Origin of the sequence: Methylobacterium terricola, from assembly GCF_006151805.1 — a bacterium.
Lineage (GTDB): Bacteria > Pseudomonadota > Alphaproteobacteria > Rhizobiales > Beijerinckiaceae > Methylobacterium > Methylobacterium terricola.
The window spans coordinates 1-54,627 of sequence record NZ_VDDA01000015.1 but is presented as its reverse complement, the minus strand read 5'-3'; the positions used below and the strand labels follow the sequence as shown (position 1 = coordinate 54,627).

Annotated in this window: 54 protein-coding genes and 2 pseudogenes (1 of these 56 only partly in view); 24 read left to right on the top strand and 32 right to left on the bottom strand. The window is 72.0% G+C overall.

Features of this window, described 5'->3' with window-relative positions; genetic code table 11:
• The 3 genes from FF100_RS24960 to FF100_RS24950 form a co-directional block, all read left to right on the top strand.
• A protein-coding gene (locus FF100_RS24960) for an MFS transporter (RefSeq protein WP_139038479.1) crosses the window boundary here: on the top strand, positions 1-890 show its 3' portion. Its footprint begins 388 nt before the window's first position; the window shows 890 of its 1,278 coding nt (coding positions 389-1,278); the start codon falls outside the window, past its left edge; it ends in the stop codon at positions 888-890.
• 119 nt (positions 891-1,009) lie between these two features.
• Positions 1,010-1,852, top strand: a complete 843-nt coding sequence (locus FF100_RS24955; RefSeq protein ID WP_139038478.1) for a universal stress protein — start codon at positions 1,010-1,012, stop codon at positions 1,850-1,852.
• An 8-nt stretch (positions 1,853-1,860) separates the two neighbouring features.
• Complete coding sequence (locus tag FF100_RS24950; protein ID WP_139038477.1) at positions 1,861-2,277, top strand: HIT domain-containing protein; 417 nt, start codon at positions 1,861-1,863, stop codon at positions 2,275-2,277.
• Between the two features lie 14 nt (positions 2,278-2,291).
• Here FF100_RS24950 and dprA read toward each other — a convergent pair whose 3' ends face one another.
• The 5 genes from dprA to FF100_RS24925 form a co-directional block, all read right to left on the bottom strand.
• On the bottom strand, positions 2,292-3,479 hold the full coding sequence (gene dprA / locus FF100_RS24945; protein ID WP_139038476.1) for a DNA-processing protein DprA: 1,188 nt from the start codon (positions 3,477-3,479) through the stop codon (positions 2,292-2,294).
• Between the two features lie 36 nt (positions 3,480-3,515).
• Entirely contained in the window at positions 3,516-4,115 is a 600-nt protein-coding gene (gene plsY, locus FF100_RS24940; RefSeq protein ID WP_139038475.1) for a glycerol-3-phosphate 1-O-acyltransferase PlsY, read from the bottom strand.
• Positions 4,115-5,410, bottom strand: a complete 1,296-nt coding sequence (locus FF100_RS24935; RefSeq protein WP_139038474.1) for a dihydroorotase — start codon at positions 5,408-5,410, stop codon at positions 4,115-4,117. The genes plsY and FF100_RS24935 overlap by 1 nt, the downstream gene beginning before the upstream one ends.
• The gene (locus FF100_RS24930; protein ID WP_139038473.1) at positions 5,407-5,817 is read right to left on the bottom strand and encodes an endonuclease domain-containing protein; all 411 of its coding nucleotides are present in this window, start codon (positions 5,815-5,817) and stop codon (positions 5,407-5,409) included. The genes FF100_RS24935 and FF100_RS24930 overlap by 4 nt, the downstream gene beginning before the upstream one ends.
• A 233-nt stretch (positions 5,818-6,050) precedes the next feature.
• Entirely contained in the window at positions 6,051-6,998 is a 948-nt protein-coding gene (locus FF100_RS24925; RefSeq protein ID WP_139038472.1) for an aspartate carbamoyltransferase catalytic subunit, read from the bottom strand.
• A 188-nt stretch (positions 6,999-7,186) separates the two neighbouring features.
• Here FF100_RS24925 and topA point away from each other — a divergent pair, with 188 nt between their 5' ends.
• Entirely contained in the window at positions 7,187-9,958 is a 2,772-nt protein-coding gene (gene topA / locus FF100_RS24920; RefSeq protein WP_139038471.1) for a type I DNA topoisomerase, read from the top strand.
• A 331-nt stretch (positions 9,959-10,289) separates the two neighbouring features.
• Here the strand turns inward: topA and FF100_RS24915 are convergent, their stop codons facing one another.
• Positions 10,290-11,057, bottom strand: a complete 768-nt coding sequence (locus FF100_RS24915) for a tRNA1(Val) (adenine(37)-N6)-methyltransferase (RefSeq protein WP_139038470.1) — start codon at positions 11,055-11,057, stop codon at positions 10,290-10,292.
• Positions 11,041-11,274, bottom strand: coding sequence for a putative signal transducing protein (locus FF100_RS24910; protein WP_139038469.1), 234 nt, complete (start codon positions 11,272-11,274; stop codon positions 11,041-11,043). The genes FF100_RS24915 and FF100_RS24910 overlap by 17 nt, the downstream gene beginning before the upstream one ends.
• A 202-nt stretch (positions 11,275-11,476) precedes the next feature.
• Between FF100_RS24910 and FF100_RS24905 the strand changes: the two genes are divergently transcribed.
• A complete protein-coding gene (locus FF100_RS24905; RefSeq protein WP_139038468.1) occupies positions 11,477-12,505 on the top strand; it encodes a polyprenyl synthetase family protein in 1,029 nt (342 codons plus the stop codon).
• A 109-nt stretch (positions 12,506-12,614) separates the two neighbouring features.
• Here FF100_RS24905 and FF100_RS24900 read toward each other — a convergent pair whose 3' ends face one another.
• The 3 genes from FF100_RS24900 to FF100_RS24890 all read right to left on the bottom strand — a co-directional run bounded on the left by FF100_RS24900 (position 12,615) and on the right by FF100_RS24890 (position 17,419).
• On the bottom strand, positions 12,615-14,459 hold the full coding sequence (locus FF100_RS24900) for a diguanylate cyclase (RefSeq protein WP_139038467.1): 1,845 nt from the start codon (positions 14,457-14,459) through the stop codon (positions 12,615-12,617).
• A gap of 127 nt (positions 14,460-14,586) precedes the next feature.
• Positions 14,587-15,471, bottom strand: coding sequence for a 4-(cytidine 5'-diphospho)-2-C-methyl-D-erythritol kinase (locus FF100_RS24895; RefSeq protein WP_139038466.1), 885 nt, complete (start codon positions 15,469-15,471; stop codon positions 14,587-14,589).
• An 88-nt stretch (positions 15,472-15,559) separates the two neighbouring features.
• On the bottom strand, positions 15,560-17,419 hold the full coding sequence (locus tag FF100_RS24890) for a tetratricopeptide repeat protein (RefSeq protein WP_171070319.1): 1,860 nt from the start codon (positions 17,417-17,419) through the stop codon (positions 15,560-15,562).
• Positions 17,420-17,694: 275 nt separating this feature from the next.
• Between FF100_RS24890 and FF100_RS24885 the strand changes: the two genes are divergently transcribed.
• Positions 17,695-19,038, top strand: coding sequence for a methyl-accepting chemotaxis protein (locus FF100_RS24885; protein ID WP_139038465.1), 1,344 nt, complete (start codon positions 17,695-17,697; stop codon positions 19,036-19,038).
• Positions 19,039-19,127: 89 nt separating this feature from the next.
• Here FF100_RS24885 and FF100_RS24880 read toward each other — a convergent pair whose 3' ends face one another.
• On the bottom strand, positions 19,128-20,792 hold the full coding sequence (locus tag FF100_RS24880) for an electron transfer flavoprotein-ubiquinone oxidoreductase (RefSeq protein WP_139038464.1): 1,665 nt from the start codon (positions 20,790-20,792) through the stop codon (positions 19,128-19,130).
• 194 nt (positions 20,793-20,986) lie between these two features.
• Here FF100_RS24880 and FF100_RS24875 point away from each other — a divergent pair, with 194 nt between their 5' ends.
• The 3 genes from FF100_RS24875 to moaB all read left to right on the top strand — a co-directional run bounded on the left by FF100_RS24875 (position 20,987) and on the right by moaB (position 23,546).
• Entirely contained in the window at positions 20,987-21,925 is a 939-nt protein-coding gene (locus tag FF100_RS24875; RefSeq protein ID WP_139038463.1) for a uracil-DNA glycosylase, read from the top strand.
• Positions 21,926-22,041: 116 nt separating this feature from the next.
• Positions 22,042-22,953, top strand: coding sequence for a KPN_02809 family neutral zinc metallopeptidase (gene ypfJ / locus FF100_RS24870; protein ID WP_139038462.1), 912 nt, complete (start codon positions 22,042-22,044; stop codon positions 22,951-22,953).
• Positions 22,953-23,546: a molybdenum cofactor biosynthesis protein B gene (moaB, locus tag FF100_RS24865; RefSeq protein ID WP_139038461.1), complete on the top strand. Its 594-nt coding sequence runs from the start codon at positions 22,953-22,955 to the stop codon at positions 23,544-23,546. Before ypfJ ends, moaB begins: the two co-directional genes overlap by 1 nt.
• On the opposite strand, the gene FF100_RS24860 is transcribed toward moaB, so the two are convergent.
• Entirely contained in the window at positions 23,512-24,027 is a 516-nt protein-coding gene (locus tag FF100_RS24860; RefSeq protein WP_139038460.1) for a hypothetical protein, read from the bottom strand. The genes moaB and FF100_RS24860 overlap by 35 nt on opposite strands.
• Before the next feature lie 119 nt (positions 24,028-24,146).
• Here FF100_RS24860 and FF100_RS24855 point away from each other — a divergent pair, with 119 nt between their 5' ends.
• Together FF100_RS24855 and FF100_RS24850 are read left to right on the top strand one after the other, a co-directional pair.
• A complete protein-coding gene (locus FF100_RS24855; protein ID WP_139038459.1) occupies positions 24,147-25,259 on the top strand; it encodes a PA0069 family radical SAM protein in 1,113 nt (370 codons plus the stop codon).
• 82 nt (positions 25,260-25,341) lie between these two features.
• The gene (locus tag FF100_RS24850) at positions 25,342-25,914 is read left to right on the top strand and encodes a GNAT family N-acetyltransferase (RefSeq protein ID WP_139038458.1); all 573 of its coding nucleotides are present in this window, start codon (positions 25,342-25,344) and stop codon (positions 25,912-25,914) included.
• On the opposite strand, the gene FF100_RS24845 is transcribed toward FF100_RS24850, so the two are convergent.
• The 3 genes from FF100_RS24845 to FF100_RS24835 all read right to left on the bottom strand — a co-directional run bounded on the left by FF100_RS24845 (position 25,883) and on the right by FF100_RS24835 (position 29,089).
• Complete coding sequence (locus FF100_RS24845; protein ID WP_139038457.1) at positions 25,883-26,746, bottom strand: PCC domain-containing protein; 864 nt, start codon at positions 26,744-26,746, stop codon at positions 25,883-25,885. The two genes, FF100_RS24850 and FF100_RS24845, sit on opposite strands and share 32 nt — an antisense overlap.
• Before the next feature lie 11 nt (positions 26,747-26,757).
• The gene (locus FF100_RS24840; protein WP_139038456.1) at positions 26,758-28,356 is read right to left on the bottom strand and encodes an acyl-CoA synthetase; all 1,599 of its coding nucleotides are present in this window, start codon (positions 28,354-28,356) and stop codon (positions 26,758-26,760) included.
• 136 nt (positions 28,357-28,492) lie between these two features.
• Complete coding sequence (locus tag FF100_RS24835) at positions 28,493-29,089, bottom strand: ribonuclease HII (RefSeq protein ID WP_139038455.1); 597 nt, start codon at positions 29,087-29,089, stop codon at positions 28,493-28,495.
• 231 nt (positions 29,090-29,320) lie between these two features.
• Between FF100_RS24835 and FF100_RS24830 the strand changes: the two genes are divergently transcribed.
• From FF100_RS24830 to FF100_RS24820, 4 genes are all read left to right on the top strand, one after another.
• Positions 29,321-29,566: a hypothetical protein gene (locus tag FF100_RS24830; protein WP_139038454.1), complete on the top strand. Its 246-nt coding sequence runs from the start codon at positions 29,321-29,323 to the stop codon at positions 29,564-29,566.
• A gap of 102 nt (positions 29,567-29,668) precedes the next feature.
• Positions 29,669-29,821: a hypothetical protein gene (locus FF100_RS37285; protein WP_171070318.1), complete on the top strand. Its 153-nt coding sequence runs from the start codon at positions 29,669-29,671 to the stop codon at positions 29,819-29,821.
• Positions 29,822-30,222: 401 nt separating this feature from the next.
• The gene (locus FF100_RS24825; RefSeq protein WP_139038453.1) at positions 30,223-30,591 is read left to right on the top strand and encodes a DUF2794 domain-containing protein; all 369 of its coding nucleotides are present in this window, start codon (positions 30,223-30,225) and stop codon (positions 30,589-30,591) included.
• Between the two features lie 193 nt (positions 30,592-30,784).
• Positions 30,785-31,294: a L,D-transpeptidase gene (locus FF100_RS24820; protein WP_139038452.1), complete on the top strand. Its 510-nt coding sequence runs from the start codon at positions 30,785-30,787 to the stop codon at positions 31,292-31,294.
• Positions 31,295-31,437: 143 nt separating this feature from the next.
• Here FF100_RS24820 and FF100_RS24815 read toward each other — a convergent pair whose 3' ends face one another.
• Positions 31,438-31,812 carry a PH domain-containing protein gene (locus FF100_RS24815; RefSeq protein WP_139038451.1) on the bottom strand — a complete coding sequence of 125 codons (375 nt, stop codon included), beginning with the start codon at positions 31,810-31,812 and terminating at the stop codon, positions 31,438-31,440.
• Positions 31,813-31,822: 10 nt separating this feature from the next.
• Complete coding sequence (locus FF100_RS24810; RefSeq protein WP_139038450.1) at positions 31,823-32,023, bottom strand: DUF1674 domain-containing protein; 201 nt, start codon at positions 32,021-32,023, stop codon at positions 31,823-31,825.
• A 171-nt stretch (positions 32,024-32,194) separates the two neighbouring features.
• On the opposite strand from FF100_RS24810, the gene FF100_RS24805 reads away from it, so the two are divergent.
• The 3 genes from FF100_RS24805 to FF100_RS24795 all read left to right on the top strand — a co-directional run bounded on the left by FF100_RS24805 (position 32,195) and on the right by FF100_RS24795 (position 36,697).
• Positions 32,195-33,541: an RsmB/NOP family class I SAM-dependent RNA methyltransferase gene (locus FF100_RS24805; protein WP_139038449.1), complete on the top strand. Its 1,347-nt coding sequence runs from the start codon at positions 32,195-32,197 to the stop codon at positions 33,539-33,541.
• 147 nt (positions 33,542-33,688) lie between these two features.
• Positions 33,689-35,401 (top strand): heparinase II/III family protein, encoded by a 1,713-nt coding sequence (locus FF100_RS24800; RefSeq protein WP_139038448.1) that lies wholly within the window; start codon positions 33,689-33,691, stop codon positions 35,399-35,401.
• A gap of 150 nt (positions 35,402-35,551) precedes the next feature.
• On the top strand, positions 35,552-36,697 hold the full coding sequence (locus tag FF100_RS24795) for a GGDEF domain-containing protein (protein ID WP_139038447.1): 1,146 nt from the start codon (positions 35,552-35,554) through the stop codon (positions 36,695-36,697).
• 138 nt (positions 36,698-36,835) lie between these two features.
• Here FF100_RS24795 and FF100_RS38515 read toward each other — a convergent pair whose 3' ends face one another.
• The 3 genes and pseudogenes from FF100_RS38515 to FF100_RS38505 form a co-directional block, all read right to left on the bottom strand.
• Positions 36,836-36,988 carry a hypothetical protein gene (locus tag FF100_RS38515; protein ID WP_342779023.1) on the bottom strand — a complete coding sequence of 51 codons (153 nt, stop codon included), beginning with the start codon at positions 36,986-36,988 and terminating at the stop codon, positions 36,836-36,838.
• A gap of 18 nt (positions 36,989-37,006) precedes the next feature.
• Positions 37,007-37,234 (bottom strand): annotated as a pseudogene (locus FF100_RS38510) (methyl-accepting chemotaxis protein); the annotation flags it as partial.
• Positions 37,235-37,329: 95 nt separating this feature from the next.
• Positions 37,330-37,869, bottom strand: a pseudogene (locus tag FF100_RS38505) (HAMP domain-containing protein); the annotation flags it as partial.
• A gap of 1,378 nt (positions 37,870-39,247) precedes the next feature.
• On the opposite strand from FF100_RS38505, the gene FF100_RS24785 reads away from it, so the two are divergent.
• Complete coding sequence (locus tag FF100_RS24785) at positions 39,248-39,601, top strand: hypothetical protein (RefSeq protein WP_139038446.1); 354 nt, start codon at positions 39,248-39,250, stop codon at positions 39,599-39,601.
• A gap of 4 nt (positions 39,602-39,605) precedes the next feature.
• On the opposite strand, the gene sfsA is transcribed toward FF100_RS24785, so the two are convergent.
• Complete coding sequence (gene sfsA, locus FF100_RS24780; RefSeq protein ID WP_139038445.1) at positions 39,606-40,313, bottom strand: DNA/RNA nuclease SfsA; 708 nt, start codon at positions 40,311-40,313, stop codon at positions 39,606-39,608.
• 129 nt (positions 40,314-40,442) lie between these two features.
• On the opposite strand from sfsA, the gene FF100_RS24775 reads away from it, so the two are divergent.
• The 4 genes from FF100_RS24775 to FF100_RS24760 all read left to right on the top strand — a co-directional run bounded on the left by FF100_RS24775 (position 40,443) and on the right by FF100_RS24760 (position 43,387).
• A complete protein-coding gene (locus FF100_RS24775; RefSeq protein WP_139038444.1) occupies positions 40,443-41,195 on the top strand; it encodes a competence/damage-inducible protein A in 753 nt (250 codons plus the stop codon).
• 8 nt (positions 41,196-41,203) lie between these two features.
• Positions 41,204-41,710 (top strand): xanthine phosphoribosyltransferase, encoded by a 507-nt coding sequence (gene gpt / locus FF100_RS24770; protein ID WP_139038443.1) that lies wholly within the window; start codon positions 41,204-41,206, stop codon positions 41,708-41,710.
• Positions 41,711-41,886: 176 nt separating this feature from the next.
• Positions 41,887-42,549 carry a transglutaminase-like cysteine peptidase gene (locus tag FF100_RS24765; protein WP_139038442.1) on the top strand — a complete coding sequence of 221 codons (663 nt, stop codon included), beginning with the start codon at positions 41,887-41,889 and terminating at the stop codon, positions 42,547-42,549.
• A gap of 145 nt (positions 42,550-42,694) precedes the next feature.
• Positions 42,695-43,387: a transglutaminase-like cysteine peptidase gene (locus FF100_RS24760; protein WP_139038441.1), complete on the top strand. Its 693-nt coding sequence runs from the start codon at positions 42,695-42,697 to the stop codon at positions 43,385-43,387.
• A 25-nt stretch (positions 43,388-43,412) separates the two neighbouring features.
• Here the strand turns inward: FF100_RS24760 and FF100_RS24755 are convergent, their stop codons facing one another.
• From FF100_RS24755 to FF100_RS24715, 9 genes are all read right to left on the bottom strand, one after another.
• A complete protein-coding gene (locus FF100_RS24755) occupies positions 43,413-43,907 on the bottom strand; it encodes a tetratricopeptide repeat protein (RefSeq protein WP_139038440.1) in 495 nt (164 codons plus the stop codon).
• A 538-nt stretch (positions 43,908-44,445) separates the two neighbouring features.
• Positions 44,446-44,733 (bottom strand): hypothetical protein, encoded by a 288-nt coding sequence (locus FF100_RS24750; RefSeq protein WP_139038439.1) that lies wholly within the window; start codon positions 44,731-44,733, stop codon positions 44,446-44,448.
• Positions 44,734-44,807: 74 nt separating this feature from the next.
• Complete coding sequence (locus FF100_RS24745; protein WP_205824998.1) at positions 44,808-45,455, bottom strand: TetR/AcrR family transcriptional regulator; 648 nt, start codon at positions 45,453-45,455, stop codon at positions 44,808-44,810.
• 103 nt (positions 45,456-45,558) lie between these two features.
• Positions 45,559-46,740, bottom strand: coding sequence for a bifunctional 3-oxoadipate enol-lactonase/4-carboxymuconolactone decarboxylase PcaDC (gene pcaDC, locus FF100_RS24740; protein ID WP_139038437.1), 1,182 nt, complete (start codon positions 46,738-46,740; stop codon positions 45,559-45,561).
• Between the two features lie 11 nt (positions 46,741-46,751).
• The gene (locus tag FF100_RS24735) at positions 46,752-48,110 is read right to left on the bottom strand and encodes a class-II fumarase/aspartase family protein (RefSeq protein ID WP_139038436.1); all 1,359 of its coding nucleotides are present in this window, start codon (positions 48,108-48,110) and stop codon (positions 46,752-46,754) included.
• 4 nt (positions 48,111-48,114) lie between these two features.
• Positions 48,115-48,948, bottom strand: coding sequence for a 3-oxoadipate:acetyl-CoA acetyltransferase (locus FF100_RS24730; protein ID WP_139038435.1), 834 nt, complete (start codon positions 48,946-48,948; stop codon positions 48,115-48,117).
• A 343-nt stretch (positions 48,949-49,291) separates the two neighbouring features.
• Complete coding sequence (gene pcaG, locus FF100_RS24725) at positions 49,292-49,927, bottom strand: protocatechuate 3,4-dioxygenase subunit alpha (RefSeq protein ID WP_139038434.1); 636 nt, start codon at positions 49,925-49,927, stop codon at positions 49,292-49,294.
• A gap of 4 nt (positions 49,928-49,931) precedes the next feature.
• Positions 49,932-50,660 carry a protocatechuate 3,4-dioxygenase subunit beta gene (gene pcaH / locus FF100_RS24720; protein WP_139038433.1) on the bottom strand — a complete coding sequence of 243 codons (729 nt, stop codon included), beginning with the start codon at positions 50,658-50,660 and terminating at the stop codon, positions 49,932-49,934.
• A gap of 119 nt (positions 50,661-50,779) precedes the next feature.
• Positions 50,780-51,589: an IclR family transcriptional regulator gene (locus FF100_RS24715; RefSeq protein ID WP_139038432.1), complete on the bottom strand. Its 810-nt coding sequence runs from the start codon at positions 51,587-51,589 to the stop codon at positions 50,780-50,782.
• A gap of 105 nt (positions 51,590-51,694) precedes the next feature.
• On the opposite strand from FF100_RS24715, the gene FF100_RS24710 reads away from it, so the two are divergent.
• Entirely contained in the window at positions 51,695-52,597 is a 903-nt protein-coding gene (locus FF100_RS24710) for a DMT family transporter (RefSeq protein WP_139038431.1), read from the top strand.
• A 59-nt stretch (positions 52,598-52,656) separates the two neighbouring features.
• Here the strand turns inward: FF100_RS24710 and FF100_RS24705 are convergent, their stop codons facing one another.
• Together FF100_RS24705 and FF100_RS24700 are read right to left on the bottom strand one after the other, a co-directional pair.
• Positions 52,657-53,823, bottom strand: coding sequence for an L-dopachrome tautomerase-related protein (locus tag FF100_RS24705; RefSeq protein WP_425463351.1), 1,167 nt, complete (start codon positions 53,821-53,823; stop codon positions 52,657-52,659).
• A 119-nt stretch (positions 53,824-53,942) separates the two neighbouring features.
• Positions 53,943-54,627 (bottom strand): LLM class flavin-dependent oxidoreductase (locus FF100_RS24700; protein ID WP_139038429.1); only part of this gene is annotated, 685 nt, incomplete at its 5' end.

Genomic DNA, 54,627 nt, shown 5'->3' with positions numbered 1-54,627 from the left:
AGGGCCGCAACCAGGCCTGGAACCATGTCGGCATCCTGGGCGCCGCGCTGGCGATCAGCTTCGGCACGCCGCTGATGGGGCCGAGCATCGCCTTCTGGGTGCTCGGCGGCCTCTCGGCCTGCGCCATCGTGGCGGCGCTGACGACCCCGAAGAAATCCTATAACGGCCGCCGCGCCGTCGGCTGGAAGGAGGACGACCCGGACGACAAGCCGGAGCGCTCCGGCATCCTGAAGGTCCTCTCCGACCGGCGCCTGCTGATCCTCTCGGCGGCGCTCGCCCTGTTCAACCTCGCCAACGGCTCGATGCTCAGCCTGCTCGGCCAGAAGCTGGTGGCCGCGGGCCAGGACGGCACCGGTTGGACCGCCCGCTATGTCATCGTCGCCCAGGCGGTGATGATCCCGGTCGCGCTGTTCGCCGGCTCGCTCGCCGACCGGCGCGGCCGGCGCCAACTCCTCCTCGTCGCCTGCGCGGTGCTGCCGGCCCGCGCGCTGCTCTCGGCCTTCCTGTCCGATCCGTACTGGCTGATCCTGGCCGAGGTGCTGGACGGCGTCGCCTCCGGGGTGATCGGGGTGGCGGTGCCGGTGGTGGTGGCGGACCTGACCTGGGGCTCGGGCCGCACCCAGACCGCGCTCGGCAGCGTCGCGGCGGTGCAGGGCGTGGGCGGTGCCCTGTCGGGCTGGGTCGGGGGCCTGCTGGCGCTCCATCTCGGCTGGACCTGGGCCTTCCTGGCGCTCGGCGTGCCGGCCGGCCTCGCCCTGGCGATGGTGCTGTGGCTGGAGGAGTCCTGCGCGCCGGGCGGCCAGGACGGCGCCGGGGCCGCCTGCAGCCAGTCCAAGCCCCCCGAGGGCGAGCCGCGGCGCGCGGCGGCGGAGGCGCCGGCGGGCTCGTAAGCGGCGCCGGTCCTGCGTCCGCGCCGGGGATGACCCTCGGGTCCCCCTGGACGGGCGGGGGCCGGCGTGATGCTATCGCGGCACACGTCTCCCGAGGCTCCTGAGGTGAGTGCGCCGCCATGAAGACGCTTCTCGTTCCGGTCGCCCGTCACACCCTGCTCGATTCGGTGCTCGACACCACGATGCTGACCGCCCGTCGCTTCGGCGCCAGCATCGAGGGGTTCGGCCTGCGGCCGGCTTTGGCCGAGTACGTCCCGGTCGACATGGTCGGGGGCATGACCTGGGTGCGCGACGAGGAGACCGACCTCGTCGAGGCGCGGGATTGCGGCAGCCTCTTCACTGCCGCGATGGAGCGGCACGGCATCGCCCGCGAGAGCGCCGATGCGGGCCGGGACGGGCCGCGCTACCGCTGGCTGCCCGACGCGCCCCCCGGCGACGGCTACCTCGCCCAGCATGCCCGGCTGTTTAGCGCCACCATCGTGGGCCGTCCCGGCAGCGGCGAGGGCGCGCCGCGGATGACGACCCTCGAGGCGGTCCTGTTCGAGAGCGGCCGCCCCCTGATCATCGCGCCCCCGACCGCGCCCACGACCATCGGCGACACCGTGGTGATCGCCTGGAACGGCTCGACCGAGACCGCCCGGGCGGTCGCCTTCGCGGCGCCGTTCCTGCGCGCCGCTTCCCGGATCGAGGTGCTGGGCGTCGATGCCGGCATGGTACCGGGCCCGAGCGCCGAGGAACTGGCCGCCACCCTCAACCGCGAGGGGCTGTCGGCGCAGGGGCGCACGCTGGCGGCCGGCCGCCGCACCGCCGGCGAGGTGTTCCTCACCGAGGCCACGGCGATCGGCTGCGACCTGCTCGTCAAGGGCGCCTACACCCAGAGCCGCCTGCGCCAGATGATCTTCGGCGGCGCCACCAGCCACATCCTCGCCCATGCCACCATGCCGGTGCTGATGGCGCATTGACGGAACCGATGACCTCCGATTTCACCCTCGACCCGCGGCTCTCCGCCGACACCATCGCCCTCGGCGACCTCGCCCTGTCGAGCGTGCTGTTGCTCGACGACAAGCGCTTCCCCTGGCTCGTCCTGGTGCCGCGGCGGCCCGGCGTGTCGGAGCTGACCGACCTCTCGCCGGAGGATGCCGCCCGCCTGATGGAGGAGACCCGCCTGGCGATCGGCGTGATGCAGGCCCTCGCCCAGCCCGACAAGGTCAATGTCGGGGCGCTCGGCAACGTGGTGGCCCAACTGCACGTCCACGTGGTCGGGCGGTTCCTCTCCGATCCGGCCTGGCCCGGCCCGGTCTGGGGCCACGGCACCCGCGAGCCGTATCCGGCCCATGCCGCGGCGCAGCTGGTCGAGCGGGCGCGGGCGCTGTTCGCGGCGGCGTGACCGCCACGGGGCTCTCACCGCAGCGACACTGCCCCGCCCGGATGGCGCCAGACCTTCCCGTCGAGCTCCAGTTCCATCAGCAGCCCCTGCACCACCCGGGCCGGCAGGCCGGCCTGGCGGGCGAGGGCGTCGACCGGCACCGGGGAGGGCCCGAGAAGCTCGAGCAGGATGGCGGAATCGTCGGTCCGGGGCGGTGGGGAGGGCGATGCGTCGAGATGCGGTTGAGCGGGCTCCGCCGCCATGGCGGTGACCGGCTCGGCCGAGAAGTCGATCTCGTCCCAGTACAGGGCCGGCTCGGCCCGGTCGGCCGCGTCCTCCGCCCCCGTCTCGGGGCCGGGGCCGCCGATCAGCGGGGTCAGCACCGCCATCACGTGCTCGGGCGCGGCGCAGAGGGTGGCGCCGTCGCGGATCAGGTCGTTGGTGCCCTCGGCCCGCGGATCGAGGGGCGAGCCCGGCACGGCGAAGACCTCGCGCCCCTGCTCCAGGGCGAAGCGGGCGGTGATCAGCGAACCGGAGCGGCGCGCCGCCTCGACCACGACGGTGCCGAGGGCGAGGCCCGAGATGATGCGGTTGCGGCGCGGGAAGTCGCGGCCGCGCGGCTCCCAGCCCATCGGCATCTCGGCGACGACCGCGCCGCCGGATTCCAGGATGCGGGCGACCAGCTCCTCGTGCTCGGACGGGTAGATCCGGTCGTGCCCGCCGGCGAGCACCGCGACGGTGCCGCTCTGGAGCGCGGCCTTGTGGGCCCTGGCATCGATGCCGCGGGCGAGGCCTGAGACGATCACCAGCCCCTCGGCGCCGAGCGCATGCGACAGACGCTCGGTGAAGGTGAGGCCGGCCGCGGACGCGTTGCGCGATCCGACGATCGCGACGGCAGGACGCTTCAGGCAGGCGGCCTCGCCGCGCAGGCAGATGAGCGGTGGCGCATCGGCGGTGGCCTGGAGCGGCAGCGGGTAGTCGGGCTCGCCCATCGCGACGAAGCGGGCGCCGAGACGGCCGGCCGCCGCGGTCTCGCGCTCGGCCTCGGCCTTCGTGGTGACCCGGATCGGCTTGCCCCGCGCCTTGGCGAGGCCCGGCAGGGCCTTCAGCGCCGCCCCGGCTCCGCCGAACTTGTTCACCAATCCCCGGAAGGTGCGCGGGCCGACTCCTTCGGAGCGAATCAGCCGGAGCCAGTCGAGGCGCTGCGCGTCGCTGAGGAGCAAGACCCTCTCCCTTGGGTGAGGGTCGGTGTGAGACCTTCAGCCCTTCTGCCCGATACGCCCCTCGGTCCCCGCGGCGAGGCGGCGGATATTGGGCGCGTGCTTCCACCATAGCAGCAGGGCGAGGATGCAGAACAGCACCGCGAGGTGCGGTTGCCCGAAGGCCCACAGGGCGGCCGGGGTCGCGGCGGAGGCCGCCAGCGCCGCGGCCGAGGAGTAGCGCAGCAGGAAGGCGAGGCCGAGCCACACGACCGCGAAGACCAGCACGCCGAGCGGGAACAGGCCGAGCAGCACGCCGATGAAGGTGGCCACGCCCTTGCCGCCCTTGAAGCCGAGCCAGACCGGGAACAGGTGGCCGAGGAAGGCGCCGAGCCCGGCGGCGAGCGCCGCCTCCTGGCCGCCGAGCCGGCCGGCGATCAGCACCGCGGCGGTGCCTTTCAGCGCGTCGCCGAGCAGGGTCGCGGCGGCCAGCCCCTTGCGCCCGGTGCGCAGCACGTTGGTGGCGCCGATGTTCCCTGAGCCGATCGCCCGCACGTCGCCGAGGCCGGCGAACCGCGTCAGGATCAGCCCGAAGGGAATCGCGCCGAGGAGGTAGCCGACGGCTAGCCCCAGGGCGACATGCGTCCAGTCCGGCGTCATCAGCGCGGCTCCTCGCTGCGGTGAACGATGCGGCCGGCGACCATGGTGAGCGAGGCGATGCCTTGCAGCCGCGCCTCGTCGAAGGGCGAGTTCTTCGAGCGCGACTTCAGCTGCCGCTTGTCGAGGACGTAGGGCGCGTCCGGATCGATCAGCACGAGGTCGGCCGGAGCGCCCGCGGCGAGACGGCCGGTCTCGCGGCCGAGGACCCGCGACGGGGCCGCCGAGAGGGCGGCGAGGAGCCGCGGCAGGGCGATGTCGCCGGCATGGACCAGGCGGAGCGCGGCGGCGAGCAGGGTCTCGATGCCGAGCGCGCCGTCGGCCGCCTCGGCGAAGGGCAGGCGCTTGGTCTCGACGTCCTGCGGGTTGTGGTCGGAGACGATCACGTCGATCACGCCCTCGTTGAGCGCCGCCACCACCGCCTGCCGGTCGGCCTCGGTGCGCAACGGCGGCGAGAGCTTGCAGAAGGTGCGGTAGTGGCCGATGTCGTTCTCGTTGAGCACCAGGTTGTTGACCGAGACGCCGCAGGTCACCGGCAGCCCGGCCTCCTTCGCCCGGCGCACGATCTCGATCGAGTCGGCGCAGGAGATCATGGCGGCGTGGTAGCGCCCGCCGGTCAGGCGCACGAGGCGGATGTCGCGCTCGAGCAGGATCGTCTCGGCCTCCCGCGGGATGCCGTGCAGCCCGAGCCGCGAGGCCATCTCGCCCTCGTTCATCACGCCGTCGCCGACGAGCGTCGGCTCCTCGACGTGCTGCATCAGCAGGACGCCGAAGTCGCGGGCGTAGGTGAGGGCCCGGCGCATCACCTGGGCGTTGGTGACGGCCTTCAACCCGTCGGTGAAGGCGACGGCGCCGGCCTCGGTCAGCAGGCCGAACTCGGTCATCACCTGGCCGGCGAGGCCCTTGGTGATGGCGGCGGCCGGCAGCACATGGGTGCTGGCGGTGTCCCGCGCCCGGCGCAGCACGAAGTCGACGATCGCCGGCTCGTCGATCGGCGGGTTGGTGTCGGGCATGCAGACGAGCGTCGTGACGCCGCCGGCGGCGGCCGCCGCGCTGGCGCTCGCCAGCGTCTCGCGGTGCTCGGCGCCGGGCTCGCCCACGAAGGCGCGGAGATCCACGAGGCCGGCGGTGAGCACCTGGCCGGCGCAGTCGATGACCTCGGCGCCCTCGGGCAGGGCGGCGGGGGTGCCCCAGTGGATGTCGGCGATCGTGCGGTCGCGCACGAGCACAGCGCCCGGGCCTTCGCGGCCGGTGGCGGGGTCGATCAGGTGGGCGTTGGTGAGGAGGATTGGGTTCATTGGATAGGCCGCTCGGGGTTCGGCGGAGGCAGGGCGGAGCGTTGCTCGATTGCGGCGGGCACGGTGTCGAGTGCGAGTTGAGGGTTGCCTAGAAAGGTCTCGTTCGAGAACCGCATGATCTCGAAAGCTTGACCTCGCAACCACGCATCCCGGGATGCGTCTCGTGCACAGCGCTCGACAGTTTCGTGCGGCTTGCCGTCGAGTTCGACGATCAACCGAGCAGAGGGGCAGAGGAAATCGACGATATACGGGGTGATGGGGACCTGCCGCTTGAATTTGTGGCCGGAAAGGCGACCAGCGCGGACCTGGCTCCAGAACAGGGCTTCCGCGCGGGTCGCGAGGGAGCGCTGATCCTTGGCGAAGTCCCTGAGACGGTCGGAGACCGGATTGCGCTTCTCCTGCTCCATCCGACCTTCTCCTCAAGCTCGCCGCCCTGACCCCTCCCCCCTCTGCGGGGGAGGGTGCCCCACGGAGTGGGGCGGGAGAGGGGACCACGTTTCCGAATCAAGCGGAACCGTTCTGAAGAGCGCCACGCTGAATCAGCGTCGCGCTGCCCCTCTCCCGGCTCGCTCCGCTCGCCACCCTCCCCCGCAGAGGGGGGAGGGTTCAGGCCGCGGCGCCCTTCGCCAAAGGCATGCCGTCACGCGTTCGGCAGGTGCGTGGCCAGCGCCTCCAGCACCGCCATCCGCACCGCGACCCCCATCTCGACCTGCTCCCGGATCAGCGACTGCGCCCCGTCGGCGACCTCGGACGAGATCTCGACGCCGCGGTTCATCGGGCCCGGATGCATCACCAGCGCATCGGCCTTGGCGTGGCTCAGCTTGTCGCCGTCGAGGCCGAAATACCGGAAGTACTCCTTCACCGACGGCACGAAGGAGCCGTTCATCCGCTCGCGCTGGAGCCGCAGCATCATGACGATGTCGACGCCCGCGAGCCCCTTGCGCATGTCGGTGAAGACCTCGACGCCGAAGCGGGCGAGGCCCGGCGGCAGCAGGGTCGAGGGGCCGATCACCCGCACCCGGGCGCCGAGCGCCTGGAGCAGGATGATGTTCGAGCGCGCCACCCGCGAATGGAGGACGTCGCCGCAGATCGCGACCGTCAGCCCCTCGATCCGGCCCTTGTTGCGCCGGATGGTCAGCGCATCGAGGAGCGCCTGGGTCGGATGCTCGTGGGCGCCGTCGCCGGCATTCACCACCGCGCAATCGACCTTGCGGGCCAGGAGATGCACCGCGCCGGCCTGGTGGTGGCGCACCACGATGATGTCGGGGCGCATCGCGTTGAGGGTCGCGGCGGTGTCGATCAGGGTCTCGCCCTTCTTCACCGACGAGGAGGCGACCGACATGTTCATCACGTCGGCGCCGAGGCGCTTGCCGGCCAGCTCGAACGAGGACTGGGTCCGCGTCGAGGGCTCGAAGAACAGGTTGATCTGGGTGCGACCGCGCAGGGTCGTGCGCTTCTTCTCGACCTGGCGGCTGATCTCGACGGCCTCGTCGGCGCGGTCGAGGAGCGCCACGATGTCGAGGGGCGAGAGGCCCTCGATGCCGAGGAGGTGGCGGTGCGGGAAGCCGGGGGGTGCCTGGGTGCTCATCCTGAGCGAAGGGCTATAGGAGGCGCGCGACCGGCTCGCAAGGACGCCCTTCGACCATCGGCGGTATTTGACAACCGCCGCGTCATCACCCACTTGTCCGCTTCGCCGCGCGAAAACCCGTGTCGGCCGCCCCGCACAAGTTGAAGCCCGATCTGCCGCGGTGTGCTTTTCGAAGAGGCAGCCCGTCCATGAAAGTCGTCGTCGTCGAGTCGCCGGCCAAAGCCAAGACGATCAATAAATACCTCGGCAGCGACTACGAGGTGCTGGCCTCCTTCGGGCATATCCGGGATCTTCCGGCGAAAGACGGCTCGGTCGATCCCGAGCAGGACTTCCATATGCTGTGGGAGCTGGAGGATCGCGGGGCAAAGCGCGTCGCCGAGATCGCGAAAGCGGTGAAGGGCGCCGACAAACTGATCCTGGCGACCGACCCGGACCGCGAGGGCGAGGCGATCTCCTGGCACGTGCTGGAGGCGCTCCAGGCGAAGAAGGTGCTCAAGGACGTCGCGGTCGAGCGCGTCACCTTCAACGCCATCACCAAGGACGCGGTCGCGACGGCGATGGCCCAGCCGCGGGCGATCGACCAGGCCCTCGTCGATGCCTACCTGGCGCGCCGGGCGCTCGACTACCTCGTCGGCTTCAATCTCTCGCCGGTCCTGTGGCGCAAGCTGCCGGGCGCCCGCTCGGCCGGCCGGGTGCAGTCGGTGGCGCTCCGCCTCGTCTGCGACCGCGAGCGCGAGATCGAGACCTTCAAGCCGCGGGAATACTGGTCGATCGTCGCGACGCTGAAGACCGCGAGCGGGGCGGTGTTCGAGGCCCGCCTCGTCGGCGCCGACGGCAAGCGGATCCAGCGCCTCGATGTCGGCAATGCCGAGGAGGCCGAGGCCTTCCGGCGCGACCTGGAGCTCGCGACCTTCACCGTCGCCTCGGTCGAGGCCAAGCCCGCCAAGCGCCATCCGCAGCCGCCCTTCACCACCTCGACGCTGCAGCAGGAGGCCTCGCGCAAGCTCGGCCTCGCGCCGGCCCAGACCATGCGGGTGGCGCAGCGGCTCTACGAGGGCATCGAGATCGGCGGCGAGACCGTCGGCCTCATCACCTACATGCGGACCGACGGCGTCGACATGGCGCCGGAGGCGGTCGCCCAGGCCCGCCAGGTGATCGGCGCCGAGTACGGCGACGCCTACGTGCCCGGCGCGCCCCGCAAGTACAGCGTCAAGGCCAAGAACGCGCAGGAGGCCCACGAGGCGGTGCGCCCGACCGATCTCGCCCGGCTGCCGAAGGAGGTCGCCCGCTTCCTCGAGCCCGAGCAGGCCAAGCTCTACGAGCTGATCTGGACCCGCACGGTCGCGAGCCAGATGGAGTCGGCGGAGCTGGAGCGCACCACCGTCGAGATTGCCGCCCAGGTCGGCCCGCGCCGCATCGACCTGCGCGCCACCGGCCAGGTGGTGAAGTTCGACGGCTTCCTCACCCTCTACCAGGAGGGCAAGGACGACGAGGAGGACGAGGAATCCCGCCGCCTGCCGCCGATGAAGTCGGGCGACGGGCTCACGCGAGAGCGCATCGCCGCGACCCAGCACTTCACCGAGCCGCCGCCGCGCTATTCCGAGGCGAGCCTGGTCAAGCGGATGGAGGAGCTCGGCATCGGCCGGCCCTCGACCTACGCCGCCGTGCTACAGGTCCTGCGCGACCGCGAATACGTCAAGATCGACAAGAAGCGCCTGGTGCCGGAGGACAAGGGCCGGATCGTCACCGGCTTCCTCGAGAGCTTCTTCCGCCGCTACGTCGAGTACGATTTCACCGCCGACCTGGAGACGCAGCTCGACCGGGTCTCGAACGCCGAGATCGACTGGCGCGCGGTGCTGCGCGACTTCTGGCGCGATTTCTCGGCGGCGATCGCCGGGACCAAGGAGCTGCGCACGGCGGAGGTGCTGGAGGCGCTGAACGGGCTCCTGGCCGAGCACATCTTCCCGGCCAAGGCCGACGGCGCGAACCCGCGCGCCTGCCCGAACTGCGCCAGCGGCCAGCTCTCGCTCAAGCTCGGCAAGTTCGGCGCCTTCGTCGGCTGCTCGAACTACCCGGAGTGCAAGTACACCCGCCAGCTCAACGCCACCGGCCTCGACGGTGACGGCGAGGGGGCGGGCGAGGGCGGGCAGCCCGGCGTGCGGGTGTTGGGTGACGATCCCGAGACCGGCTTGCCCGTCACCTTGCGCGACGGCCGCTTCGGCCCATTCCTGCAACTCGGCGAGGCCTCGGCCGAGAAGGGGGCGGAGAAGCCGAAGCGCTCGTCTCTCCCCAAGGGGCTCGCCCCCTCGGCGGTCGATCTCGAGAAGGCCCTCAAGCTCCTGTCGCTGCCGCGCGAGGTGGCGCGCCACCCGGAGACCGGCGAGCCGATCCTGGCCAATATCGGCCGCTACGGCCCTTACGTGCAGCACGGCAAGACCTACGCCAATCTCGGCAAGGACGACGACGTGCTCGAGGTCGGCGCCAACCGTGCCATCGACCTGATCGTCCAGAAGGAGCAGGGCGGCGGGCGCCCGGCCCAGGATCCGGGCCGCCTGATCGGCACCGCGCCCGACACCGGCAAGCCGATTACCGTCAAGGCCGGCCGCTACGGCGCCTACGTCACCGACGGCGAGATCAACGCCACCCTGCCGAAAGGGGCGGATTCCGCGGCCGTGACCCTCGACGAAGCGTTGCGCCTGATCGCCGCCCGCCGCGAGGCCGGCGGTGGGACGAAGAAGAAGGCCGGCGCTCGAAAGGCGACGGGCAAGACGGCGGCGGCCAAGGCGACCAAGTCTGCCGCGAAGGACGTGGCGGCGGAGGGCGAGGAGGCCGAGGCGAAGGCGAAGCCCACGGCCCGGAAGACGGCCGCCAAGGGTGCGGCCGCGAAGCCTGCCGCAGCCAAGAAGGCTCCGGCGAAGAAGCCCGCGGCGAAGGCGGCGAAGAGCGCGGCGGGAGAGTAGTCGCGGGCGCTGCCTACGCCTGGTCGGTCGTCTGACGGTGCGGGCCGACCGCATTCAGACCCGCCATCGTCATCCTGGGGCTGCTCAGCGGAACCCGGGATGACGCGGCGAGGTGTCGACGCTCAAGCACGAGCAAATCACGGTGCCGTAGACAGGGTGTTTCGCGCGGCTCGCGCTGGATCGGTCCGATTTATCGAGAGGCGCATCTCCCCTCTCCCACACGGGAGAGGAGATCCCGCGCTCGATCTTGAAAGCGATTTTCCTGGTCTCTCCAGGTATCGGCGCCAACCCTGACGACGCCGAGATCCAGCGCCGCCACAATCGCCGATCGTTAGAACACCCCCGCGCCCCGGTGCATCGCCTCGACCGCCGCCGTGAAGCGCCCGTCCGGCCCGTGCAGCACCAGGGCGGGCGCCAGGGTGAACGGGGCCCGGCTGCCGCGAATCCCTGAGACCAGCACCCGGATCGCCGCCGTCTCCGCCCGCGGCTGGACCGGGGTGACCTGGATCGCGCCGAACCGCCCCGCCATCGCGTCGAGGCAGGCGGGGAGGGCGTCGGCGCGGTGGATCATGACCAGCCGGCCGCCGGGACGCAGCAGGTCGGCCGCGGTGCGCAGCCAGGCCTCCAGACCGCCGAACTCCGAAAACCCGTGCGCCGCGGCGCGGGCCGCCACCGGCGAGGCGCGGTGGCGGCCATGCTCGAAGAAGGGGGGATTGGTCAGGAGCAGGTCGACCGTGTCGGGCAGGAGGCCGGCGGCCCGTCGCTCGCGCCCCGGTGCCGTCACGTCGGCCTCGACCACCCGGACGCGGCCGGCGAGCCGGTTCTCCTCGACGTTGATCCGGGCGAGGCCGGCGGCGTCCGGATCGCGCTCGACCAGCGTCACCTGCACCTCGGGGCAGGCCCGGGCGACCGCGAGCCCGACCGCGCCGGTGCCGGCGCCGAGGTCGCACACGCTCTCGCCGCCCGACGCAGCGGCGCTCGCCGCGAGCAGCACCGCGTCGGTCCCCGCCCGGTGGGCCCCGCGGGGCGGCTGGCGCAGGGTGAGCCGCCCGCCGAGCCAGGCTTCCGGCCCGGATTGCGGGTCAGGCGAGCGGGGCATCGCGCAGCTCGTGGGCGAGGCCGGCATCGACGAGGATGCGCCGGGCCTGGCGGGCATGGTCCTCCGGGACGAGCAGCCGGCGCGGGAAAGCGCCGATCATCCCCTCCATCATGCTGATGTGGTTGTCGGCCACCAGGACCGGGATCTCGGCGCCGCTGAGGAGCGATTCCGCGAAGCCGATCAGGACGAGGTCGTTGGTGCGGATCAGCTCGATCATGGTGCGGCACGCGGTCCTTGCTCGGATCGCGGCGGCCATACCACACATGCCGGCCGGTTGCGCCGCATCCCCAGGCCGCCGCCCCGGTTCAGGGCCTTGCGGCAGCTTGCGTGTTGCCGCCGGGGGCGCTCGCGTGCCAAAGGGGGCGGGAGTAGATCAGGAGCCCCGTGGTTCGGGGCGGCTCCGAGGAGATCGCGCGGGCGTGGGCGTCGTACTTCCCCTTCAGGACAGACCCTCCGATCCGGAGGCCAGCCTCGACGCCCTGGTGGGGCTGGTGGCGGGCGGGATGGAGCGCGTCAACGCGATGATCCTGTCGCGCACCGGCTCCGACGTGACGATGATCCCGGAGGTCGCCAACCATCTGATCTCCTCGGGCGGCAAGCGCCTGCGCCCGATCCTGACCCTCGCCACCGCCTCGCTGTCCGGCTACGACCCGGCGGGGGATGGCGATGTGAAGCTCGCCGCCTCGGTCGAGTTCATGCACACCGCGACGCTGCTCCACGACGATGTCGTCGACGAGAGCGACATGCGCCGCGGCAAGGTCGCGGCCCGCATCAAGTGGGGCAACGAGGCCAGCGTCCTCGTCGGCGACTTCCTGCTCGGCCAGGCCTTCAAGATGATGGTCGAGGTCGGCTCGCTGCGGGCCCTCGACATCCTGTCCTCCGCCGCCTCGGTGATCGCCGAGGGCGAGGTGATGCAGCTCACCGCCGCTCGCAGCACCGAGACCAGCGAGGACGAGTACCTGGCGGTGATCCGGGCGAAGACCGCCGAATTGTTCGCCGCCGCCTGCGAGGTCGGCCCGGTGCTCGCCCAGCGCCCGGAGGCCGAGATGGCGGCCTGCCGCAGCTACGGCATGAATCTCGGCATCGCCTTCCAGCTCGTCGACGACGCCCTCGATTACGGCGGCACCAGCGCCGATCTCGGCAAGAACGTCGGCGACGACTTCCGCGAGGGCAAGATCACCCTGCCGGTGGTGCTGTCCTTCCGCCGCGGCAGCGACGAGGAGCGGGCGTTCTGGCGCCGCACCCTGGAGCGCCAGGAGATCGAGGAGCCGCGCGACCTCGACGGTGCAATCGCCATCATGCGCCGCCACCGCGCCCTCGAGGACACGATCGAGCGCGCCCGCCATTACGGTGCGATGGCCAAGGACGCGCTGGCGCCGTTCCCACCCTCGCCGATGAAGCAGGCGCTGCTGGAAGCGGTGGATTTCTGCATCGCCCGTGCGCGGTGATCCGACGTCCGGACGATCTCATCCGGACATCGCATCGCCCGCCGGCGCGCTGGAGCCCCCGGCTCCGCGCGCGTGAGCGACGCCGACACATGCACGAGGCCCTTGCGCCTCAGCCGGCCTGCGCCTCCTCGCGCGCGGCCAGGGGATCCTCGGACAGCACCACCCGGTTGCGGCCGCCGCGCTTGGCCTCGTAGAGGGTCGCATCCGCGACCCGCATGACCTCCTGCAGCGTCTGGCCCGAGACCGGGTAGGCGGCGACCCCGACCGAGACCGAGATGCGGGGCAGGTCGCTCTCGGCGTAGCGGATCGTCAGGGTCTCGACCTCGCGGCGGATCACTTCCGCCTGGGCCATCGCCTCCGGGGCGGCGGTGCCGGGCAGAAGGATCAGGAATTCCTCGCCGCCGAAGCGGCAGGCGACGCCGGTCGGCGTGGCGCCGCGCTGCAGCACCTCGCTCACCGCCCGCAGGACGGTGTCGCCGGCATCGTGCCCGAAATTGTCGTTGAACGCCTTGAAGTGGTCGACGTCGATCGAGAGCAGGCTCACGGGTGCGCCGAGCCGTTGCGCCCGCAGGAACTCGCTGCGGCCGCGCTCCAGCAGGTAGCGCCGGTTGTAGAGTCCGGTCAGCACGTCGCGGATCGACTGGTCGAGGAGCTGCTCGCGCAGCTTCATGTTGGCGATGGCGAGCGCGATGTGCTCCGCCGCCAGCATCCCGAGCCGCCGGCTCTCGGCGAAGGCGGTAGCGTCGCAGGGGCCGGCCGAGCCGTGGGCGAGGTGCAGGAGGCCGATCGTCTCGCCATGCGCGAGGATCGGCAGGCAGCAATAATGCTGCGCGTCCGGCTCGTGCACGTGGCCGCAGCGGAACTCGACCGGGTTCGCGCCGTGCACGTAGAGCCGCCCGCGCCGCAGGCCCCAGCAATCGTCGGGGTGGATGGTCTCGGGACCGGTCGCGTCGTTCCAGGATTCCGCCAGGTCGAGGGTGTCGCGCGAGCCCGAATAGACATAGAGCGCGCCGCGGCATTCCGGGATCAGCCGGGACAGGACCGTCGAGACCATGCTGTAGAGTTCTTCCTCCGACTTCGCCGATTGGAGCCAGTCGCTGGTCTGGGACAGGGTCCGCCGCTCGGCCTCGGTCTTCTGCCCGAGTCGCATGTTGGTGCGCAGTCGCTCGAGATGGGCGGCGATGCGCCCGAACTCGCGGCGGTCGTCGGTCAGGCCGTCCGGCTCGGTGGCATCACCCACCGCCATCCGCTCCAGGCTGGCGGCGACCTTCGCCAGCGGAGTCGTGACGCGGCCGACGAGGAACAGCCCGAGGCCGAGGCAGAGCGCCAGGACCCCGACGGCCGTCGCGGCCTGCACCGGCACGACCCGGCCGAGGATCGCGTCGGTCGCGGTGAGCCGCTCCGTCGCGTCGGCCTCGACCGCGCGCATCGCGGCGCTCAAGGTCGCGACCAGCTCGCCGTAGGGGTTCGAGGTGACGACGTTCACCAGCTCGTTCAGCCGGGCGAGAATCTCGTCCTGTGGCACGGCTTGCGCCCGCGGCGCGAGCAGGGATGCCGGCACCAGAGCTTCCTGGGCCTTCGCGTAATCCTGCCAGCGCGCCTCCAGGATCGGCATGAACGAGGTCGAGGCCTGCCCCTCCGCCAGGATCGCCTTGATCGACGCGAAGGCGGCATCGACGCGGGCCTGGGACCGGACCGACTGCCAATCGACCTCGTCGCGCTGGCTGCGCTCGATCGAGAAGGCCGCCTTCACGGCGTTGATCCGCACCCGCGACATCGCATCGCCGAGCTCGTGCAGGGCCCGGATCAGCCGAAGATCGGCGGCGACGGGCCGGGCCGCCTCGTCGCGCAGGGCCGAGACCGTCGCCAGCGTGAAACCTGCGGCCGCGACCGTGACGACGGCCAGGGCAATGACCCAGGTCAGGAGAGGTGTGCGCAGGGTGCGGGAAGACATGACCTCGTCCGTCGGGCGCCTCGGCCGACGCAAGGTCAGCGGCCGTCCTCTTAGACCGGAACGTCCTGCCGTGAAAACCAGTTGACCACGATTGATCGATGCCGTCGCCCCTGAGCGCGGCTGGTCCTCAGCGCAGCAATGTCGCCCGCACCCACCAGCCCGGCTGCGCCCCCGCGAGCGCCCGCGCCGCCCGCACCGCCGCGGAGCGGTGGCCGAACAGCCCGAACACCGTGGCGCCCGATCCCGACATCCGCGCGAGCCGGCAATCCGCCTGGTCGCGGAGCGCCGCCAGGGTGTCGCCGATCACCGGCGCGACCGTGAGGGCAGGAGCTTCGAGGTCGTTGCGGGCCGGCGCGATGCGGGCGACCAGGGCATCGAGATCGCCGCCCGTCACGTCCGGATGCGCCTCCGCGGCGCGGGGATGCGCCTCGCCGACCTTGAGCCCGAGGGCGCGGAAGACCGGCGCCGTCTCGACCGGCACGCCGGGATTGATCAGCACCGCCGGCACCGGCGGCAGGGCGAGGGCCGGGCCGACCGCCTCCCCGGCGCCGCACATCATCCGGGCCCGCGGATCGAGGCAGACCGGCACGTCGGCGCCGGTACGGCGCGCCGCCTCCATCAGAGCCGGGTGGTCGGGGGCGAGGCCGTTGAGACGGCCGAGCAGCCGCAGGGCCGCCGCCGCGTCGGACGAGCCGCCGCCGATCCCGGCTGCCACCGGCAGGCGCTTGACCAGCCGGAACCGGCCGAGCGTGAGCCCCGGCACCGCGGCGGCGAGGTGGCGCGCGGCCCGCATCACCAGGTTGTCGTCGGTCGGGCCGGCCGGACCTGCGGTCGGACCGGTCACCGCGAGGGCGAGGGCCGGACCGGGTTCGAGGGTCAGGAGATCGCCCGCGTTCGACCCCGCGAACACGACCAGGCTCTCGAGGGCGTGGTAGCCGTCTCCGGGACGGCGGCCGAGGACGTGCAGGGTCAGGTTGATCTTGGCGGGCGCGCGGGTGGCGAGGGCAGGCACGTCGTCGTCTCTCGAACGGCTAAGGGGCGCGGCGCCTGTCCGGCACCGCGCCCGCGATCTCACTCTCGAACGGACAGGCGGAGAGGCGTCAGCCGCCGCTCTTCGTCTCCGTGCCCATCGCCGGCGGCTCGGTCGGGGCCGGGGCGCCCTTCGGCATCTCCGGCTGGGGCGCGGGCTGGGTCTCGGCGGTGGCGGCGGGCTTCTCCAGCTCTGGCAGGCCGTCCTTCAGCTTCGCCTCGATCTTCGCCAGGTCCTCCGGCTCGGGGTTCAGGTCCTTGGCGTGCTGCCACTGGAACTTGCCCTCGAGCCGCCGGCCGGAGCGCCAATAGGCGTCGCCGAGGTGGTCGTTGATGGTCGGGTCTCCGGGCTTCAGCTCGATCGCCTTCTCGAGCTCCCGCACCGCATCGTCCCAGCGGCCGAGGCGGTAATAGGCCCAGCCGAGGCTGTCGATGATCATCCCGTCGCGCGGCTGCAGGTCGACCGCCTGCTTGAGCATCCGGAATGCCTCGTCGATATTCATGTTCTGGTCGACCCAGGAATAGGCGAGGTAGTTCAGCACCTGGGCGCGGCCGTTCGGCTGCGTCGCCGGCACCAGCTCCAGCGCCTTCTTCAGGTCGGCCTCGGCCTTCGGCCATTCCTTGGCACGCTCGTAGGACGTGCCGCGGAAGTAGTACAGGGTCCAGTAGTTGCGCGCCGGCTGGTCGCCGATCAGGTCGATCGCCTTGGTGTAGGTCTGGGCCGATTCGGCGTATTTCTTGCGCGAGCGCTGGACGTTGCCGAGCGCTGAGATCACGTCGATGTCATTGGGATAGGTCTTGGCGACCTGATCCAGGTGGGCGATCGCCTCGTCGCCCTTGCCCATCTGCTCGAGGTTGAGGCCGATCTGGATGTCGGCGTTGAGCTTGAGCGGCGAACTCGCCGGCATGCGGGCGAAGACCTCGTTCGCCCGTTCGGGCGCCTTCATCCGCTCGAGCGTGTCGGCGAGCGTCAGGAGCGCCAGGGAATGCTCGGGGGCGAGGTAGAGCGCGAGGCGAAGATACACCACCGCCGGCAGCTCGTCGCCCTGCGAGGTCCCGGCCGAGCCGAGGCCGTAGAGCACCTCCGCGGCGCCTTCCTGGGCCGAATTGATCAGCGGCGTGAGCGGCTTGCCGGCCTTCAGCTTGTCGAGGGCGTCGCGCACGATCGGATGGCGCGGCAGGACGTTGTCGAATTCCTGGTAGGCCGCCACCGCGAGGTCGGGCCGGCCCGACTCGGCCTCGAACCGGCCGTAGGCATCGACGATGCGCAGGGTGTTGCGGTCGGAATCGTAGGCCGATTTCAGCCGGCGCTCGGCCTCGACCTTGTCGCCGACCAGCGCCGCGATCAGTCCCGCATGGTAGTCGCGGAAGACGTTGTAGTAGCGCTCGCCCTTGAGCTTGTTGATGGTCTCGAGCGCCTTCTTGCCTTCGCCGGCCCCGGCATAGGACCATGCGGTCAGGAGCGTGGAGGTCAGGTCGGCCGCCGCGCCCTTGCCGCCGCGCTGCAAGTTCTGGCGCGCCGCCGCGAATTGCTTGGCCTTGATCTTCTGCACGCCGAGCGCAAGCTGGGCGAGGCCGTTGGCGCCGTCGCGCTGCGTCAGCTTCTCGGCGGCCCGGAACGCCTCGGGCAGCGAGCCGTCGGCCAGGAGCGCCACGAAGGAGCGTTCGAGGAGCTCGGCGTTGCGCGGGTCGCCCTTCACCGCCTCGCGGTAATAGGTGGCGGCCGCGGCGGTGTCGCGGGAGGCCCCGGCGATGTAGGCCGCCAGGAAGTTGCCTTCCAGCGAATCCGCCGGCTCGTAGGATTGCGGTGGCGCCACCTCGCGCACCGGCAGCCGCGCGGCGAGGGCCGGCGCCGTCGAGGCGGCGAGGAACAGGGCCAGCGCGGCGAGCGCGCCACCGCGGCGGGGGGCGGGGATTCGGGTCTTGAGCACCAAACTCGTGGCTCCGTGGTCGCGCCGGCCGCGGCGCCGGCACGCGAAATCGGCGCGACATTGGACCCTGCGCGGGGCAGCGGCAAGACCAAACGGCGGCGGCGATGTGTCGGGGGCACCCGGGCGGCCCGGCGGGCCGGCCGGGCACGGGAGAATGCATCTGACCGTAAGGTCGCCCCGGGCTCCGGTTGTAACATCAATCTCAAGTGATCGCCGCGTCAGATGGGCCAGATCGCTCGCCGCCTGCGCCAAGTCGCCCTCCAGAGCTGCCTGACATGTCGTTGCGTCACCAGATTTTTCTCATCCTGGGCCTGATCGGCTGTCTGCTGGTCTGGCTGGCCGGCTTCCAGGTCAGGGATGCCTGGCAGCGGGCCGACGTCATGCGGCGGGCGGCGGAGGTCAACCGGGTGACCGATGCCCTCGGCGCCGCGGCAGCGGCGCTGGCCGCCGAGCGTGGGCTGACCCATGGATGGATCGCCAAGCCGCCGGCGGCGTCGGAGCGCCCGGCGCTGTCGGCACTCCGCGAGGCGGGCGACCGGCACCTCGCGGCGGCCCTGGAGCGTCTGCACACCGACGAGGCGGTGACGACGCCGCTCGCCGATCTCGATCAGGCGAGGCGAGACTTTGCGGCCCTGCGGCAACGCGTCGACCGGGTGCTCGCCGGTACCCCCGATCCGGATCTCGCGGCGGCGTGGTTCCCGGCCGCCACGGGGTTCATCGCTCACCAGCAGGCTCTGTTCGACGCGGTCCGGGCCGGCATCACCGGCGCGGTGCCGGGCCCGATCCATCACGGCCTCGACGTCAAGCGGGCGCTGTGGGATGCCGGCGAGTTCGCCGGGCGCGAGCGGGGACGGCTCAATGCCGTGATCGCCGGGCGCCAGCCTCTCGCCGTCGATCCGATCCGCGCCCTTTCGTCCCTCGCCGGGCGGGTCGAGGCGGTGCTCGCCCAGGCCCGCGCCTCCGAGACCGCCCTCGGCTCCGGGTTCCGGGACGCGCTGGCGGCGGCGTCGCACCGGGTCGGCGCCTCGGCCGAGATGGCCCGGGCCGCCGCGGAGGCCGCCGGAGCGACCACCCGCCTCGTCGAGGAACTGCGCCAGGGCTCGGCGCGGATCGGCGATGTGCTGGCGCTGATCGCGTCGATCGCCGACCAGACCAATCTCCTCGCGCTCAACGCCACGATCGAGGCGGCGCGGGCCGGCGCCGCGGGACGCGGCTTCGCCGTGGTGGCGGCCGAGGTGAAGGCGCTGGCCGGCCAGACCGGCCGCGCGACCGCCGAGATCGCCGACCAGATCGTCCGCATCCAGGGCTCGACCGAGCAGGCCGTCGCGGCGATCGGCGGCATCACCGGCCGGATCGGCGAGATCAGCGCCGCCAGCACCGCCATCGCGGCGGCGGTGGAGGAACAGGGGGCGGCCACGCAGGAGATCGTCCGCACCATCGCGGAAGCCGCCAAGGGCACCGGCGAGGTGACGGGCGGCGTCGTCGCGGTCGCAGGCGCGGCCGACGCGACGGGCGCGGCGGCGGGCCAGGTTCTGGCGGCTGCGAGCGAGCTGGCTCGCCAGTCCGAGCACCTGCGCGGGGAGATGGGGCGGTTTCTGACGACGGTCAGGGCGGCGTGAGGACGGCGTCTCGCGTGCGTCTCGAGGAAACCTGACCGACCCCGCGCAATGGAAATGGGCGGGCCTTGCTTTGGGGCCCGCCCATCGTCCTACATATTCACGTAGTTCGGACCGCCGGGACCTTCCGGCGTGACCCAGTTGATGTTCTGGTTCGGGTCCTTGATGTCGCAGGTCTTGCAGTGGACGCAGTTCTGCGCGTTGATCTGGTAGCGCGGCGCACCACCCTCCTCGATCCACTCGTAGACGCCGGCCGGGCAATAACGGCTCGACGGCCCGCCGAACACGTCGTGCTCGGAGGATTTCTGCAGGCCCATATCCTTGACCTGAAGATGGACCGGCTGGTCCTCCTCGTGGTTGGTGTTCGACAGGTAGACCGACGACAGGCGGTCGAAGGTCAGCACCCCGTCGGGCCTGGGATACTTGATCGGCTTCACGTCCTTGAGCGGCTTGGTGCAGGCATAATCCGGCTTGCCGTGGCTGAGCGTGCCGAACAAGGACAGGCCGGCGAGCTCGTTGAGCCACATGTCGAGGCCCCCCAATCCCACGCCGACGAGGGTGCCGTACTTGGACCACAGCGGCTTGACGTTGCGGACCCGCTTGAGGTCGTAGCCGATCGGGCTCGCGCGCCAGCCCTCGTCGTAGGAGGTCAGCTCGTCCTGGGCCCGGCCGGCGGCCAGCGCCTCGTGGATCGCGCCGGCGGCCTGCATCCCGGAGAGCACCGCGTTGTGCGAGCCCTTGATCCGCGGCACATTGACGAAGCCGGCGGAGTCGCCGACGAGACAGCCGCCCGGGAAGACCAGCTTCGGCACCGATTGCCAGCCGCCCTCCATGATGGCCCGCGCGCCGTAACCGATGCGCTTGGCGCCCTCGAACACGTCGCGGATCATCGGGTGGGTCTTGAAGCGCTGGAACTCCTCGAACGGCGACAGGGTCGGGTTCTCGTAGTTCAGGTGCGTGACGAACCCGACCGAGACCAGGTGATCGTCGAAATGGTAGAGCCAGGAGCCGCCGCCGGCCTTGTTCGGCAGCGGCCAGCCCATCGAATGCTGCACCAGCCCCGGCCGGAACTTCTCCGGCTTGACCTGCCACAGCTCCTTGACGCCGAGCCCGTACTTCTGGTGGTCGGAATGCTGGTTGAGGCGGTAGCGGTCGATCAGCTTCTTGGTCAGCGAGCCGCGGGCACCCTCGCCGAACACCGTGTACTTGGCGCGCAACTCCATGCCGCGGGTGAAGTCGTCCCGCGCCTCGCCCGAGCGGGCGATGCCGAGATCGCCGGTGGCGATGCCGGCCACGGCGCCCGCCTCGTCATAGAGGATCTCGGCGGCCGGGAAGCCCGGATAGATCTCGACGCCGAGTTCCTCCGCCTTGCGGCCGAGATACTTCGTCACGTTGGAGAGCGAACCGACGAAGTTGCCGTGGTTGCTCATCAGCTTCGGGAAGGCGACGTTCGGCAGCGCGATGCCGCCGGCCGGCCCGAGGAACATGAACTCGTCCTTCACCACCTCGGTCTTGAGGGGGCGGTCCGGATCCTCGCGCCAGCCGGGCACGAGGCTGTCGAGGCCGCTCGGGTCGACCACGGCGCCGGACAGGATGTGGGCGCCGACCTCGCTCCCCTTCTCGACCACCACCACCGACACCTCGGTGCCGGCTTCCGTCGCGAGCTGCTTGAGCTGGATGGCGGCAGCCAGCCCGGCCGGGCCCGCTCCGACGATCACCACGTCGAAGTCCATCGCCTCGCGTTCCGGCAGCTCCATCCTGGTCCTCCCCTGGTCGTCTGATAGTTCACATATAAACGATCTCGGGCCGCCTCAAGCGGTCCGTTGGCCGGGACCGTGCGACGGCGTGTCCCCGGGTGCAAGCACCCGCGCGGCCTCGCCCGCACGAGAATGCGTGTGGGCGCCGTGTCGCGCCGGTTGTCCACACCCGCGCGAGACGCCACATCACGCAGATGACAGCCGACGCTCCCGACAGCCGCGACCTGCTCTCCTTCCTCGACTTCCACGTCGCGGCGGGCGTCGATGCGGTGCTGGACGAGACGCCGCATGACCGCTTCGCCGAGCCCGAGGCGCCGCGCCGCGCCGCGCGGGCGGAGGCCGATGCGCCGATGCGTCCGTCCGAGCCAACGCCCGAGCTGGCCCGGGCCGCGCCCCCACCCCGGCAGGACGCTCCGCGCGCGGAGGTTCCACGACAGGAAGCCGTTCGCCAGGAAACGGTTCGCCAGGAAACGGTTCGCCCGGAAGCACCCAGCACCTACGGCCGCTCCGCCGCCGCCGCCCCGGGCGAGGCCGCGGGGGACGCGCGGGAACTGGCCGCCACCGCCGCGAGCCTGGAGGAGCTGGAAGGCCTGCTCGGCCAGTTCGAGAGCTGCGCCCTGCGCTTCACCGCCAAGAACCTCGTCTTCGCCGACGGGAACCCGCAAGCCAGGGTGATGTTCGTCGGCGAGGCGCCGGGGGCCGACGAGGACCGGGTCGGCAAGCCGTTCATGGGCCGTTCGGGCCAGCTCCTCGACCGGATGATGGCGGCGGTCGGCCTCGACCGCACCAACGCCTATGTCGGCAACGTCGTGCCGTGGCGCCCGCCGGGCAACCGCAACCCGACCCCGCAGGAACTCGCGACCTGCAAGCCGTTCATCGAGCGGCAGATCGCGCTGGCCGATCCCGACATCCTGGTCTGCCTCGGCGGCGTCGCGACCCAGGCGCTCGCCGGCACCAAGGACGGCATCCTCAAGTCCCGCGGGCGCTGGTTTCCCTATCGCACCGGGCGGCGCGAGATCCGGCTGCTCGCCACCCTGCACCCGGCCTACCTGCTGCGCCAGCCGCTGCAGAAACGCCTCGCCTGGCGCGACTTCCGGGCCCTGCGCGCCGCCCTCGACGAGGGCGGGCGCTGACCGTCGGCCGGCGCGACGAAGCGGAACCGTGCCGGTCCTGGTCGATTACTCTTGAGCCTCGGGCCTGCGCCGCGTAGCCGTCGCGGCCAAGGTTCACGGGCCGACGGGACGCTGACATGCGCTGGGAAGATTTTCGCTCCTCCGACAACGTCGAAGACCGCCGCGGCGAGGGCGGTGGCGGCGGCGGATTCGGGTTCCCCGGCGGTGGGGCCGGGGGCCTCGGCATCGGCACGATCGTGATTCTGTGCATCATCGGCTGGGTCACCGGCATCAACCCGGCGATCCTGATCGGCGGCGCCGAAACCGTGACGCGCCAGCGCGCGCCCCAGGAACAGAGCCAGCCGCAGGGCCGCCAGCCCGACCGGCGCACCGGGGCGCCGTCCGACCAGACCGGCAAGTTCGCCGCCGCGATTCTCGGCAACACCGAGGACGTCTGGAGCCAGGTGCTGCCGAACCAGACCGGCCGGCAATACACCCCGACCACGATGGTGCTCTATACCGGCGGCACCCGCAGCGGCTGCGGCCAGGCCCGGGCGGCGATGGGCCCGTTCTACTGCCCGCTCGACAAAAAGGTCTATCTCGATACCTCCTTCTTCAAGGAGATGGAGCAGAAGTTCCACGTGAAGGGCGACTTCGCCTACGCCTACGTGATCGCCCACGAGGTCGGCCACCACGTCCAGGATGTGCTCGGCATCCTGCCGAAGGTCCAGCGCAAGCAGCAGCAGGTCGGCGAGCGCGAGTCGAACGCCCTCTCGGTCCGCGTCGAGTTGATGGCCGATTGCCTCGCCGGCGTCTGGGCCAAGAACTCGAACGACCGCTTCAATGCGCTCGAGCCCGGCGACATCGAGGAAGCGATGCAGGCGGCCAGCGCCATCGGCGACGACAAGCTGCAGAAGCAGAGCCAGGGCTACGTCGTGCCGGATTCCTTCACCCACGGCTCCTCGGCGCAGCGGATGCGCTGGTTCCAGACCGGCTATCGCAGCGGCCAGACCCAGTCCTGCGACACCTTCCGGGCCTCGCAGCTGTGATGGCAAGTCTCGACCAAGCCCGCCTCGACTTCGCCCGGGAGTTCGTGCCGCTCTCGGTCGCGGTGCTGACGGTTTCCGATACCCGCACCCGCGCCGACGACCGCTCCGGCGATACGCTGGCGGAGCGGCTGAGCGCGGCCGGCCACCGCCTCGCAGCCCGGGCGATCGTGCCGGACGACGTCGAGGCGATCCGCGCCCAGGTGACCGCCTGGGCGCAAGATCCGGGGGTCGACGTCGTGATCACCACCGGCGGCACCGGCTTCACCGGCCGCGACGTGACGCCGGAGGCCCTGGAGCCGCTGTTCGAGAAGCGGATGGACGGCTTCTCCGCCATCTTCCACCGCATCTCCTACGACAAGATCGGCACCTCGACGCTGCAATCGCGGGCGACCGCCGGGGTGGTGAACGCCACCTACGTGTTCGTGCTGCCGGGCTCGCCCGGCGCCTGCCGCGACGCCTGGGACGGGATCCTGGCGGCTCAGCTCGACTACCGGCACCGGCCGTGCAACTTCGTCGAGATCATGCCGCGTCTCGACGAGCACCTGAAGCGCGGAGCGGCTAGCCCCGCAGCAGCGAAGCCCGCAGGGACCTGACCGGCAGGCGGGCGCGCAGCGGCAGGCCCGCCCGCACGGTCTGCACCGGCGCGAGATCGCCCGCCCGCACCTGGCGCGTCCCGGTCAGCGCCTCGCGCCGGCCGGCGATCCGCTCGAACAGGGGCGCGTGCGGGCGCCGCAATCGGCCGACCGAGTGGATGGACCCGGTGGCGCCGAACCGGTCGAGGATCCGGATCCACCCCGCCGCCGGTACGTCGCCGGCCTCCAGGCACAGCATCCAGGGTCTCCGGGCGACGCGCGCCGCCTCGACCCAGGGACTCCCGCCCCGCGCCACCAGGGCCGCGCCGGTGCTCTCCGCCATGGTGGCGACCTCCGGGTCGTCCGGATGCGCCGTCGTGATGACCGCATCGCCCACCACCCCCGCCGCGACGCCGGCCACCAGGGCGGCGAGGGTGTCGGCGAGGGCGTCGATGCGATCCGGGTCGATCGCGCCGGGGAGATGGATGGCAGCGGTGAACATGATCGCGCCATAGCGGATGGGAGGCGTTCCGTCCTGCCTCGATCGTTGGCATTTCCATGGGCTCTTGTGATTGTTCCTGCTTTGTTCCAATCTTGAGCGTGAACGGCACGGAGGTCGGAATGGAAGCGGGATGCGGGCGGCAGGGAGGGCGCCTCGCCGGATCGACCCCGGCGGCGGCGAGCCGCCGCGGGCGCGGCGCCACCGCCAACCCGACCGGCCGGTTCGAGGCCGCCGACCGCGAGGCCTTCGCGGATGGCTGGGAGCTCGAGGAGGACCTGCGGCCGCTGCGCACCGAGGTGACGATGGAGCGGGCGCGCAGCATCATCACCCGCAACACATCGCCCGATATCGGATTCGACCGCTCGATCAATCCGTATCGCGGCTGCGAGCATGGCTGCGTCTACTGCTTCGCCCGGCCGAACCACGCCTATGCGGGCCTCTCGCCGGGGCTCGACTTCGAGACGAAGCTGTTCGCCAAGCCCGACGCCGCGTCCCTGCTGGAACGGGAGCTTTCGGCCCGCGGCTACACGCCCCGCACCATCGCGCTGGGCACCGCGACCGATCCCTACCAGCCGATCGAGCGACGCTACCGCCTGACGCGAGGGGTGCTGGAGGTGCTGGCCCGCTTCCGCCACCCGGTCGGCCTCGTCACGAAGTCCGACCTCGTGCTGCGGGACCTCGATATCCTGACGCCGATGGCGCGCAACGGGCTGGTGAAGGTCGCGCTCTCGGTCACCACCCTCGACCCCGACCTCGCCCGACGGATGGAGCCCCGGGCGCCGAGGCCCGAGAAGCGCCTGGCGGCGATCCGGGCGCTGGCCGAGGCCGGCGTGCCCGTGATGGTGCTGGTGGCGCCGCTGATCCCGGGCCTCAACGACCACGAGCTCGAAAACGTGCTGGCCCGGGCCCGGGAGGCCGGGGCGAGCGAGGCCGGCGGCGTGCTGCTGCGCCTGCCGCACGAACTCGCCGACCTGATGCGCGACTGGTTCGCCGAGCATTACCCCGACAAGGCCGGGCGGGCCTTCTCGCTGCTCGCCCAAGCCCGGGGCGGCAAGGTCTACGACGCGACGTATGGGCGGCGCTTCACCGGGACCGGGCCCTACGCGGACCTGCTCGATCAGCGGATGCGGGTGGCGATGGCGCGGCTCGGGTACCCGGCGGAGCGGGTGCGGTTGCGGGCTGATCTGTTCAGCGTGCCGGTGGGGGTGGGCGGTCAGTACAGCTTGTTTTGAGGGGCGCGTCGCCCGATGTGGCGCCGCCGAGACAGTGGCAGGGTGGCATGTCCCGAACGGCGATCCCTGCTACCCTGACGCCATGACCGGCGCCCCTTCACTCGCCCTCGACACGCCCCGCCTCCACCTGCGCCTCGTTGCCCCTGAGGATGCCGAGGCGACCAGCGCCCTGATGACCCCGGCCGTCAGCCGGTGGCTCGCGATGTGGCCGCTGCCCTTCACCGTCGCGAGGGCGCGGGAGCGGATCGCCATGGCGCGCGCCCTCGCCGCGTCCGGGCAGGCGCTCTCCCTCGCGGTGACCGCCCGCGACAGGGGCGAGCTCCTTGGCTGGATCATGCTGCACCGGACCCGCGAGGACCCACGGACAGCCACCCTCGGCTACTGGCTCGGCGAGCCGCATCAGCGTCGCGGCTACTTGCGCGAGGCGGCCGCCGCCCTGCTGCCGGCCGCCGTCGCATGGCTCGATCTCGACCGGGTCGAGGCCAGCGCCCAGCCGGGGAATGCAGGCTCGTTCGCGGTGATGCGGGCCTGCGGCATGACCTTTCAGGGCGAGGCGGTGATCCACGCGCCGGCCCGGGCCCGCGACGAACGCGTCCACGTCTACGCCGTCGAGCGCGACGGCCTCATTCCGCCGTCAGGCACAGCTCGAAGGTGATGCAGGCGGCGTTGGCGCCGCGACGCAGGACGCCTTCGTGGATGCCGCCCGCAACATCCACCACCGCGATGTCGAGATGCGCCGCCAGCCGGCCATCCGGCCCTGGCCGCACGGACCCGTCGCGGATCAGCACCTCGCTCGCATCGGTCGGGATCGCCCGCCCGTCGGCGAAGGTCGGCCGGACGATGCTGCCGATGCCCCGCACCCGCGCCGCCGCGACGCCGTGCGCGCGGGCCGCCGCCTCGATGGCGGCGTGGATCTCCTCGTTCGGCTGGATCTTCAGCAGCAGGCAGGCCGGCGCATCCGCCCCGGGACCCGCGGGGGTGAACAGCGAGAAGTTGGTCTCGGCATCCGGCTCGACCCGCCAGGCGGCCTCCGCCGTGCCCCAGGCCTCGGCCCGGACCGGTTCGGACACCACGACCTCCGCCGGCAGCAGGTGGCCGGCGCGGCGGCGCCCGTCGGCCTCGATCCAGGTGCCGTGAATGTGCAGGAAGGCCGCGCCGTCGCGCTCGCCGAAGGTGGCGCTCGCCCGCTCCAGCCGGGTCTCGCCCCCGGGCCGGAAGGTCTCGCTGTAATAGGCGGCGTAACGCGGTTCGGCCGAGAGGGCCGGCATCACGTAGGCGAAGGGCGCGAAGCTCCCGCCCGTCAGGTGCACGACGCCGCCGCGCATCCCGGCCTCGCCGAGGGAGCCCGCGAGGGCGTCGAGGAGCGTGCGCCCCGGCGCGAGGTCGAGAGGGCGGTGGATCAGCGAACCGCCTGCGGCGAGCCAGCGCTCCGCCCGCAGGGGGCCTGGCTGCGCCAGGGTGGCGAAGGGCGGGGTCCCGGACCGCATCGGGGCAGCGCTCACTTCTGTGCCCTCTCGCCGAGAAGACCTGCGGCCTCCAGCTCCTCGCGCACCATCTTCTTGGTGATCTTGCCGTAGCCGGATTTCGGCAGCGACTCGCGCAGGATGACCCGGCGGGGCAGCTTGTAGCGGGCGACCTTGTCGAACAGGAACGCCATCACGTCCTCCTCCGACAGCGCCATGCCTTCGCGGGGCACGCAGACCGCGATGCCGATCTCGCCCCAGGTCGGGTCCGGCACGCCGAGTACCGCCGTCTCGGCCACCGCCGGATGGGCCAGGATCTTCTCCTCGATCTCGCGCGGATAGATGTTCGAGCCGCCCGAGATGTACATGTCGGAGGCGCGGCCGGTGATGGTGAGGAATCGCTCGGCATCGAGGGTGCCGAGGTCGCCGGTGCGGAACCAGCCGTCGCGAAACGCCTCGGCATTGGCCTTGGGGTTCTCCCAGTAGCCGGCGAACACCGCCGGCCCGCAGACGCAGATCTCGCCGGTCTCGCCGGGACCGACCTCGCGCCCTTCCGGGTCCTGGATCTGCACCTGCATCCCGGTCCGCTCGAACCCGCAGGTGCCGATCCTCACCCCCGGCCCGTCCTCCGCCTCGTGCAGGGCGGGGGGCAGCACCGTGATGTTGCCGGTGACCTCCCCGAGGCCGAAATACTGCACGATCACCTTGCCGAGAGTGCGCAACGCCCGCTTCTGGTCCTCGCGGTACATCGGCGCGCCGGCATAGATGATGTAGCGCAGGGACGAATGGTCGTTCGCGTCGACCGCCGGATGCTCGACCATCATCTTGAGGATCGTCGGCACGGTGAACATGTTGGTGATGCGGTGGCGCGCCACCAGGCCCCAGACCTCAGCCGCGTCGAAGCGCTCGGAGGCCGGCAGCACCGAGGTCACCGCGCGGGCGACCTGCGCCACCGCGTGCACCCCGGCCCCGTGCGAGAGCGGTGCCACCACCAGCGAGGCATCGGTCTCCGCGCTCGTGCCCGGCATCAGGTCGCAGAGGTGGTTGGTGATCACGAAGGCCATCTGGCCGTGGGTGAGCACCGCGGCCTTCGGCTTGCCGGTGGTGCCGGAGGTGTAGAAGAACCAGCACGGATCGTCGTGCTCGACCGCCGCGTTCGCGGTCTGCCGGCCCATGCCCTCGGCGAGCAGGTCCTCGTAGGCCTCGCCCCCGGCCGGGCCCTCGCCGATGACGACGACGTGGCGCAGGGACGGGCAGGCGGCGCGTACGGCGGCGACGTGGTCGGGGTAGTCGGCGTGGCACAGGAAGGCGGCGGCGCCCGATTGCCCGGCGAGGTAGGCGACGTCGTCCGGCATCAGCCGGAAGTTCGTCGGCACGAACACGGCGCCGAGCCGGAACGCCGCATACATGATCTCCAGGATCGCGTTGCCGTTGCGGGCATGGACCAGCAGGCGGTCGCCCTTGCGGATCCCGCGGGCCGCGAGCGCATGCGCGAGGCCCGAGACCCGGGCATCGAAGGCCGCCCAGGTCCAGCTCCGCTCGCCCCACCGGATGGCCGGGCGATCGGGGTGGCGCGCAGCGGCCTGGGTGAGGGAATGGGCGAGGTTCATCACCCGGCGCGACATCGGCCTCATCGGGCAGCCCCTTGGCTGAAGGTGCTCACGCGGATCGTCCTCCCTGGTGGCGCCGGCCGTTCGGCTCGTTGCGCGTCGACGGGAGCTTACGACGCTCCCGGGCCCGAGCGGAAGCGCGGGCGGCGCATGGACGACGTCACGAGGCGCGCGACTTGAAGCTGAGGCGATGGTGCCGGGTGAGGCCTTGCCCCGCCATCGCGGCCCGGTGCGCGGCGGTGCCGTAGCCGACGTTGCGCTCCCACGCATAGGCCGGGTGGCGCAAGGCCAGCGCCCGCATCAGCTGGTCGCGCACCACCTTGGCGACGATCGAGGCGGCGGCGATCTGCGGCACCAGCCGGTCGCCGCCGACGACGGCGCGGCCGGGCACGGACAGGCCGGGGGGCACGTCGCGCCCGTCCACGGCCACCTCGGCGGCGATCCCGAGCCCGACGACCGCCCGGCGCATCGCGTCGAGAGTGGCGGCGCGCACGTTGATGCGGTCGATCAGGTCGCGCGAGGCGCCCGCCAGCGCCACGCGGGCCGCCGACCGGATCCGCGGCGCCAGGCGCTCCCGGGTGGCGGCGTCGAGGCGCTTGCTGTCGTCGAGGGCCTCCAGCAGGTCCGGGGCCAGGGCGGCGGGATCGAAATGCACCGCCGCCACGATCACCGGGCCGCACAGGGCGCCGCGGCCGACCTCGTCGCAGCCGATGACGACGGGATAGCGGGCGGCGTGGCGGGCATCGAACGGGCGCATCGGGCGGGTCTGCCCTGATTCCGGCCTCGAAATCCATCCCATGCAATCGGAGACGTTTTCTTCCGGGGCCTGCGGCGCGATGATCGATGCCCGAGAAGGCGCACCGGACGCGCCGGATCGCGGGAGGACGGGCCTGCGCGCCGATGACGCGTCCCGGTCTGGCACGTGGCGTGCCGCTCCCGCCGTCCGGTCCCGCCCGGTCCGGATTCCGTCGCAGGAGGTACGCCGTCCATGAAGGTCGCCCTCGCCGTCGCCGCGCTCTCCCTCGTCCAGCCGACGCATTCCTGGTACCCCTTCGAATGCTGCTCGGATCAGGATTGCGAGCCGATCTCCGACGCCGTCGAGGTGCCGGGCGGCTACCGGACGCACGGGATCTTCGTGCCGCTGGCCAAGGTGCGCCCGAGCAAGGACGGGGGCTACCATTGGTGCCACAATGGCGGCACCGTCATCTGCTTCTTCGCGCCGCTCGCGGGCTGACGCCCCGCATCCCCCCTTGGCGCCCCGCGCCCCGGCTGGCACCAGGGAGGGCCGAGGGCGTTCCCTGAGGCGCGCCCCGCCGGACGAATGGGAGGAGGATGCATGACCACGCCGCCGCGGCAGAACCGTTTCCTGGCGCTCGCGCTGCCGGTCGCCCTGCTGGCCGGGGCCCTGGTGATCGGGTTCTCGACGCTCGATCACATCCGGGTCGCCCGGGCCCGGGCGCTCGCGGCGCAGATGTGGATGCAGCCGTAACCGGCGGCTCAAAAAAGGACCGCGCTCCATGCGGAGGCGGCCCTGAAGTGGTTTGGGTCTCGAAACCTCGGAGGTGGCCCGGACCGCCGGCCTTCCGGAGGCTGGGGGGCTGGGTACCGGAACGACCGGCGGGCCGGGCCATGAGGTCGACCTGTCTTGCGCGCGCATCAAGGCCGGCGCGCGGCGCGATTGCGGCATTTTGTAGGCGGTTCCGCCCTTTCCCAGGCGTTTCCGTTCCGTGTCGCGACGATAACTGGACGCTGTCGCTCCAGCGCAACCCTTGCGAGGCCGTTTCACCGATCCCATCATGGTCCGACCGGCCGTTTGCCGGCTCATGCGCGCCGTGTCCGGCGCGAATCACCCCGACAGGCTTCGAGCCACCCCGACGGACAGGAGGAGCGATGAGCGAGGGAGAGACGACCGATAGCCGGAGCGCCGGCGCCGGAGCTCATGTGGTTCCGTTCCCGCGCGCCGCACCGCAGGTGTCATTCCATCGCGACGAGCTGCGCGTCATCCTGAACCTCTATGGCCGCATGGTCTCGGAGGGCGAGTGGCGGGACTACACGATCGACTTCACCCGCGAGAAGGCGGTGTTCGCCATCCACCGCCGCACCTCCGAGCGGCCGCTCTACCGCATCGAGAAGGATCCCCGCCTCGCCCGCCGCCAGGGCGCCTACGCGGTGATCGCCGAGACCGGCCGCATCCTGAAGCGCGGGCACGATCTCGCGCAGGTGCTGCGGGTGCTGGAGAAGCCGCTGCGGGTGGTGTGAGGCCTCCGGACGCGCGGCGCCCAACCCTGCCCTGAAAGGGGGAAGGGTTCAGGCGTCGCGCACACCTCTCCTTAACGCTCCCGCGCATCCCCACGGCCTTCACCCCCCGGCAAGCATCTTTGCCAACCGGAACGACAGGTTTCCGGGCGGATTATCGCTTGGCTCAACAAGGTCACGCTCGAGGACCGCAGGGATGCACAAGCAGAGTGGATGGGCCGCGGCGGCGTTCGTCGCGGCGATGCTGGCGGCCGGTCCGGCCGTGGCGCGGGAGCTGGTCGCGTTCGACGCGGCGGCGGCGGAGGCCGGCACGGTGGTGGTCCGCACCGCCGAGCGGCGGCTGTACTTCGTCAACGGCGACGGGACGGCGATCCGCTATCCCGTGGCGGTCGGCAAGGCCGGCAAGCAGTGGACGGGCTATGCCCGCATCGACGGCAAGTACCTGCGGCCGGCCTGGTCGCCGCCCGACGAGGTGAGGCGGGACAATCCTCGCCTTCCCGAGGTGATCGCCGGCGGCTCGCCGAGCAACCCGATGGGCGTCGCGGCGCTCACCCTCGACCGGGGCGAGTACGCGATCCACGGCACCAACCGGCCTGGCTCGATCGGCACCTTCGCGTCCTATGGCTGCATCCGGATGTTCAACCAGGATGTCGCCGACCTCTACGGCCGCGTCCAGGTCGGCACCACCGTGGTGGTGACGCGCTGACCGCGTCGTCGGGCCTGTTCACGCCGGTCCCGACGCACACGACGTCCTGCGCGTGATCCCGGGGCCGCGGACCGGAAGCCCGGACTGGCGCGGAGGATGTCGGGTTTCGCCGGTCGGGCGAGCCGACGCCTCCGCGCCGTCGCTCAGCGCAACGTCGCGGCGATCGCTCGCTGGATCCCGCGGATGTCGGCCCCGCGCTTGAGCGTGCGGGTGATCGGCTCCGGCCGGCCCGAGACCCAGATCGACAATTCCGAATCGAAATCGAAGCTGCCGGCATTCTCGATCGAGAACGAGGTGATTGCCCGGTAGGGCACGGTCAGGTACGACACCTTGCGGCCGGTCACGCCCTGCTTGTCGATCAGGATCATCCGCCGGTCGGTGAAGACCATCAGGTCGCGGATCACCCGGAACGCCACCTGCACGGTCTCGCCCGGGACCAGCATCCCGTCGAGTTCCTGCGCCACCGCTTCCGGTGCCGCATCGCTGCCATGGCCGAGCAGGCCGTCGAGCAAGCCCATCGTCGCCCCCTCAGAAGTCGGTCGCCAGACCCTTCACTTCCCAATCGTCGTAGCGCACCGGCTCGAGGCCGCCGCGCCCGTTGATCTCGCGCTCGCGCCGGACCTCCTCGGCCTTGGCGTCGATCGCCGTCCGGCGCGCCTCGGCCTCGGCGAGGGCGCGTTGCGCCGCCGGGGTGAGGGGCTTGCGGGGAATGGCCTCGCTCTCGCTCATCGGTCGACTCTCGCTGCCTCGGCTGTCGCGGCGCTTGCATCTCGGGCGGGCGGATGCCACCCCCGGCGCACAGGCCGCCGATCCCTCCGAGGTGGAGGGCGCGGGCGGCAGCGTCAAGGTCGGGTCCGGCAGCGGACTCATCATCCGCGCATGGGTCGCGGGGGAGCAGGGATGGACGGACAGCACACCGAGGGCGCCGGCCAGGTCGCAGGATTGCCGGCGCGGCGTCTCGCCTGGGGAACCGTGGCGGACCTGCTCGGCAAGAACCGCGGCACGGCGCTCGAGGACGCGATCGAGCCGGCGGTGCAGCGGGCGGTGCTGCCGCCGCAGGATGCCGGCCTCGCCCGCGCCATCGCCACCACGACGTTCCGGCATCTCGGGGTGATCCGCCACGCCCTGCACCAGCGTCTCGCCCGGGGCCTGCCGGACGACCAGCCGGGCCTCGTCGCGCTGCTCGCCACCGGCGCGGCGCAGATCCTCTATCTCAACGTCCAGGACCACGCCGCGGTCGATCTCGCGGTGCGCCTGGCCAAGTCCGATCCCGGGCTGCAGCACCTCGCCGGCCTCGCCAACGCGGTCCTGCGCCGGATCGCCCGCGAGCGCGACGACATCCTGCGCGAGGGCGAGGCCGATCCCCTGCGGCTCAACACGCCGGACTGGCTGGCACGCCGCTGGATCGCCGCCTACGGCGAGGAGACCGCGCGCGCCATCGCGGCCGCCAATGCCCGCGGGGCCGGGCTCGACCTGACCCTGCGTCCCGGTGCGCCGATCCCCGAGGGTCTCGACGGACGGCGCCTGCCGGGGTCGCTGAGCCTGCGCCTCGACGATGCCCGCACCCCGGTGCCCGAGCTGCCGGGCTTCCAGGACGGCACGTGGTGGGTGCAGGACGCCGCCGCGGCCTTCCCGGCCCATCTCCTCGCGGTGCGGCCCGGCGAGCGGGTGGTCGATCTCTGCGCCGCCCCCGGCGGCAAGACCGCGCAGCTCGCCGCCGCCGGCGCCGCGGTGCTGGCGGTCGACCGCTCGGCGCCGCGCCTGCGCCGGCTGGAAGCCAACCTCGCCCGGCTCGGTCTCAGCGCCGACGTGCAGGCGGTCGACGCGCTGGCGCTTCCCGAGGACCAGCCCTTCGACGCGGTGCTGCTCGACGCGCCGTGCAGCGCCACCGGCACGGTTCGGCGCCACCCCGACGTGCCGTGGGCGAAGAACGAGGCCGACCTGATGCGCCTCGTCGGGCTGCAGCGCCGGCTCCTCGACAAGGCGGCGCGGCTCACCCGCCCGGGCGGGCGCCTCGTCTACTGCACCTGCTCGCTCGAGCCGGAGGAGGGCGAGGGCCAGGCCGGGGCCTTCCTCGCGCGCCACCCGGACTTCGTCCGGCGCCCGATCACCCCCGAGGAGGTCGGCGACGCGGCCCTCGTCACCGCGTCCGGCGACCTGCGCACCCTGCCGTCGCACTGGTCCGACGAGGGCCGCGGCGGTCTCGACGGCTTCTACGCCGTGCGCCTGGAGCGGCGCGAGGCGTAACGGCCGGGGCGTCGGGGAGACGCGGAACCTGTTCACGGGCCGGCCGGACGGTTTGACCCCGCGATGATCCTTGACCATTCCTTGACGAGGGCGGCCGCCTCCTGACGATGGCAACGAGTGGCGATGGGCGGCCGGGCAGGAGGTGGCGTGGGGTGGGGGCCTGACCGCTGGCGGTTCTACCGGCTCGTCGGGCGCGAGGCGGGGCGCATGGTGCGGGGTGCCGCGGTCCGCGCGACGTCGCGCCCCTCGGCTCTGGCGCGCCTGCGCCCGACCGGCCTGGTGATCGCGCCGCAGGACCTGCGCACCAGCGACCCCACCATCGCGGCCGACATCTATGCCGGCCTGTTCGTGTTCGCCGGACGGGCGCTCGCCACCGGCGGGCGCTCGCCGTTCGACTTCGCGCCGCCCTCGGCCCAATGGGGCGAGGAACTCTACGGCTTCGGCTGGCTGCGCCACCTGCGGGCCGCCGAGAGCGCGCTGGCCCGCGCCAACGCCCGCACCTTCGTGCAGGACTTCATGGCCGGCCGCGGCGACCCGGCCCTGGCGCAGCGCCCGGCGGTGGTGGCGCGCCGCCTGATCTCGCTGCTGTGCCAGTCGCCGCTGGTGCTGGAGGGGGCCGACCACGCCTTCTACCAGGCCTTCCTGCGGCAGGTCGGGCGCTGCACCCGCGCCCTCGACCGGGCCCTGCGCCGCGGCGTCCTGCCCCGCGACCGCCTCGTCGCCGCGGTGGCGCTCGCCTATGCGGGCCTGTGCTGCGAGGGGTTCGAGCCGGTGCTGCGCCGGGGCACCCGGCTCCTGCACCGCGAGTTGACCCGCCAGATCCTGCCCGATGGCGGCCATCGCAGCCGCGATCCGGGCTTCGGCAAGGACCTGCTCCTCGACCTCCTGCCCCTGCGCCAGAGCTTCCTGAGCCGCGACATCGCTCCGCCGGAGGCGCTGCTCAACGCCATCGACCGGATGCTGCCGCTCCTGCGCCTCCTGCGTCACGGCGACGCCTCGCTCGGCCACCACAACGGCATGGGGGCGACCGCCGCAGACCAGCTCGCGACCCTGCTGGTCTATGACGGGGCGCTCGCCCGGCCCCTGATGCACGCGCCGCAGACCGGCTACGCCCGGCTCGAGGGCGGGGGCGGCACCCTGGTGGTGGCCGATATCGGGGCGGCGCCGCCGCCGGCCTATTCGGCGAATGCCGGGGCGGGCTGCCTGTCGTTCGAGCTGTCCTGCGGGCCGCAGCGGCTGGTGGTGAATTGCGGCATGCCGGCCACCGGCGAGGAGATGCGGGCGCTCGCCCGCACCACCGCGGCGCATTCCACCGCCTGCCTCGCCGACACCTCCTCGTGCCGCTTCGTCGGCCTGTCGCAGCCTGGCCTGATCCATCCCCTCGCGACGTGGCTGACCCGCCGGATGGGGCCGATCGTGGTGCGCGGGCCGGCCGAGGTCACGGTCGAGCGCGGCAGCGACCCGGCCGGAGCGAGCGTGCTCGCTGCCCGCCACGACGGCTACGTCCCGGTTCTCGGCCTGCGGCACGAGCGGCGCTGGCGCCTGCATTCCGACGGGGCCCTGCTCGAGGGCCATGACGGCTTCGTGCAGGATCCGGCCGGTCCCCGCGGCCCGGTCGAGGCGGCGATCCGCTTCCATCTCCACCCGACCGTGCGGGCGAGCCGGATCGGGCGCGGCGTGCGCCTCGCCGGGGCCGGCGCCCCCTGGCTGTTCGAGGCCGACGAGATCGATCCGGTGATCGAGGAGAGCGTGTTCTTCGCCGCCCTCAACGGCGCCCGCCGCACCGAGCAGATCGTGCTCCACCTCACGGCCGGCGACGGCATCCGGGTCGCCTGGCGCTTCCGCAGGCTGGCCGAGTAGGCGCGCCCGGCTCGAAACCCCGCCCGGGACTGGGCGAAATTTTCTCACCTCTCCCTCATCAGGGGCTTGCGCAGCCTCGAATGAACATTCTTCGAGCAATCGGCCGTGCTATACCGCATCACCGAGTCGGGACCGGGCGGGAACCACGGGATGAAGCTGGATGCGCCGACCCTGGTGACCGTGACCGTCTTCGTGACTGTGGTCATGGGGGCGCTGTACCTCCTGTCCTGGAGCCAGACCCGGCGGACCCGGGCGCTCGGCTTCCTCGGCGCCGCCCAGGTCATCGGCGCGCTCGCGGTCACGCTGTTCGGCCTGCGCGGGCTCTCGCCGGACTGGCTGTCGGTCGGGGTCGCCAACGCGGCGATGCTCCTGGCCTTCGGGCTGATCTGGGGCGGCGCCTGCTCGTTCGAGGCCCGGCGCGTCCCGGCTGGCGCGATCGCCGCCGGCCCGTTGGTCTGGCTCGCCGCCTGCCTGGTGCCGCCCTTCGCGGCCTCCCTCGGCGCCCGGGTGATCCTGGCCTCGGCGGTCGCCGGCCTGTATTGCGCGCTGGCCGCGCGCACCCTCTGGCACCATCGCGGCGAGCGGCTGCCGTCGCGGGCCCCGGCGGCGATCCTGCTCGCCAGCGAAGCCCTGCTGATCTGGGCGCGGATCCCCGCCACCCTGGTCCTGGCCGTGCCGCCGACGGGCACGCCGACCGAGACCGCCTGGGTCGCGGCCCTGTGCTTCCTGGCGCTGCTCTACTCGGTGGCGGTCTCGGTGTTGTTCATGGCGCTCGCCAAGGAGCGGCTCGAGGCCGAGCAGCGCCGCGCCGCCGAGACCGACCCGCTCACCGGCATCGCCAACCGCCGGGCCCTCGCGGCCGAGGCGGGCCGGGCCCTCGCGGCCGGGCCGACCGCCCTGCTGCTGTTCGACCTCGACCATTTCAAGCGGGTCAACGACACCTTCGGCCATGCGGTCGGCGATGCGGTGCTGGTCGGTTTCTGCACCGCGGCCGGTCAGGTCCTGCCGGCAGGCGCCGCGTTCGGGCGCCTCGGCGGCGAGGAATTCGCCTGCCTCCTGCCGGGCGCCGGCCCGGCTGAGGCGGTCGCCGCCGCCGAATCCGTGCGCCAGGCCGTGGCGGCGATGCGCCCGGACCTGATGCCGGACCTGTCGGTCACGGTCAGCGTCGGGATCGCCCGGGGCTCGGCCGAGTTCGAGACCCTGCTCGGCCTCGCCGACCGGGCGCTCTACCAGGCCAAGGCGCAGGGCCGCGACCGGGTGGTGCTCGCCGGGCCGGATCTGCGGCAGGCCGCGTGACACGCAAGCCTGACCGCGTGTCGCCCGCCCGCGCGGGGAGAGCCTCCGGCCCCGCGCACCCGAGCGCCGCCGCCCTGCCGATCGCGACGCGGTCCCGGCCGGGGACAGCGTCTGCCGCCACCGGCCCGGCCCCGGCGGTCAGGCCGCCCGGACCGTGGCGAGGAAATGATCGACCTCGCTGGTGAGCTGCTCGGCCTGGCGCGAGACCTCCCCGGCCGAATCGAGTACCCGGCCCGCCGCGGCGCCGGTCTCGTCGGCGGCATGCGCCACCCCGGCGATGGTCGTCGTCACCTCGCCGGTGCCGATGGCAGCCTCCGTGACGTTGCGGACGATCTCCCGCGTCGCCGCGTCCTGCTCCTCCACCGCCGCCGCGATCGAGGTCGCGACGCCCGAAATCTCCTCGATCCGGGCGCTGATCCCGCCGATCGCCCCTGCGGCCCGCGTGGTCGAGGCCTGGATCGCGGCGATCTGGCCGGTGATCTCCTCGGTCGCCCGCGCGGTCTGTCCCGCCAGCTGCTTGACCTCGGCGGCGACCACCGCGAAGCCGCGCCCCGCCCCGCCTCGCCGGCCCGGGCCGCCTCGATGGTGGCGTTCAAGGCCAGCAGGTTGGTCTGATTGGCGATGGACGAGATCAGCGCCACCACGTCGCCGACCCGCGCCGCCGCCGCGCTGAGCTCGTGCACCAGGGAGACTGTCTGTCCCGCTTCCGCGGCCGCGACCCGGACCAGCTCGGCCGATCCCTGCGCCTGCCGGCCAATCTCGGCGGTGGACACGCCGAGCTGCCCGGCTGCCGTGGCGACCATGTTGACGTTGGCCGCGGTCTGCGCCGCCACCGTGGCGACGGAGACGCTGCGCCCGGTCGTCGCGGTCGCCGTCGTGGTCATCTCCCGGGCGGTATCCTGCATCGCATCGGCAGCCCGGGCGACGCGGCCGACGACGCCGCTCACCGCGCCCTCGAACTGGTCCGCGAGACGGCGCAGCTCGTGCCGCCGGCGCGTCTCCTCGCCGGTCCGGGCGGTCGCGGCCTCCATCTCGAGGGTCTGCATCCGGATCAGGCTGTCGCGGAACACCGTGACGGCGTCTGCCATCGCGCCCATCTCGTCCCGGCGCCCGGCGCCGGGGATCGCCCCGTCGAGCTCGCCCCGGGCCACCCGGCCGATCGCCGCGGTCATGCCCGCGAGCGGCCGGATCACCCGCGTGACCGTGAGGACCAGCACCCCGAGACCGACCGCGACCGTCGCCGCGAGGGCGGCCAGCGCCAGAAGGAATCCGTCCCGCGACTCGGCGTGGCGCGCGGCCAGGATCGCGGTCGCCTGGTCGAAGGCGGTGTCGCGCAGGCGCAGCAGCGGCGGCCAGAGCGCGACGGCCCGCTGCCGGAAGGCCGGGCCGTCGAGCGGGAAGGCACCGGTCTCGAAATGGGGCAGGAGATCCGCCTTCAGCGCCGCGAAGGCCTCGACGTAGCCGCGTCGTACCTCCGCCATCGCCGTCGCGATCACCGGGCCTGAGACCGGATCGGCCGCGACCTTCTCGAAGCCGGCCAGCAGCTGGTCGACGCGCCCCTGGATGGTCCAGAACGCGGCCCGCTGCTCGGCCATGACCGGCTTGCGGGGTGCGACCAGGGTTTGGAGGAGGCCGACCTGCCGGCCGCCGATGTCGCGCAGCTCGCCGGCCGACCCGGCGATCAGGACCCAGTGAGTGGCCTCGCCGTCGATCGCCGCGAGCGCGCGCGTCAGGGCGGGGATGGGACCGGCGGCGGCATCGTTGATCCCCGCCATGGCCTTGGCGAGTGCGCTGTCGGCATCGCCCCGCTGGCTCATCGGCAGGGCCAGACGGGCTTGCGCCAGCTGGCGCGCTGCGCCGTACCCGGTCTCGATCGCGGCGGCCGTTGCCCGAAGGGTGCCGGCGTCCGGCAGGGTCCCGGCCGTCTCGACCGCCCGGTGCACCCTTGCCACGGCTTCGTCCGACCGGGCGCGCAGGTCGGCGAGCCCGGCATGCCGCGACGCCTCGTCGAGCGACGCCGTCGTCAGGAGCATGGTCCACAGGCCGCGCTCCATGTTGACCGCCTGGGGGATCGCCGCGAGGGCCTGCACGACAGCGAGGCGGAGAACGCCCTGGTCGATCTCGACGGTCCGGGACCGGTGCCAAGCCGCCAGGGTCGCCGCCAGCGTGCAGGCGATCGCCCCGATCATGACAATGGATGAGAAAAGCAGCCGCTTGATGCTCATGACCGACGCTCCGCAAGGCCGCGCCAGGGTAAAGCAAAGGAACTAAGCGCGGCTTACCGAAGGGAAATTGCTAACCGTGAGTCGCAAGGGGGCACGGCCCGGCGATCCGTCCGCGCGACGGGCCGGCGAACCGGCCTGCCTTTGCCTGGAGGGCTGGTGCAACCCGTCAGCGACGCCGCGAGCGGCCTGGCCCCCCTCTTCGCGGACGGCAACCTGACTGCCCGGCAACGGCGGCTTCAGCCGCGGTTCAAGGCCGGGATGCGACGTTGCAGGCATGCCGGCGGTCGTGACCGCCCGAAGCGTCGCCAAGCCAGAGTCGCACCCCATGACTGCGCGCACCGCCTTCCTCGGAGCCCTCGCGCTCCTCTCCCTCGCCGGCCCGGTCGCCGCGGCCGATCTCGACGAATATCCGCCCCCCCGCTTCGAGGGACGGGGCGAGTGGCGCGCACCGCCGCCTCCGCCGCCGCCGCGCGTCGTCCAAGCGCCCGAATCCTGCCGGACCTTCGTCAAGCGCCGCATCGATCCGTATGGCGATGAGGTCGTCCGCCGGGTGCGGGTCTGCGACGAGGGCCCCGGCTACCGGGACGGCGGTTACCGCGACGGCCCCCGCTGGGGCGGTCCGCCCCCCGGGTACCGTCACCGGCACTGGGACGACGAGCCCGGTCCCGGCCGCTGGTAGACGCTCATTCGACGATCGGGATCTCGGTCCCGATCGTCACCTCCGTCGCGTCGATCCGGCAGGTATAGGCGTGCGCCGCCACGCCCGCCGCTCGCGCCCGCCGGAAGGCCGCGGCAAAGCCGGGATCGAGATCGCCGGCCACCGCGAAGCGCTCGGCCCGCATCTGCACCACCCAGATCACCATCGCGCGCCCGCCGAGGCGTACCACCTCGGCGAGCTCGTCCATGTGGCGGGCGCTGCGGGCGGCGACGCAATCCGGGAACTCGGCGAGGCCGGGCCGGCGCATCAGGTGGCAGTTCTTGACCTCGACATGGATCGGCCCGGCGGCGTCGCCGGCGAGGAAATCGACCCGGCTCGCCCGGCCATAGGCCACCTCCGCCCGCCAGGACGTGGCGCCGGCGAGGGGAGGGAGGCGCCGATCGTGGAAGGCCTCCGCCACCAGGGCGTTCGGCCGGGCGGTGTTGATGCCGACCCATTGCGGCCCGCCGGGCAGGTCGGCCTCGACCAGCTCCCACGACCAGGCGAGCTTGCGGGCCGGGTTGGTGGAGGCCGAGAGCAGCACCGGCCGGCCGGGTTCGACGAGGCCGAGCATCGCCCCCGGATTGGCGCAATGCGCCGTGACGAGGCGCCCGTCGGCGAGCTCGACATCGGCGAGGAAGCGCTTGTAGCGGCGCACCAGCCGCCCCTCGGTCAGGGGCCTGAGGAAGCGCATGCGCGGGACGCGGGATCGATGGGCATTCCCGGCGCTTAACCGGTGGGCGCCGGGGTGTCACGCTTGAGCCCGCCCGGGCGCCGGGATAAGGCGGGCGTCAACCTTGTCGTTCCGTTGCGAGGACGCCCGATGCCCGATGCCAGCCCCACCCCGGTCACGGCCGCCATCCTGGTCATCGGCGACGAGATCCTGTCCGGGCGCACCAAGGACAAGAACATCGGCTACATCGCCGAGTACCTGACCAATTCCGGCATCGACCTGCGCGAGGTCCGGGTGGTGCCGGACGTGGCCGAGGAGATCGTCGGCGCGGTCAACGCCCTGCGGGCCCGCTACACCTACCTGTTCACCACCGGCGGCATCGGGCCGACCCACGACGACATCACGGCCGATTGCGTCGCGGACGCGGTCGGCGTCGGCATCGACGTCGATCCGCGCGCGCGGGCGATGCTGCTCGAGCGCATCAAGCCGGAGGATCTCAACGAGGCCCGGCTGCGCATGGCCCGGATCCCGTTCGGCGCCGAGCTGATCGAGAACCCGATCTCGAAGGCGCCGGGCTTCATGATCGAGAACGTGATCGTGATGGCGGGCGTCCCCTCGATCATGCAGGCTATGCTGGATTCGGTCGCCCCGCGGCTGAAGACCGGCGCGCGGGTGATCGCCGAGACGATCGAGGCCGGCAACCTGCCGGAGGGCGGCTACGCCGAGGGGTTGGCCGTCGTCGCCAAGGCGCATCCGGGCGTCTCGATCGGCTCCTACCCGTCGATGACGCCGGCGGGCTTTCGCAACCAGATCGTGGTGCGCGGCCGCGAGCCCGAGGCCCTGGCGGCGGCGCGCACCGACATCGAGGCGCTGCTGGCGCGCCTCCAGGCAGAGCGGAACTGACGAGAACCATGGCTGCACCGAGCGACAAGGCCTTCCCGGTTTCCTGGGACCAGTTCCACCGCGACGCCCGGGCGCTGGCCTGGCGCCTCGCCGGCGCCGGCCCCTTCGAGGCCATCGTGTGCATCACCCGCGGCGGGCTGGTACCGGCCGCGATCGTGGCGCGCGAGCTCGGCATCCGGCTGATCGAGACCGTCTGCGTGGCGAGCTACCACGATTACCAGGAGCAGGGCGCCCTCAAGGTGCTCAAGGACGTGGCGCCGAGCATCCGCGTGATCGGCGACGGCAGCGGCCGCGGCGTGCTGGTCCTCGACGATCTGACCGATACCGGCAAGACCGCCCAGGTGGTGCGCGCGATGCTGCCGAACGCGCATTTCGCCACCGTCTACGCCAAGCCCGCCGGCCGCCCGCTGATCGACACCTTCGTCACCGAGGTCAGCCAGGACACCTGGATCTACTTCCCCTGGGACATGGGCCTGTCCTACCAGGCGCCGATCCAGCCAGGAACGTCCGGTTAAGTTGAACGACCCGCTAACGCGATCCCGGCTTTTCGACGGATCAGTTGAGCGGGGTCTTGGGCCTGTTTCCGCCTCCGATCCCGGGGTCCGCGAATCGATAAAATTGCGCGGATCCATTTCAGCGGCGCCCAGGGGGTGCGCGGCCATTCTCCTTCCTAACGAAGGGGACGGCGCAGATGACCACGGGTTTCGGGCAGCAGGTGAAGCGGGTTCTGGCCGGTGCGGCGATGATCGCGGCGGCCCTGGTCTCGGCCCAGAGCGGCGAGGCGGCGGCCCAGGCGCAAGGCCAGACCTTCGCCGCCCTGCCGATGCCGAGCGCCGGCGCCCCGGATCTCGGCCAGGCGCGGCCGATCGTCGGCTGGGTCGAGTTCTGCGCCCGCTACGCCCAGGAATGCGCCGTCGACCCGAGCGAGCCGGCCCAGGTGGCCCTGACCCCGAAGCTGTGGCAGACGGTCACCAGCCTCAACCGTCACGTCAACACCTCGCTCCGCCCGATCACTGACCAGGAGCATTGGGGCGTGCCGGACCGCTGGGACCTCGCCGAGGACGGCTCGGGCGATTGCGAGGACTTCCAGCTCCTCAAGCGCAAGCTGCTCGCCCAGGCCGGGCTGCCGCGGCGCGCGATGCGGATGACGGTGGTCATCGACGAGAAGGGCGAGGGCCACGCCGTGCTGATGCTGCGCACCGACCGCGGCGATTTCGTCCTCGACAACAAGACCAGCGCCGTGCTGCCCTGGCACCGGACCGGCTACACCTTCATCAAGCGCGAGTCGCAGGATGTGACCGCGTGGGTCTCGCTCGGCGGCGCCACCGCCCCGACCGTCACCGCCAACCGCTGAGCCGGCGAATCAGCCAAAGAATCTGCGTCTCGAATTGGAACCAAAGTGCGGCAGAGGCGTTTAACGAGGTTTAAATTTTTCGGTTGAGCCCCGCCCGGCCCCGTGGCAGCTTGGAAGCAAGAACCAAGCTAGAGTCGATGGGGCAATGCGGGCAGTGATGGACGGCCTCGGCCGCGCGATCCACCTCGATCGCCAAGGCCTCCTGATGCGCGGCGCCCGTGCGGCGCAGCTGGGGCTTCTCGGGACGCTGCTGCTGATCGGCGGCGCCACCACGCAGGGACAGACGCAGACCTTGGCGGCCCTGCCGGACGCCAGCGTGGCGATCGAGCGTGGCGGTGCCGCGAAGCCCGTGAGCGCCTGGACCGAATTCTGCAGCCGCTACCCGGCGGAATGCGCGGTCGACACCAAGGAACCGGCCACGCTGACGATGACGCCGGCCCTCTGGCGCACGCTCACCGCGGTGAATCGCCGGGTGAACGGCCGGATCCGGCCGATGATCGACCAGGATCATTGGGGCGTGGTCGACCGCTGGGACTTCCCCGATGACGGCCAGGGCGATTGCGAGGATTACCAGCTCCTCAAGCGCCGCATGCTGGTCGAGCGCGGCCTCGCCCGCCGGGCCCTGCGGATGACCGTGGTGATCGACGAGATCGGCGAGGGGCACGCGGTCCTGATGGTCCGCACCGACCGCGGCGACTACATCCTCGACAACAAGACCAACATGATCCTGCCCTGGCAGCGCACCGGCTATACCTACGTGAAGCGCGAGGGCCAGGACGGCCTCGCCTGGGTGGCGCTGAACGGCATCGCCTCGCCGGTGACGACGGCGAACCGCTGATCCGCCCGGTCATTCGGCCGGAAGGTCAGGTCCGGCGCAGGACGTCCTCGGCGAGGTGCTTCCAGTCCGCCTGGAGCTTGCGCACATGGGCGGGAGCCCGGCGCAGCCGGTCCAGGATCTCCTCCGCGATGCGGCGGCCCTCGTCGGGCCGTCCTGTCTGGGCGAGGAGCGACGCGCGCCGCGCGCGCGCCTCGTAGCTGTCATGGCGGTGCGAGATCGCCTCGAAGGCGTCGAGCGCTTCGGCCGTGCGGCCGAGGGCGGCCAGCGACCGGGCATGGAGCATGTGCTCGCGGGCGCTGTCGTAGTCGGGTTCCCGTACTTTCAGCGCGCCGAGGCCGGCGAGGGCGTCGGCGGGGCGGCCGAGCTCCAGCTCGGCCTCGGCCTTGGCGAGATGGAAGACCGGCTCGCCGCCGTTCGGCCGCCGGACGATCTCGTCGTACTGCTCCCAGGCCTCCTGCCACTTGCCGAGGGCCGCGCATTCCTCGGCGAATTCGGCGCGGTTGGCGACGGGTGTCGGCATCCGCCAGACGGTCGCGCAGGTGCCGGTAGGTCTTCTCGGGGTTCAAGCTGCGCGCGAGCGTGCGCTGCGTCTTCTGCGCCCGCGGCGAGCCGAGGAGTTCCGGCAGGAGTTCGACTAGGATGTAGGCGACGCCGCCGAGCGGCGGCAGGAAGATGATGATCCAGCCCCAGGGCGAGAACCGCCCGGTCTTTGCGGCATGGATCACGAGACCGACATTCAGGCACAGGACGAGGAAGGCGATCGACACGGCACGCATCCCTGGAGCGAGGGCTGCGTGCGAGTAGCGGTACCGCTTCCGCTAGGTCAAGATAGGGCAAGTGAGGCAGGGCAAGTGAGGGGGGCTTTGCCTGGAAGCGTACCTCGGTGCTTGGTCGAGCGGTCACGCCAGCTGATCCGCGTACGTCCTCGATCCGTCCCGCCCTCGAGCCGGCGCGGACGCCGGTATGTCCTGACGTCGTCCAGGGTCCCGCTCCTCAGCTTCAGGATGACGCAGAGGCTGTCGGACCCGTCGCGTATCGAGCCGGCTTCCGCCCCGTCCTCACCCCCGCTGCGGCCGCAGCACCCCGTCGGTCGTCTTCGGGTCCGGCGCGGTCGGCCGCACGGTGCCGGTCGAATCGGTGTCGCCGGGGCGGACGCGCTCGGGCAGGGTCTCGTGGGCGGGCGGCATGTTGGGGGCCTGCTCGCGGCTGCGCTGCGGGCTGTCGGCCAGCGGCTTGTCGACGGCCTGCGCGTATCGTTCGGCGGCCGGCATCGGATGGATGTGCGCCAGTACCGGCGAGGCGGCCAGGACGGCGAGCAGGATCAGGCGGCTGGTGCCCCGGGTCATCGGGCTCTCCTCCGAAAGATGGTCCGCAGTCATGAGGAGTAATCGGCCGGGGGCAGATCCGGTTCCCGGCCGGGTCAGCGCAGGGCGAGCATCCCAATCACCGCGTCGCCGACCATCCGCTTGTGGCGCGAGCGCAGGTCCGGTGCATCGAGATCGATGGAGAAGATCGCCCCGAAGGTGTGGCGGTTCGACACCCGGAAGAAGCACAGCGCGCTGATCATCAGGTGCACGTCGAGGGGATCGACGTCGGGGCGGAACAGGCCCTCGGCCTGCCCGCGGGTGATGATGTCGGTGATGGTCCGGATCACCCCGAGATTGAGGCCGCGGATCGTCGCGGAGCCGGACAGGTGTTCGGCCCGGTGGATGTTCTCGATCGCGACGAGGCGGATGAAGTCCGGATGGGCGTCGTCGTACTCGAAGGTGAACTCGACGAGGCGGCGGATCGCCTCGGCCGGCGCGAGATTGCCGAGGTCGAGATCGGCCTCGACCTGGCGGATGTCGGCATAGGCCTTCTCCAGCACCGCGAGGTACAGGCCCTCCTTGCTGCCAAAATAATAGTAGATCATCCGCTTCGAGGTGCGGGTGCGCTCGGCGATGGCATCGACCCGGGCGCCGCTGAGCCCGAAGGCGGAGAATTCCTCGGTCGCCACCGCCAGGATGTCGGCCCGGGTCCGCTCGGGATCCTTGGTGCGGGGAGTGGAGCGGGGCGTGACGGCGTCCATGATCGCGCAATTCGACGGGCAGGGCTGAGGCGGCCGGGATGATGCTCGCTCTACCATCCCGGCCGCCCCGGCGCATCCGCCGAGGCGGCTGCGTCGCCTTCGCTCAGGCGACCTCGTCGCCCAGAACCTCGCGGGCCCAGCGGAAGGCGCCGTTTGCCGCCGGCACGCCGGCATAGATCGCGGTCTGGATCAGCAGCGCCTGCAATTCCGAGACGGTGACCCCGTTGTGCAAGGCCGGGCGGATATGGAGCTTGAACTCCTCCTCGCGGCCGAGCGCCACCATCATGGCCAGCGTCACGAAGGAGCGGGTCTTCCACGGGATGCGCGGATCGCCCCAGACCTCGCCCCAGGCGGTGCGGGTGATGAAGTCCTGCCACGGCCCGGCGAAGTCGCCGGCCGCGGCGAGCGAGCGCTCGACATGCGCCTCGCCGAGCACGCTCTTGCGGTTGGCGAGCCCCGTCTCGAACGCCGCCGCGCCGGTCGCCGTCCCGGCCGCCTCGCGATGGCGGTCGAGGAAGCCGAGGAGATGGGCGGCGGTCGCCGCCGGCTGCTCGACGGCGAGAAGGTGGGCGGCCTTCGGCAGCAGCACCAGCTCGGCATGCGGGATGCCGGCGCAGATCTCCTCGGCCATGGCCGGCGGCGTCGCCGGGTCGTCGCGGCCGGCGATCACCAGGGTCGGGGCGGTGATGCGGGTCAGGACCGGGCGCAGGTCCATGCGGCCGATGGCGTTGCAGCACACGGCATAGCCGGCTGCGTCGGTGCCGGTGAATTGCTGGCGCACCGGCGCCACCGCGTCGGGATTCGCGGCGGGGAAGTCCGGCGTGAACCAGCGGGTCATCGTCGCCTCGACGATCGCCGCCGTGCCCTTCTCCCGCACCAGCGCGGCGCGCTCGTTCCACGATGCCTCGCTCGGCATGAAGGCGGCGGTGGCCATCAGGGTCAGGCTGATCACCCGGTCGGGGTGGCGGCTCGCCGCCGCCTGGCCGGTCATGCCGCCGAGCGACAGGCCGACCACGTGGGCGCGCGGGATGGCGAGGGCATCGAGCAGGCCGATCAGGTCGTCGGCCAGATCCTCGACCTCGGCGCGCTCGTCGCGCACCTGCGAGGCGCCGTGGCCGCGGGTGTCGTAGCGCAGCACCCGGTAGCGCCCGCGAAGATACGGCACCAGCGGGTCCCACATCGCCAGCGAGGTGCCGAGCGAGTTGGAGAACACCACCACCGGCGCGCCGCTCGGGCCGGAGAGCTCGTAGTTCAGAAGGGTGCCGTTGGCCTCGATCTGGGGCATGGGATCCTCGGTCAAGCGGAGTGCAGGAAGGCGGCGAGGCGCGAGATTTCCGCCAGCGCCCGGTCGGCGGTGCGGGCCCCGGCCCGGATGGCGGGGCCGAGATCAAAGGCGGCGTCGAGATCGGCGCCCGCCGTCTCGGGCCGGGCGCGCAGGACCTCGGCGAGCGAGCCCTGCCCGTCGCGCACCGCGCCGGCGGCCTGCTCGACCAGGGCGTGGGCGGCCTTGGCGCCGAGGACGGGGCTGAGCCGGCCCGCGGCGGCATCGGCGAAGAGCAGCCCTCGCGTCACGTCGATGTTGCGGCGCATCCGCTCGGGGTCCGGCACCAGCCCTTGCGCGAGGCCGCGCGCCTCGCGCAGCGCGCCGGAGGCGAGGCCGAACAGGGTCGGCAGGGCATGCCATTCGGCGTGCCAGGCGCCGGCCGGGCGCTCATGCGCCGCCGCCATGCTGTCGAGCAGCGTCAGGCTGGTGCCCTTGGCGGCGCCGAAGGCCGAGAGGATCACCGTCGAGGAGACGGGGTTGCGCTTGTGCGGCATCGCCGAGGAGCCGCCGCGGCCCGGCACGTAGGGCTCCGCCACCTCGGCCACCTCGGTGGTGGCGAGGTGGGCGACGTCGGTGGCGAACTTGGCGAGCGCCCCCATCAGCAGGGCGAGCCACGATCCCGTCTCGGCGATGCGGGCGCGGCGCGCGTGCCAGGGCGCGAGGTCCGGATGGAGGCCGAGCGCCGCGGCAAACCCGTCGCCGACCGCTTCGGCCGTCTCGCCGAGGCCGGCGAGCGTCCCGACGGGACCGCCGAGCGAGGCGGTCAGCACCCTCTCGCGCAAGGCGGGCAGCAGGGCCGCCACCTCGGCGACGCCGAGCGCCCAGATCGCCGCCTTGAAGCCGAAGGTGACCGGGGCCGCGTGCTGGCCGTAGGTACGCCCGACGCACGGGGTCTCGCGGTGCTGGCGGGCGAGGCTCGACAGCCCGTCGAGGATCGCCCGGAGATCCGCCGCGACGAGGTCGAGGGCGTCGCGGACCTGGAGCACCAGGGCGGTGTCGGCGATGTCCTGGGTGGTGGTGGCCTTGTGGAACGCGGGTTCGAGGTCGGGCGGCAGCGCGCCCTGCACCGCCTTCACGAACGGGATCACGGGCACGCCCGAGACCGCGGTGCGCCGGCCGAGCGCCGCCGGATCGAGGTCCTTGGCGGCGATGGCGTCGATGGCGGGGCTGAGCGCAGCCGGCACCAGGCCGGCCGCGCTTTGCGCCCGCGCCAGGGCCGCCTCGGCCCGCAGCATCGCCGCCACCCGGGCCTCGTCGGCGAAGACGGCGCGCATCGCGTCCGTGGCGAAGAGGGGCCCGAGCAGGGCGGAGTCGAGGGCCGAGAGCGTCATCGGATCAGGCCACGGGCGTCAGGTGGAGAAGGGCGCGCGCCTCCGCGGCGGTCGCGACCTTGCGGTTGTTCCGCGTCACCATCTCGGCGGCGAGCGACACCAGCTCGGCATTGCTCGCGGCCAGCCGGTCCTTGGTCACCCGGATGTTGTCCTCGAGGCCGGTGCGGACCGCGTCGGCTCCGCGGGCGAGCGCCCAGCCCATGACGCGGGCCTGCTCGCGGCCGATGCCGGCGGCGGTCCAGGTCGCGCCCGGGATCACCCGGCGGGTCTCGGCGAGCAGGATGTCGAGCAGGTGCTCGTCGGCCGGCATCGCGTTCTTCACGCCCATCACGAACTGCACGTGGGGATGGGCGTCCATCAGGCCCTCCTCGATCAGCCGCTTGGCGCCGTGGATGTGCGAGAGGTCGAAGATCTCGATCTCCGGCCGGATGCCGTTCCTGTGCATCGTGCCGGCGAGGTCGGTCACCAGGGTGGCGTGGTTCTCGTAGACGATGCTCGGGAAGTTGACCGAGCCGGTCGAGAGCGAGGCCATGTCGGGCCGGTGCACCAGCGACAGGCCGCGGGCGCTCGGGTCGCGGCCGCGGCCGCCGGTCGAGAACTGCACGATCATGCCGGGGCAGTGCTGGCGCACGCCCTCCTGCACCGCCGCGAACTTCTCGGGGTCGGAGGAGGGCGACTCGTCATCGTTGCGGACGTGGATGTGGACGAGGGTGGCGCCGGCCTCGAAGGCCTGGTGCGTCGACTCGATCTGCTCGGCGACGGTGGTCGGGACCGCCGGGTTGTCCTTCTTGCGCGGCACGGAGCCGGTGATCGCGACCGCGATGACGACGGGGTTCATGGGGGTCTCCTGAGTTTGTCTGTTGGAACGTGATCTCCACTTGCTCTGTCCCGATATCGATAAAGCGCGGGATCCCCTCTCCAGGCGATGCCGGGCTTGCCCGGTATCGCTGCAACGTGTGGGAGAGGGGTAGGGGTGAGGGTGACACGCTTCCGATCGAAGCTCGGAACGTCGTGCTGGCGGCGGGACGGTCGGAGTGAGACTCAGAACCGTAGCACCCTCACCCCTGGCCCCTCTCCCACACCTTGCAGCGATACCGGGCAAGCCCGGCATCGCCTGGAGAGGGGAGGTGCGCTTGATCTTGATGCGGACAATTCAAACGGAAATCGTCTGAGAGGTGTTGTTACACGTCGAAGAACACGGTCTCGTTCGGCCCCTGCAGGTGGATGTCGAACACGTAGACCGCTTGACCGTCGCGCTCCTCGCGCGTCGCCAGCAGGCTGTCGCGCAACGGCCCGCGCTCGACGAGGTTCAGCACCGGGTCGTCGGCGTTCGCCGCAGCCTCGTCGGCGAAGTAGAGCCGGGTCTGGAGCCCGATATTGATGCCGCGGGCGGCGATCCAGAGGTTGATGTGCGGCGCCATCGGGCGATGGCCCTTGCGACCGTCGACCGGGCCGGGCTTCACCGTCTCGAAGAACCATACACCCGTCTCGAAGTCCGAGCCGGTGCGGCCCCAGCCGCGGAACGTCGCGTCGAGCGGCTTGCCCTCCTGGCGGTCGGCCGGGTGGTTGTAGCGGCCGGCGGCGTTGGCCTGCCAGATCTCGATGAAGGCGTCCCGCACCAGCGACCCGGCGCCGTCGAAGACCCGGCCCTCGATCCGGATCCGCTCGCCCTTGGTCTCGGGCCCGGTGAGCACGTTCGAGAAGTTGGTCTCGAAGATGTCGAAGCCGGCCTGGTGCGGGATCAGCCCGATATGGACGTAGGGACCCGCGGTCTGGGACGGGGTCTCCTGCAGGCGGGTGGGAAGCGGCTGGACCATCGTCTCAGTTCCCTTGCAGCTTGTTCTCGAACAGCGTCTGCTGCCGGCCGCGCAGCACGATGTCGAACTTGTAGGCCAGCATGTCGAGCGGCACCGCGGCGCCGAGGTCGAGGGGAGCGATCAGACGCTCGGCCGCCGAGCGGTCGGGGATCCCGAGCACCATCGGGTCGCGCCAGATCAGCGGGTCGCCCTCGAAATACATCTGGGTGATCAGGCGCTGGGCGAAGCCGGTGCCGAACACCGAGAAGTGGATATGCGCCGGGCGCCAGGAATTGAGGAAGTTGCGCCAGGGATACGGCCCGGGCTTGATCGTGCGGAAATAGTAGAACCCGTTCTCGTCGGTGATCGTCCGGCCGCAGCCGCCGAAATTCGGGTCGATCGGCGCGAGGTAGCGGTCGTTGCGGTGGCGGTAGCGCCCGCCCGCATTGGCCTGCCAGAACTCGACCAGCGTATGCGGGATGCCCCGGCCGTTCTCGTCGCGGACATGGCCGTGGACGAAGATCCGCTCGCCGATCGGCTCGCCCTCGCGGGCGTAGTTGAGGATCAGGTCGTTGTCGAGCGGGCCGAGCTCCGAGTGCCCGAAGGTCGGGCCGGTCACCTCCGACAGGGAGGATTGCAGCGACAGCATCGCCCGGCGCGGCGAGCGCAGCACGCTGGTCTTGTAGTCCGGCGTGAAGGCCGGCGGGTGGATCGAGCGGTCCCGTTGCAGGAACTCGCTGTCGGCCTGACTCATCGTCTCCTCCTCGACGCTCCTTGGGAGCGCATTGTGGGTCGTGCGAGGCCTGGGCCTCGGTGATTGGATGGTCGGACGCGCCCGCGGGACCGACCGTCCCGGCGACGCGCCGGCCCTTGTCAGGACACGACCGCGGCCTTGCCGCCGAGCGCGCCGAGATAGTCCGAGAAGGCGCCGACCGTGGACAGGTCGGCGGCGGCCGCCAGCAAGGGGGGGGCGATGGCGTCGCGCTGCGCCGGGTTGAGCCGCAGGCTCGGGCCGGCGATGCTGAGGTTGCCGACCGCCCGGCCGGTCTGCGGGTGCACGATATTGGCCGCCATCGCGGCGGCGCCCGGCGTGTTGGTGTCCTGCACCCAGGCATAGCCCCGGGCGCGCGCCTCGTTCACCAGGGCCATCAGCGCCGCGACGGTGCGGGGCGCGTTGGGGCCGCATTCCTCCGGCGAGCCGAGCCCCTGGCGCATCACCAGGCTCAGGCCCTCCTCGTCCGACAGGCTGGCGAGCCAGACGATGCCGGTGGACGTGGTGGAGAGCCGGGCTTCCGTGCCCATGTCGCCGTCGTAGCGCAGGCCGGTGCGCGCGCCCTGCGCCTTCGCCACCCAGACGAGGCGCGGGTAATCGACCACCGCGAGGCGCGCCAGCTCGCCGCTGAGATCCGCCAGTCGGTTGAGCACCGCCTGCGCGACGTCGACGACGCCGGTGCGCGCGAGATGCTTGAGGCCGAGCGTCGCGAACTTGGTGGTGAGCAGGTAGCGGCCGGTCTCGTCGTTCTGCACGACGTAGGCATGCTCGGCGAGTTCGGCCAGCAGCCGATGCGCGCCGCTTTTGGGGATATCCAGCGTCTCGGCGATGGTCTGGAGCGGGAGCCCGCGCGGATGGTTCGCGAGGAGTTCCACCAGATCCAGGGCGCGCCGCAGCAGGGAGCCGGCCATCTCTCGTGCTCGATCTTCGACGCCCCAAATCTGGAACGCAGTTCTGGATTTGAACTGGGTTCCGTTCTAAGTCAAGGTGGCGGGGTGGGAGCGAGGGAGGCCGGCATGCGCGGGACGGGCCAGGGCGAGACCCTGATCGGCATCGCCCTGATGATCTGCGCGGTGGCGGGCTTCGCCTCGATCGACGCCTCGGCAAAGTTCCTCACCGGCACCATGAGCCCGATGCTGGTCGTGGCGCTCCGCTACCTCGTCAGCTTCGTCATCGTGGCGGCGGTGCTGGCCTCGCGCCGCGACGTGATCGGCCTGCTTCGCACCCGCAAGCCCGGCCTGCAGGTGCTGCGCTCGCTCTGCCTCGTGACGGCGACGATGTGCTCGTTCGTGGCGCTCCGCTACCTGCCGCTGGCGCAGGTGACCTCGATCACCTTCGCCTCGCCCCTGGTGGTGGCGCTGATCGCCGGTCCCATGCTCGGCGAGCGCGTCGGCTGGCGGCGGGCGGTCGCGGTGCTGGTCGGGTTCTCGGGTGTGCTGGTGGTGAGCCGCCCGGGCCTCTCCGGGATGCATCCGGCGGCACTGCTCGCCGTGGTGACGGCCCTCGTCACCGGGGTCTACATCGTCGTGACGCGGATGCTCGCCGCCTACGACCCGCCCGAGACGACGATGTTCTACACCGGCCTCGTCGGCGCGGTGCTCACGGCGCCGGCCCTGCCGTTCCTGTGGGAGACGCCGACCGAGACCTCGACCTGGATCGGCATCGCCTCGGTCGGGTTCTTCGGGGCGCTCGGGCACTGGCTCCTGATCCTCGCCCATCGCCGGGCGCCGGCCTCGACGCTGGCGCCCTTCGCCTATGCCCACCTGCTCTGGGCGGTGCTCCTCGGCTTCCTGATCTTCGGCCATCTGCCCGACCACTGGACGGTGATCGGCGGCGCGGTGGTGGCGGCCTCGGGGCTGTACCTCCTGTACCGCGAGCGGCCGCGGATCACCCCGCCGGGGGAGGAGGGGGCGGTGTGAGCGCTGCCGCTCTTGAACCCTCCCCCGCAAAGGGGAGAGGGCTCTTTGGGTGTCTCGGCTCACTTCACCGTGCCGGTTCCCGTCGATCCCGTCGCCGCCGGCCCGGTCCGGATCGCCCACAGCTCGGTCGGCAGGCTGATCGGCGCGCCGGGCTTGTAATCCGCCGAATCCTGGATGTGCGAGGTGGTGACGTAGATCGTCCCGTCCGGCCCCTCGCCGAAGGTGTCGGGCCAGCGCAGCTGCGGGTCCTGGACCAGGGTGGTCAGGCCGGCGCCGTTATTGGTGAGGTCGCGCACCTTGACGGAATTGTCCTGCGGCGAGGTCACGTACATCCGGCCGTCCTTGCGGGCGATCAGCAGGCCGTCGGCCGGACCGTTCTCGCCGACGGTGACGATCTTGCCCCCGAGCGTCCGGTCGGTCAGCATCTCGGGCACGACCGCGGCGGTGGCCCAGCCGGTCAGCGCGTCGGTCGGCAGGCTGTAGAGCGTCTTGCCCTTGATCGCCTGCCAGTACAGCGTACGCCCGTCGGGCGAGAGCGCGATGCCGTCAGCGGAGAACTCGACGCCGCGCCCGTCCGGGCGGCGCAGGGGCTGGCCGTCGGCGGTCACCGTCACGCTCTTGTCCGGCATGGTCGAGGGATGGCCGGACAGCACGCGCTTGGCCGTCCCACTGTCGAGATCGACGACGATCAGGGCGCCCTCGGCGCCGGAATCGGTGAGGTAGGCGGTCTTGCCGTCGGGCGAGATCCGCACGTCGTTGATGTAGGAGGCCTGCATCACGGTCGACGTGTCGAACGGGATCGTCTTGACCACCTGGTTGGTCTTGAGGTCGATGCCGACGAGCTTCGGCCCGTCCTTGACCACCGCCGCCATCGCGGGGGCGGCGGCATCCACCACCCAGAGCCGGTCCTGGGCGTCGGCCACCACGCTCTGCACGCAGACGAAATGGGTCTTCGGGTCGATCTCGTCCTTCCTGGCGTTGCGCCAGGAATTCCAGCCGGCATCCGGGTAGGGCACCGGCTTGCCGTCCTTCAGCTCGGCCACCGAGACCGGTGCGTCCTCGCTCCAGCGCGGGAAGTTGACGAAGATCCGCCCGTCGCGCGCCACGGTGACGCCGGTGACCTGGTGGGCGAAGCTCGCGACCTTGTCGAGGCGGGCAGAGGTCGGGGCGGGGGCGGGTTGGGCGGGGGCTCCCTGCGCCAGGGCGGCCGGCGCGATGCCGGCCATCAGGAACAGGGCGAGCCCGAGGCGGGTGCCGGCTTGCTGCGTCATCGAACTACACTCTCCGTCCGGGCCATCGCCCGGACGGAGAACGCAGCGGCACCCTACCGAGGTCCCTGGGAGTATCAGCCGAGGGTCGTGCGCCCCGGCCCGTAGCCGGAGGGCGGGCGCGAGCCGAGATTCGCCCGCAGGGTCCGGCCCTCGTACTGGTTACGGAACAGCCCGCGGCGGCGCAGCTCGGGCAGGACCAGTGCGATGAAGTCGTCGAGCCCGCCCGGCAGGGTCGGCGGCATGATGTTGAAGCCGTCCGCGCCCCCGGCCCGGAACCGCGCCTCCATCTCGTCGACGATCTGGGCCGGCGTGCCGACGATCTGCGAGTGGCCCCGTGCCCCGGCGATCCGCAGGTAGAGCTGGCGCAGGCTCAGCCCCTCGCGTCGGGCGAGGTCGAACATCAGCTGCTGGCGAGACTTCAGACCTTCGGTCGTCGGCAGCTCCGGCACCGGGCCGTTGGGATCGAAGCCCGAGAGGTCGTGGCCGACCATGCGGCTGAGCAGCGCCAGCCCCACCACCGGGTCGATCAGCGCCTGCAGCTCCTCGAACTTGTCGCGCGCCTCCGATTCGGTACGGCCGACGACCGGGAACAGACCCGGCATGACCTTGAGGTCGTCGGGGGAGCGGCCGAACCGGGCCATGCGGCCCTTGAGGTCGCGGGAGAACTCGACCGCCTCGTCGAGGGTCTGGTTCGCCGTGAACACGATCTCGGCGGTACGTGCCGCCAGATCCTTGCCGGGACCCGACGAGCCGGCCTGG

Excerpts from the sequence above, each read along its gene's own strand:
- FF100_RS24955 (WP_139038478.1), top strand. The coding sequence starts at position 1,010 with ATGAAGACGCTTCTCGTTCCGGTCGCCCGTCACACCCTGCTCGATTCG.
- FF100_RS24950 (WP_139038477.1), top strand. The coding sequence starts at position 1,861 with ATGACCTCCGATTTCACCCTCGACCCGCGGCTCTCCGCCGACACCATC.
- plsY (WP_139038475.1), bottom strand. The coding sequence starts at position 4,115 with ATGACGCCGGACTGGACGCATGTCGCCCTGGGGCTAGCCGTCGGCTAC.
- FF100_RS24935 (WP_139038474.1), bottom strand. The coding sequence starts at position 5,410 with ATGAACCCAATCCTCCTCACCAACGCCCACCTGATCGACCCCGCCACC.
- FF100_RS24930 (WP_139038473.1), bottom strand. The coding sequence starts at position 5,817 with ATGGAGCAGGAGAAGCGCAATCCGGTCTCCGACCGTCTCAGGGACTTC.
- FF100_RS24925 (WP_139038472.1), bottom strand. The coding sequence starts at position 6,998 with ATGAGCACCCAGGCACCCCCCGGCTTCCCGCACCGCCACCTCCTCGGC.
- topA (WP_139038471.1), top strand. The coding sequence starts at position 7,187 with ATGAAAGTCGTCGTCGTCGAGTCGCCGGCCAAAGCCAAGACGATCAAT.
- FF100_RS24915 (WP_139038470.1), bottom strand. The coding sequence starts at position 11,057 with ATGCCCCGCTCGCCTGACCCGCAATCCGGGCCGGAAGCCTGGCTCGGC.
- FF100_RS24910 (WP_139038469.1), bottom strand. The coding sequence starts at position 11,274 with ATGATCGAGCTGATCCGCACCAACGACCTCGTCCTGATCGGCTTCGCG.
- FF100_RS24900 (WP_139038467.1), bottom strand. The coding sequence starts at position 14,459 with ATGTCTTCCCGCACCCTGCGCACACCTCTCCTGACCTGGGTCATTGCC.
- FF100_RS24885 (WP_139038465.1), top strand. The coding sequence starts at position 17,695 with ATGTCGTTGCGTCACCAGATTTTTCTCATCCTGGGCCTGATCGGCTGT.
- FF100_RS24880 (WP_139038464.1), bottom strand. The coding sequence starts at position 20,792 with ATGGAGCTGCCGGAACGCGAGGCGATGGACTTCGACGTGGTGATCGTC.
- FF100_RS24875 (WP_139038463.1), top strand. The coding sequence starts at position 20,987 with ATGACAGCCGACGCTCCCGACAGCCGCGACCTGCTCTCCTTCCTCGAC.
- ypfJ (WP_139038462.1), top strand. The coding sequence starts at position 22,042 with ATGCGCTGGGAAGATTTTCGCTCCTCCGACAACGTCGAAGACCGCCGC.
- moaB (WP_139038461.1), top strand. The coding sequence starts at position 22,953 with ATGGCAAGTCTCGACCAAGCCCGCCTCGACTTCGCCCGGGAGTTCGTG.
- FF100_RS24860 (WP_139038460.1), bottom strand. The coding sequence starts at position 24,027 with ATGTTCACCGCTGCCATCCATCTCCCCGGCGCGATCGACCCGGATCGC.
- FF100_RS24855 (WP_139038459.1), top strand. The coding sequence starts at position 24,147 with ATGGAAGCGGGATGCGGGCGGCAGGGAGGGCGCCTCGCCGGATCGACC.
- FF100_RS24850 (WP_139038458.1), top strand. The coding sequence starts at position 25,342 with ATGACCGGCGCCCCTTCACTCGCCCTCGACACGCCCCGCCTCCACCTG.
- FF100_RS24845 (WP_139038457.1), bottom strand. The coding sequence starts at position 26,746 with ATGCGGTCCGGGACCCCGCCCTTCGCCACCCTGGCGCAGCCAGGCCCC.
- FF100_RS24840 (WP_139038456.1), bottom strand. The coding sequence starts at position 28,356 with ATGAGGCCGATGTCGCGCCGGGTGATGAACCTCGCCCATTCCCTCACC.
- FF100_RS24835 (WP_139038455.1), bottom strand. The coding sequence starts at position 29,089 with ATGCGCCCGTTCGATGCCCGCCACGCCGCCCGCTATCCCGTCGTCATC.
- FF100_RS24830 (WP_139038454.1), top strand. The coding sequence starts at position 29,321 with ATGAAGGTCGCCCTCGCCGTCGCCGCGCTCTCCCTCGTCCAGCCGACG.
- FF100_RS37285 (WP_171070318.1), top strand. The coding sequence starts at position 29,669 with ATGACCACGCCGCCGCGGCAGAACCGTTTCCTGGCGCTCGCGCTGCCG.
- FF100_RS24825 (WP_139038453.1), top strand. The coding sequence starts at position 30,223 with ATGAGCGAGGGAGAGACGACCGATAGCCGGAGCGCCGGCGCCGGAGCT.
- FF100_RS24820 (WP_139038452.1), top strand. The coding sequence starts at position 30,785 with ATGCACAAGCAGAGTGGATGGGCCGCGGCGGCGTTCGTCGCGGCGATG.
- FF100_RS24815 (WP_139038451.1), bottom strand. The coding sequence starts at position 31,812 with ATGGGCTTGCTCGACGGCCTGCTCGGCCATGGCAGCGATGCGGCACCG.
- FF100_RS24810 (WP_139038450.1), bottom strand. The coding sequence starts at position 32,023 with ATGAGCGAGAGCGAGGCCATTCCCCGCAAGCCCCTCACCCCGGCGGCG.
- FF100_RS24805 (WP_139038449.1), top strand. The coding sequence starts at position 32,195 with ATGGACGGACAGCACACCGAGGGCGCCGGCCAGGTCGCAGGATTGCCG.
- FF100_RS24795 (WP_139038447.1), top strand. The coding sequence starts at position 35,552 with ATGAAGCTGGATGCGCCGACCCTGGTGACCGTGACCGTCTTCGTGACT.
- FF100_RS24785 (WP_139038446.1), top strand. The coding sequence starts at position 39,248 with ATGACTGCGCGCACCGCCTTCCTCGGAGCCCTCGCGCTCCTCTCCCTC.
- sfsA (WP_139038445.1), bottom strand. The coding sequence starts at position 40,313 with ATGCGCTTCCTCAGGCCCCTGACCGAGGGGCGGCTGGTGCGCCGCTAC.
- FF100_RS24775 (WP_139038444.1), top strand. The coding sequence starts at position 40,443 with ATGCCCGATGCCAGCCCCACCCCGGTCACGGCCGCCATCCTGGTCATC.
- gpt (WP_139038443.1), top strand. The coding sequence starts at position 41,204 with ATGGCTGCACCGAGCGACAAGGCCTTCCCGGTTTCCTGGGACCAGTTC.
- FF100_RS24765 (WP_139038442.1), top strand. The coding sequence starts at position 41,887 with ATGACCACGGGTTTCGGGCAGCAGGTGAAGCGGGTTCTGGCCGGTGCG.
- FF100_RS24760 (WP_139038441.1), top strand. The coding sequence starts at position 42,695 with ATGCGGGCAGTGATGGACGGCCTCGGCCGCGCGATCCACCTCGATCGC.
- FF100_RS24755 (WP_139038440.1), bottom strand. The coding sequence starts at position 43,907 with ATGCCGACACCCGTCGCCAACCGCGCCGAATTCGCCGAGGAATGCGCG.
- FF100_RS24750 (WP_139038439.1), bottom strand. The coding sequence starts at position 44,733 with ATGACCCGGGGCACCAGCCGCCTGATCCTGCTCGCCGTCCTGGCCGCC.
- FF100_RS24745 (WP_205824998.1), bottom strand. The coding sequence starts at position 45,455 with ATGGACGCCGTCACGCCCCGCTCCACTCCCCGCACCAAGGATCCCGAG.
- pcaDC (WP_139038437.1), bottom strand. The coding sequence starts at position 46,740 with ATGCCCCAGATCGAGGCCAACGGCACCCTTCTGAACTACGAGCTCTCC.
- FF100_RS24735 (WP_139038436.1), bottom strand. The coding sequence starts at position 48,110 with ATGACGCTCTCGGCCCTCGACTCCGCCCTGCTCGGGCCCCTCTTCGCC.
- FF100_RS24730 (WP_139038435.1), bottom strand. The coding sequence starts at position 48,948 with ATGAACCCCGTCGTCATCGCGGTCGCGATCACCGGCTCCGTGCCGCGC.
- pcaG (WP_139038434.1), bottom strand. The coding sequence starts at position 49,927 with ATGGTCCAGCCGCTTCCCACCCGCCTGCAGGAGACCCCGTCCCAGACC.
- pcaH (WP_139038433.1), bottom strand. The coding sequence starts at position 50,660 with ATGAGTCAGGCCGACAGCGAGTTCCTGCAACGGGACCGCTCGATCCAC.
- FF100_RS24715 (WP_139038432.1), bottom strand. The coding sequence starts at position 51,589 with ATGGCCGGCTCCCTGCTGCGGCGCGCCCTGGATCTGGTGGAACTCCTC.
- FF100_RS24710 (WP_139038431.1), top strand. The coding sequence starts at position 51,695 with ATGCGCGGGACGGGCCAGGGCGAGACCCTGATCGGCATCGCCCTGATG.
- FF100_RS24705 (WP_425463351.1), bottom strand. The coding sequence starts at position 53,823 with ATGGCCGGCATCGCGCCGGCCGCCCTGGCGCAGGGAGCCCCCGCCCAA.